This is a genomic window from Streptomyces sp. NPDC057963, assembly GCF_042887155.1.
Classification (GTDB): domain Bacteria; phylum Actinomycetota; class Actinomycetes; order Streptomycetales; family Streptomycetaceae; genus Streptomyces.
In genome coordinates this window covers 163,859-205,995 of the sequence record NZ_JBHVPX010000014.1, presented here as the reverse complement: position 1 = coordinate 205,995, position 42,137 = coordinate 163,859, and the positions used below count along the sequence as shown (strand labels likewise).

The window sequence follows — 42,137 nt, the reverse complement described above, 5'->3', positions numbered from 1 at the left end:
AACGCGATACGGATCTCACGAGCCGTGGCATCGATGTCCGCCTCGGACAAGCGGCCCTTGCCCCGAAGATTCTTGAAAGTCGCGGCAAGGCGGTCAGAGAGAGTATCGAACACGGCGCTCGTCGGTCCTCAGGGTCGGGGGCGGGGCAGGTCGGTCGTCCCCAAGGGTATCCGGCCCCCCGGAAACGCGAAGCCCTCGCCCGCTTCTCATGGGCGGGCGAGGGTCTGTGGACCCGGCGACGGTGCTCGGCGCCGAGGGCCGGTGGACCCGGCGGCGGTGCTCGGCGCGGGGGCCCGTGGACCCGGCGGCGGTGCTCAGCCCAGCGCCTTCTCGACCTCCCGGGCCACCTCCGCCGCCCTCGCCCCGGGCAGCGGCTCCCCGTCCGGACCTGTGACGTAGAAGGCATCCACCGCGTTCGCCCCCAGCGTCGACACATGGGCGCTGCGCACCCGTACCCCGCTCTGTTCCAGCGCCCGGCCGATCCGGTGCAGCAGCCCCGGGGCGTCCTGGGCCCGCACCTCGATGACCGTCGCCAGCCGTGAGCCGGCCGCCGCGACCGTCACCCTCGGCGGCGGAGCCTTCACCCCGCGCCGCCTCGGGTAGGCCGCCTCGCGTTCGGCGAGGCGGGCGCGGATGTCGAGGGAGCCGTCCATTGCGCGTACGAGGTCGGCGCGGAGGCGGGTGGCCTGCGGCAGGGAGCCGTACTCGGCCGCGACCCGCCAGCTGAGCAGCAGCAGGTCGGCGGATTCGGGCTCGCCGAGTTCGGCGGGGAGTTCCACGGCGCGCAGATCGGCTGCTCGCACGGTGAGGCGGTGCAGGGCGAGGACACCTGCAGCGGCGGGCAGCACGCCGGGGCGGTCGGGCAGGGCGATGAGGAGCTCGACTCCGACGGGCTCCGGTCCGCCGCTCTCGTTCGGAGTCTCGGCCCGGGTGTGCAGGGCGAGGACAGGGCCGCCGGTCCGCAGGGCCTCGATGGCGAGGCGTTCCTGTTCGGCGCTCAGCGCGACGGGTTCCGGTTCTCCCGGGACCTGCCCGTCGAGCACGGCTGTGACCCGTCCGACGAGGTCGGAGACGAGGGAGGCGCGCCAGGTGGACCACGCGGCGGGCCCGGTGGCGAGTGCGTCGGCCTCGGTGAGGGCGTGCAGCAGCTCCAGCGTGGCGGTGGTGGAGACGGCGGCGGCGACGGAGCGGACGGTCGCCGGGTCGTCGAGGTCGCGGCGGGTGGCGGTCTCGACGAGCAGCAGGTGGTGGCGTACGAGGGTGGCGATGACGCCCACGTCGTGCTGGTCGAAGCCGATCCGGGCGGCCGTGTCGCGGGCGATGACCTCACCGGCGACGGAGTGGTCGCCGGGCCAGCCCTTGCCGATGTCGTGCAGGAGCGCGGCGACGAGGAGGAGGTCGGGGCGGCCGACGCGACGGGTGAGGGAGGAGGCGTGCACGGCCGTTTCGACGAGGTGGCGGTCGACGGTCCAGGTGTGGACGGGGTTGCGCTGGGGGCGGCAGTGGACGCGTTCCCAGTCGGGGAGCAGCCGGGTGATCAGCCCTTCGGCTTCGAGGGCCTCCCAGACGGGGACGGTCGCCTCGCCCGCGCCGAGGAGGGTGACGAGTTCCTCACGGGCCTCGGCGGGCCAGGGCACCGGCAGCGGGCGGGCGGTCGCGGCGAGGTGGCGTACGACGTGGCGGGAGAGCGGGAGTTCGGACTGGGCGGCCGCGGCGGCGGCGCGCAGGACGAGGGCGGGGTCGCGTTCGGGGCGCGCGGTACGGGCGAGGACGGCTTCGCCCTCGGTCTCGACGACGCCGTCGGCGAGCGGGGTGCGTTCCGGGGCCGCTGCCCTGCCGCCGCCCAGCATGGCGCGGAGCCGGGGGCGCACGGACCGGGCGCGGAGCACACGGTTGACTTCGCGCCAGGTGACGTCGGTGGCGTACGAGACGGTGCGGGCGGCCTCGTACACCTGGCGGAGCAGGGCGTCCGCGTCGAGGAGGCCGAGGGCGGCGGCGACCTGGTCCTGGTCCTGGAGGCCGAGGCGGTCGGTGGCGCGGCCGGTGGTGAGGTGGAGGGCGTCGCGGGCGTCGAGGAGGGTGCGACGGGCGTCGGCGAGGCCCTCGCGGGGGGCGTCGGCGACCCAGGAGGCGGCGACCGCGCGCAGGGCGGTGGCGTCGCGCAGCCCGCCGCGGGCCTCCTTGAGGTCGGGTTCGAGGAGGAACTGGAGCTCGCCCTGCCGGTCGGCGCGTTCTCGGCAGAGTTCGTGGAGGGCGGGGAGGCGTTTGGGGGCCTGGTTGCGCCAGTCGGCGAGGACCGCGGTGCGCAGGGCGGCGACGAGGCCGAGGTCCCCGGCGACGGGACGGGCGTCGAGCAGCCCGAGGTGGACCTTGAGGTCCTCGACGGCCGTTCTGCGGGCTTCGGCGGCGGTGCGCACGGAGTGGTCGAGGGCGAGACCGAGGTCCCAGACGGGGTACCAGATGCGATCGGCGAGGGAGGCGACGGCACCGGCGTCGGTGCTGCCGTCGTGCAGGAGCAGGAGGTCGAGGTCGCTGCGCGGGGAGAGCTCGCCCCGTCCGTAACCGCCGACGGCGACGAGCGCGGCGCCGCGGACGCCGGTCTGTTCGGTGGCGGTGGTGAACAGTGCGGTGAGCCAGTCGTCGGTGAGCGCTGCGAGGGCCGCGCGGCGCGGCGGCCCGGACTGCGCCTTCTCCTGGAGGAGGCGCAGCCGGGCCGCCGCGTAGCCGTTGGGTTCCGAGTCGTCGGATTCGGTGGTCACTTCGGTGCTCGTCACCCGGCTGCCTTTCGTTTCGGGACCGTGGGGCCCTGCCCGGTGGTCCTCGCGGCCGTCGGTCTTCCGGCGGCGGTCTTCGGGACCGTCGGTCAGAGGGCGTCCGGGCCGCGTTCGCCCGTCCGCACGCGAACCGCGGTGTCGACCGGCACGCTCCAGACCTTGCCGTCACCGATCTTGCCGGTTCGGGCGGCCTTCACGAGTACGTCGATGAGCTGTTCGGAGTCCTCGTCCTCGACAAGGACCTCGATGCGGATCTTGGGGACGAGGTCGACGGTGTACTCGGCGCCCCGGTAGACCTCGGTGTGACCGTGCTGGCGCCCGTACCCGCTGGCTTCCGTGACCGTGAGGCCCTGGATGCCGAAGGCCTGGAGGGCTTCCTTGATCTCGTCGAGCCGGTGAGGCTTCACGACTGCGGTGATGAGCTTCATGCGTGCACCTTCTTCGTCTGCGATGCTGCCGTCGCGGAGGCCGTGGTGCGCGGGGCCGTGCCGCCGCCCGCTCCGCTGAAGTCGTAGGCGGTCTCCGCGTGTTCGACCTGGTCGATGCCGGAGATCTCGTCGTCCTCGGCGACCCGCATCCCGATCGTCCGGTCGAGGAGGAGGGCGAGGAGCGCGGAGACGACGAGAGAGTACGCGAGGACCGCGAAGACTCCGACGGCCTGCTTGCCGAGCTGGTCGAGGCCACCACCGTAGAAGAGGCCCTTGGCGTCGGACTGGACGCCGCCGGTGGCGAACAGGCCGACGAGGAGGGACCCGGCGACACCGCCGACGAGGTGGACGCCGACGACGTCCAGGGAGTCGTCGTAGCCGAACCTGTACTTCAGGCCGACGGCCAGGGCGCAGAGGACACCGGCGACGGCGCCGACCCCGATGGCGCCGAGCGGGCTGACCGCGCCGCCGGACGGTGTGATGGCGACGAGGCCCGCGACCGCGCCGGAGGCCGCGCCGAGGGTGGTGAAGGAGCCGTGCCGGAGCTTCTCGTAACCGAGCCAGGCGAGCATCGCGGCGGCGGTGGCGACCTGGGTGTTGACGAACATGACCGCGCCGACGCCGTCGTCGTTGCCGAGCCACGAGCCGGCGTTGAAGCCGAACCAGCCGAACCAGAGCAGTCCGGCGCCGAGCATCACGAGCGGCAGGCTGTGCGGTCGCATCGGGTCCTTCTTGAAGCCGACACGCTTGCCGATGACGAGGATCACGCCGAGCGCCGCGGCTCCCGCGTTGATGTGGACGGCCGTACCACCGGCGAAGTCGATCACGCCGAATTCGAAGAGCCAGCCGCCCGCGCCCCAGACCCAGTGGGCCACGGGGAAGTAGACGACGGTGACCCAGAGCGTGATGAACAGGGCCCAGGAGGTGAATTTCACCCGATCGGCGAGGGCACCGCTGATCAGAGCGGGGGTGATGACGGCGAACATCAGCTGGAAGACGGCGAAGACGTAGACGGGGATCGTGGAGCCGTCCCAGAGCTGGGTGATGCCGATTCCGCTGAGGCCGACGTAGTCCGGGCTCCAGCCGAGAACGGATCCGATGTCGGTGCCGAAGGCGAGGCTGAATCCGTAGAGCACCCACAGGATCGTGACGATCCCGAGGCTGATGAAACTCATCATCAGCATGTTGAGGGTGCTCTTGACGCGGACCATGCCTCCGTAGAAGAAGGCCAGGGCCGGGGTCATGAGCATCACCAGGGCGGAGCAGATGAGCATGAACCCGGTGTTGGCGGCAGACAGTGTCGGGGCGTCTGCGGCAAGCGTCGTGATGCCTGGGGGCATCGGCGTCTCCTCGTCGTCGGTGCGGCCGCGTGCGGGCGGGTGAGCGGCACCACGTGCGGGACCACTGGGAAAAGGTGCGGGCCGGTTGTACGCCACGAGATTCACCCAGCACGGTTTCCGCCGATGCCGCACGGTGTTTCGCGGCAGTGACGAAGGGGTCCGGTGTGTTACGGCGCCATGAACCGGCGGTGGCGCGCCCGGGGCCGGGTCTACTCTGCGGCCGCGGCCGCACACGGTGCGCTGACGACTCTCCCGTACGGAAGCGGCAACGCGAACCGGCCACGCCGACCACCCGCTGACCTGGCGATGGGGGAGCCGAAGTCGGTCTGTTCTGGGTGGTCGTCGTGGCCGGGGCCGGGGGTGCCGTTCAGACCGCTTCGGCGGTTTCGGGCAGCTGCTCGGTGAGGAGATCGGTGAGCCTGGCGACCTCGGGAATGTCCCCAAAATCGCGGGCGGCGATGTCGACGGTCTTGCGGAGCCGGGTGTTGACCCGCTCGGAACGGATCTTCTTGGCGACGCGCAGCGCCTTCTCGGCCAGCACCGTGGACTGTTCGGGCTCGCGCTGGAGGAGGTGGACGGTGGCGAGGCCGATCAGGTTGAGTGCGTAGGACCGCTGGTGCTCGTCGTCCTCGCCGAAGAGCTGGACGGCTTTCGTCATCAGGGGTTCGGCGAGCGTGGCGTAGGTGGGGCTGCGGCCTGCGACGTAGGCGAGGTCGCGGAACGAGTGGGAGTTCTCGCCGTTGAGCTCGGCCTCCGAGAAGAAACGGATCCAGTCGGGCTCGGGCTCGCCGTCGATCCCGATGTCGTCGAAGGTGTCCTCGGCCATCCGGACGGCTCGTTTGCACTTGCTGGGCTGGCCCATGTTGGCGTACGCGCGCGCCTCCATCGCGTACAGCATGGCCTGGGTGCGCGGGGTGGCGCAGTCCCGGCTGCCGTACTGCGCGAGATGGATCAGTTCGAGGGCGTCGTCGGGACGTCCGAGGTGGATCATCTGGCGGCTCATGCTGGAAAGAACATACGAACCGAGCGGTTTGTCGCCGGCCTCTTTCGACGCGTGGAGCGCCAGAACGAAGTACTTCTGGGCGGTGGGCTGGAGGCCGACGTCGTAGCTCATCCAGCCGGCCAGCTCCGCGAGTTCGGCCGCGCAGCGGAAGAGCCGCTTGGCGGTGGCCGCCGGCTGCGGCTCCTGGAGCAGGTCGGTGACCTCGTGGAGTTGTCCGACGACGGCCTTGCGGCGCAGTCCGCCGCCGCACTGCGCGTCCCACTGGCGGAACATCGCGGTGGTGGATTCCAGCAGGTCGAGCTCGGGGTCGGAGAGCCGCGAGGGACGACGGGCCGTGGCGACCGGTTCCGGTTCCGCGTCTCCGCCGGCGGCGACGGGCACCAGCCAGCGCTGCATGGGCTCGATGAGGGCGGGGCCCGCGGCCAGGGCGAGCGAGGAGCCGAGGAAGCCGCGGCGGGCGAGCATGAGGTCGCTGCGGGAGAACTCGCTCAGCAGGGCGACGGTCTGCGGCCCCGCCCAGGGCAGGTCGACGCCGGCCACGGACGGTGACTGGTGCGCGGAACGCAGTCCGAGGTCCTCGACGGCGACGACGGAGCCGAAGCGCTCCGAGAAGAGCTCGGAGAGGATGCGCGGGATCGGCTCGCGCGGCTGCTCGCCGTCGAGCCAGCGCCGCACCCGGGAGGTGTCGGTGCTGATGTGGTGGGCGCCCAACTGGCGCGCCCGGCGGTTCACCTGCCGCGCCAGCTCGCCCTTCGACCAGCCGCTGCGCACGAACCACGAGCTCAATTGCCCGTTGGGGCGCTTACCGGCATTCGAATCGCCTGCGCCGCTGCCACTCACTGGAAGGCCCCCATCCCGCTGAATACTGTCGCGCGAACCATTACCAGAATGCCCTGAACCGATGCTGCCCATACGGGGGTTGCGCACGATCGAACAGGAAATCGGGTTGCCTTGGGCATACCCACGGGCGCACATACTTCCATGGTTCGCGTACCGACGGTAATCCTACGATCACCAGCCCGGCGAGGGCGATGACAGAAACGCCACCATTCGCCACCCCTTCGGATGAACACCGTCACCGTCCGGCGCGATTCACTTGACACACGACGATCAACAGTTGGCGCAGTGATGTACGACGGGGCGCGTGGACCATCTTGCACAACCCCGAGTGCGCCGGGCGCACCACCGATCGACAACGGCGACGGGCGTCACGGCTCTGCTCCTTGTCGTAACCACCGGTGAGTCGGACCCGTTGGAGGGGGCATGGGCTTCACGATCGGCGGCATCCGCGAGATGCGCACCGGCTCACGGCGCCGCGGCCGCGCGGCCGAGTGCACCGCAGTGGCCGAGTACACGGGACTGTGGGGCTGGGCCGTCGCGCCGGGAGCACGAACAGCGGCCGGCCGCTGTTCGTGCGGGGAGGCGCTGTGCCCCTCCCCCGGCGCCCATCCGCTGGACTTCGCCGCCGAGGTCCCCGCGGGGGCGAAGCTCGACACGGCGGCGGACGCCTGGGCCCAGGTGCCGGGCGCCTCGATGCTGCTGCCGGTGGGCCGCACCTTCGACATCCTCGATGTCGCCGAGGCTGCCGGGCGCCGGGCCCTGGTGCGCCTGGAGCGGATGGGGCTGCCGCTCGGCCCGGTCGCGGTGACACCGGCCGGGCGGGCGCAGTTCTTCGTCGCTCCGGGGGCCGCCGCCGAGCTCCCGCAGCTGCTGTACCGGATGGGCTGGGACGACGCGGACCTGGATCTGCGGGCGCTGGGGCCCGGCTGCCACATCACCGCCCCGCCGTCCGACGAGGGTGGTCTCGGCCCGGTCCGGTGGCTGCGCCCACCGGTGCTGGACACCGCGGCCGCCCCTCCTCAGGCGCGTCTGCTGCTGGGCACACTGGCGTACAGCTGCCATCGCGCGCCCCTCTGCGGCTGAGGACCTGCGGCTGAGAAAGCCGGGAGAGCCGAGAGAGCCGGCAAAAGAGCCCGACCGCAGCGGCATCGTGCGGTCGGGCTCTCCTGCGTACGCGTGGGGTGGTTCAGTCTCCGATCAGGGCGTCCACGAACGCCTCGGGCTCGAACGGGGCCAGATCGTCGGGACCCTCTCCCAGGCCGATCAGCTTCACCGGTACGCCCAGTTCGCGCTGGACGGCGACGACGATGCCGCCCTTGGCGGTGCCGTCCAGCTTGGTGAGCACGATGCCGGTGATGTCGACGACCTCGGCGAACACCCGGGCCTGCACCAGGCCGTTCTGTCCGGTCGTGGCGTCGAGGACGAGCAGGATCTCGTCCAGCGGCCCGTGCTTCTCGACGACCCGCTTGACCTTGCCGAGCTCGTCCATGAGCCCGGTCTTGGTGTGCAGCCGTCCCGCGGTGTCGATGAGGACGACATCGGCGCCCTCGGCGATGCCCTCCTTCACCGCGTCGAAGGCGATCGACGCGGGGTCGCCGCCCTCGGGTCCGCGCACGGTCCGGGCGCCGACACGCTCGCCCCAGGTCTGGAGCTGGTCGGCGGCGGCGGCCCGGAAGGTGTCGGCCGCGCCGAGCACGACGCTGCGGCCGTCGGCGACGAGCACGCGGGCCAGCTTGCCGGTGGTGGTGGTCTTGCCGGTTCCGTTGACGCCGACGACCATCACGACGCCGGGGGTGTCGACACCGCTCTCCGTCTTGACCGCACGGTCGAAGTCGGTGCCGAGCAGGGTGAGGAGCTCCTCGCGCAGCAGCGTGCGAAGCCCTTCGGGGGTACGGGTGCCGAGGACGCGGACGCGTTCGCGCAGCCGCTCCACCAGTTCCTGGGTGGGCGCGACGCCGACATCGGCGGTGAGGAGGGTGTCCTCGATCTCCTCCCAGGTGTCCTCGTCGAGATTGTCGCGGGACAGGAGCGTGAGCAGCCCCTTGCCGAGGGAGTTCTGCGAGCGGGCGAGCCGGGCGCGCAGCCGCACCAGCCGGCCGGCGGTGGGCTCGGGCACTTCGACGGCGGGGGCGGCGGGCGCCTCCGGCTCGACGGCCTTGGGTGCTTCCCCGGCGGGAGCCTCGGCCGAAGGAGCGCCGACCTCCTCGATGGTGCGGCGCGGTTCCTCGCGCGGCGTTTCGGCTTCCTCGCCGACATGGGGCTCGGCGGGAGGAGTGATGGTCGGCGTGCTCGACGGTGCCGGGGGCAGCTGCTTCTTCTTGCGGCTGCTGACCACGAGCCCGCTGATCACGCCGACCGCGACCAGGGCGATGACTACAGCAAGGATGACGAATTCCATAACCCACCCAGTATCAGCCACGGCCGCCCGCGTGGGCCGCCCCGAAGGATCGCCCCCGCATCCCTCGGGTGTTATGCACCCTTTGGAGGTAAAGGTACGATTCTGCCCGTGGAGACCCGCGGTCTGGACCCCGTCCCCGACAACGAGCGCACCGGCCGGGTCCGGACCCTCTTCCCCACCTGGGTCGGCGCGAACCTGACCGTGCTGCTGCTCACCATGGGTGCGGGGCTGGCCGCCCTCGACGGACTGAACTTCTGGCAGGTACTGGCCGTCGCGATCGTCGGCCCCGTCGTCAGTTTCGGACTGGTCGGCGCGGTCTCGATCGCGGGCAGCCGGGGCGGGGCTCCCGGCATGGCGCTCTCCCGGGCCGTCTTCGGCCAGCGCGGCAACCTGCTGCCCGGCGCGCTGATCTGGGTCGCCCGCTGGGGCTGGGAGACGGTGAACGCGGTCACCGGCACCTACGCCGTGCTCGCCGTTCTGGATCTGCTCTTCGGTGTCGCGAGCAGCACCACCCTGATCGTGGCGACCCTGCTCGCCTTCGTGGGAAGCAGCTTCCTGGTGTCGGGGCTGGGCGTACGCGCACTGCGGGTGTGCTGCACCTGGTCGGCGTACCTCTTCGGGTGCTTCAGCGTCCTCGTACTGATCCAGCTGATCGGCGGGGCCCCCTGGCACGCCGTCCTGAGCAGGCCCGCCGGGCCGACGGCGCTGATGATCTCCGGGGTCGGCACCCTGGTGGGCGGCGGGATCAGCTGGGTTCCGGCCGGGCCCGACTTCGCCCGCTATCTGCCGCGCACCGCGTCCGGCCCGGCCGTGGTCGGGGCGACCGTGGGCGGCGCCGGGGTCGTCTGCGTCCCGTTGGTACTGATGGGCGCCGTGATGGCGGTCGCCACACCGGGACTGGCCGTCACGCGTGACCCCGTCTCGTTCATCGGCGCCCTGCTGCCGGGCTGGCTCTCGGTGCCGTATCTGCTGATGACCGTGGCCGGCATGGTGCTGATCAACGCGATGTCGTTGTATACGGGCGGATTCACCGCGCAGACGCTGGGATTCGCGATTCCCCGCACGTGGGCGGTCGGGGCGAATGCCGCCATCAGCCTGCTCCTGGGCTCGCTGCTGATAATGACGGCGGCGGGCTTCATGGATTCCTTCGTCTCCTTCCTGGCGCTGCTCGCGGTGACGTTCTCGGCCTGGGTCGGAGTCTTCTGCGTGGATCAATTGCGGGGGCGTACATACGATCCGGCGGCACTCCTGGACACCACGCCGTCCAGCGCCTACTGGTACACGGGGGGCTTCGCCGTGCCGGCCGTGGCCGCGTGGGCGACGGGCCTGGTGGTGGGGCTGCTCTTCACCCGCGTACAAGGGCTCTCCGGCCCGTTCGCGGCCACCTGGATCGGGCGCCACGGACTGGGCTGGGCGGCCACGGTCGCCGTCTCGGCCGCGCTGTACGCGTCCCTGCCGCGGCCCGCCGGACGGGGCGGCGGCGGGCCCGGGGGCGACGCCCCCCTACACTTCTGACGCCACGTCAGCTAATGTCCGGCCTCGCCGAGTCCGCCCGACGAAGGGGACAAGCGCCATGGCCTTCACAGTGGTCCGGTTCAATCTCGTCGATCCCGACGCCACCCCCGAGTCGCTCTCGGCCCGCTACCGCGCCGCGCTGGAGATGGCCGCCTACGCCGACGAGCACGGCGTCGACACCGTGCAGACCGAGGAGCACCACGGCGCCGCCGACTCCTGGCTGCCCTCCCCCTTCGTCTTCGCGGGCGCGGTCCTCGGCGCCACCCGCAGGATCGCGGTCACCGTCTCGGCGATCATCGGCCCGCTGCACGACCCGCTGCGGCTGGCCGAGGACATCGCGGTCCTGGACCTGCTGAGCGCGGGCCGGCTGGTCACGGTGGCGGGGATCGGCTACCGGCCCGAGGAGTACGAACGGGCGGGCGTCGAATGGGGCAGGCGCGGCAGGCTCCAGGACGAGCTCCTGGAGACGCTGCTCCGGGCGTGGACCGGGGAGCCGTTCTCGTACCGGGGCCGTACGGTCCGGGTCACGCCGCGCCCGTACACCCGGCCGCATCCGCCGCTGCTGGTGGGCGGCAGTTCGCGGGCGGCGGCGCGGCGCGCGGCCCGGTTCGGGCTGCCGTTCTTCCCGAGCGCGCATCTGCCGGGGCTGGAGGCGTACTACCACGAGCGGCGGGCGGAGTTCGGGACGGACGGCTTCTGCTTGATGCCGTCCGCCGCGACGCCCCTGCTGCATGTGTCCGAGGACCCCGACCGGACATGGGCGGAGTACGGCGAGCACTTCCTGCACGAGGCGCGCACGTACGCCTCCTGGCAGTCCAAGGACATCCGCTCGGCCGTGCGGTCGGCGGCGGCGACGGTGGCGGAGCTGCGGGCCGAAGGGGTCTACCGGGTCGTCACGCCGAAGGAGTGCACCCGGGCCGCCGGGGAACTGGACAGCCTGGTCCTGCATCCGCTGTGCGGCGGGCTGCCCGTCGAGGAGGGGTGGCGCAGCCTGCGGCTGTTCTGCGAGGCGGTCGCCCGCTGACCCCGGACACCGCAGCGCCCCGGCTCGCGGGCCGGGGCGCCGGGTGGCCGGGGCGCCGGGGCAGCGGGGCGGCGGGGATCAGCCCATCTCCTCCAACGCCTTGCCCTTGGTCTCCTTCACGAACGTGAGGACGAAGGGGATCGAGAGCGTGGCGAAGCACGCGTAGATGATGTACGTGCCCGACAGATTCCAGTCGGACAGGCTCGGGAAGCTCGCGGTGATCGCCCAGTTGGCGATCCACTGCGCCGAGGCGGCGACGCCGAGCGCGGCGGCGCGGATCCTGTTCGGGAACATCTCGCCGAGGAAGACCCAGACCACGACACCCCAGGACAGGGCGAAGAAGAGCACGAACACATGGGCCGCGACGAGCGCCACGGTGCCCTGGGTCTGGGGCAGTCTGCCGTCGATCAGAGGGGCCGAGAAGGCCCACGCCTCGACGGCCAGGGCGATGGCCATACCGGTGGAGCCGACCAGCGCGAGCGGCTTGCGGCCCACCCGGTCCACCAGCACCATCGCGATGACGGTACCGATGATGTTGATGATCGACGTGGTGAACGAGTACAGGAACGAGGCGGACGGGTCGATGCCGACGGACTGCCAGAGCGTCGCCGAGTAGTAGAACGCCACGTTGATGCCGACGAGTTGCTGGAAGACCGACAGGCCGATGCCGATCCAGACGATCGGCAGAAAACCGAAGCGGGCGCCGAGCAGGTCCTTGAACGTGGACTTGTGCTCACGGTGCATGGCCGTCTCGATCTCGGTCACCCGGGCGTCGAGGTCGATGTTCTTGCCCTCGACCTCCTCCAGGATCCGCCGGGCCCGGTCCTTCTTGCCGACCGAGATCAGGAACCGCGGCGACTCGGGGATCGCGAACGAGAGGAGCCCGTACAGAGCGGCGGGGACGACCATCACGCCGAGCATCCACTGCCATGCCTCGATGCCGCCGATCCTGCCGCGCTGGTCTCCGTCGGCGAGTTGCAGAATGCCGTAGTTGACGAGCTGGGAGATGGCGATGCCGATGACGATCGCGGCCTGCTGGAAGGAGCCGAGCCGGCCGCGGTAGGCGGGTGGCGAGACCTCGGCGATGTACGCCGGGCCGATCACGGAGGCCATGCCGATGGCGAACCCGCCGATGATGCGCCACATCGCGAGGTCCCAGAGCGCGAACGGGAGCGCGGAGCCGACGGCGCTGATGGTGAAGAGCACGGAGGCGATCTGCATGCAGCGGATGCGGCCGATGCGGTCGGCGATGCGCCCCGCCGTCGCCGCGCCGATCGCGCAGCCGATCAGCGCGATGGCGATGACCTGGGCGAGCGTTCCCGAGCCGATGTCGTACCGGCTGCGGATCGCCTCGACGGCGCCGTTGATGACGGAGCTGTCGTAGCCGAACAGGAAGCCGCCCATCGCCGCGGCCGCCGTGATGAAGATGACATGGCCGAGGTGATCCGGGTGGGCCCCTCGGGCTCCGGACGCCGGTCCCTGAGCTGTGCTGGTCAATTGAACTCCTGATGCCTGGCCGCGTCGTCAGGTGTGGGGTGAGCTCCTGTTGAGGGGGGGAGAGCTCCTCCAAGTGGCGCATAAGTTCACGCCTGCCACCACTTGAAGATAAAGACGACGCCGCAGAGACTATGCGTTCAACTCCCGAAGTCAATAATGCGCTATTCGTTCATTCCCACCAGAAGACGTCAAAGCGTGTATCGAAATATTGAAGATTGAGTAAAGCCTCAGCGCAGGCGTTGGCCGATGACCTTGGAGACCCCGTCGCCCTGCATCGATACGCCGTACAGCGCGTCCGCGACCTCCATCGTCCGCTTCTGGTGCGTGATCACGATCAGCTGCGAGCTCTCCTGGAGCTCCTCCATGATTCGGATCAGCCGCTGCAGATTGGTGTCGTCGAGCGCCGCCTCGACCTCGTCCATCACATAGAACGGGCTCGGCCGGGCCTTGAAGATCGATACCAGCAACGCCACCGCCGTGAGCGAGCGTTCCCCGCCGGACAGCAGGGAGAGCCGCTTGACCTTCTTGCCGGGCGGCCGGGCCTCGACGTCCACACCCGTGGCGAGCATATTGTCCGGGTCGGTCAGGACGAGCCGCCCCTCGCCACCCGGGAAGAGCCGCGAGAAGACGCCCTCGAACTCACGGGCGGTGTCCCGGTACGCGTCGGTGAACACCTGCTCGACCCGCTCGTCGACCTCCTTGACGACCTGCATCAGGTCGGCCCGGGTCTTCTTCAGGTCTTCGAGCTGCTCGGAGAGGAACTTGTGCCGCTCCTCCAGCGCCGAGAACTCCTCCAGCGCGAGCGGATTCACCTTTCCGAGTTGCTGATACGCCCGTTCGGCCGACTTCAGCCGCTTCTCCTGTTCGGCTCTGACGAACGGCTTCGGCTGGTTGCGCGGGTGCTCCGGATCCTCCGGCAGCTCCTCGCCCTCGGCGGCCGGTGACGGCGGTACGAGCTGGTCCGGGCCGTACTCTGCGGCCAGACCGGCCGGCTCGACGCCCAGCTCCTCCAGCGCCTTCGCCTCCAGCTGCTCTATCCGCAGCCGCTTCTCGGCGCCGAGGACCTCGCCCCGGTGGACGGAATCGGTGAGCTTGTCCAGCTCGCCCTTGAGCTCGCGGCCCTGGTTGCGCTCGGCCGCCAGCTCCCGCTCCCGCTCCGCCTTCGCCGCCTCGGCCGCGACCCGCTCCTGCCCGGCCCGTACGACGGACACCTCGACATGGGCCAGCAGCTGACGGGCGCCGGAGGCCACGGCCGAGGCCACCGCCACCTCGTGCCGCAGTCGGGCGCGGCGCCGCTCGGCGCGGGCGCGGGCCTCGCGTTCGGCACGGGCGCCCCGGTCGAGGGAGTCGGCCCGGCCCGCGAGTGCCTTGACCCGCTCCTCGTGGGTACGGACCTGGAGCCGGGCCTCCATCTCGGTCTGGCGGGCGTTGGCCCCGTCGGCGGCGAGCCGGTCCCGCACGGAGGTGTCCGGCTCCTCCTCGACGGGCATCTCCTCGGCGGCGAGCAGCCGCTCGGCCAGCTCCTCGGCCTCCTCCGTCGCGCGCTCCAGTGCCTCCTGGGCACGGGCGGCGGACGCGGTCGTCCGCTCGGCCTCGCCCGCCGCGCCGCGAGCCTGCCCGGCGAGCCGGCCCAATTGCTGGGCCACTGCGGACTTCTCCCGCTCGGCGGCCCGGCACCGCTCCCCCAGCTCCTCGACCAGTCCGGCACACACGCCGCGCCGCTCCCCGGCGAGGCGCTGGGCCTCGGTCAACTCCGTACACCGCACGCCCAGTTCCTCCAGCTGGACGGCGGCCTCGTCGACCGATGCCTGCACTTCGAGGAGGCTCGGCGCACCGGCGGAACCACCGTGCGCGAAGTGGGCCGAGAGGATGTCCCCCTCGGCGGTGACGGCGGTCAGCTCCGGGCTTACGGAGACGAGGTCCTCGGCGTCCTCCAGCGTGCCGACGACCACCATGTCCCGCACCAGCCTCCGTACGGCGCGCACCAGTTCGGCCGGCCCGTGGACGAGGCCGGCGACGGCGGGCAAACTTCCGGCGGGCACGGCGGCCACATCGCCCCCATCGACATCAGCGGCACCTGAGACACCTGAGACACCTGAGACATCAGAGACACCAAGGGCAGCTGTGGCACCCACAGCACCCACAGCACCATCGATCTCACCAGCCCCACCGGCATCGGGCACCCCGCCCAGCAGCAGCGCCGCCCGCCCCGCGTCCTGCTTGCGCAGCAGCCGGATCGCCTCTGCCGCCGTGGCCGGGTCCGCCACCGCGACCGCGTCCGCCGCCACGCCCAGGGCCGCCGCCACCGCCACCTCGTGGCCCGGCTCCACCGTCAGGAGTTCCGCGGCCGGACCGAGCAGGCCCGAAAGGCGGTCCCCCGCGCCGAGCAGGACGCCCGTGCCGTCCTTGCGACGCAGGCCGAGGGCCAGCGCCTCATGGCGGGCGGCGACCGCTGCCCGCTTCCGTTCGGCGCCGGTGGCGGCCTCCCGGGCCGCGGTGAGCGCCGCTTCCGCCTCCGCGAGTCCCCGCTTGGCGGCGTCGTGCCGCTCGCCCAGTTCTACGTCGCCCGCGTCCAGGCCCTCGACCTCCGCCTTGAGCTGCTCGTACTCCTCCTGGGCGGCGACCGCCCGTTCCTGCGCCTCGTCGCGGGAAGCGGCCAGCCGGTCGATCTCGGCCTGCGCCGAACCGGCCCGGCTGCGGGCCGCGTTGACCTGTCCGTTCAGCCGGGCGAGCCCTTCGCGACGGTCCGCGATGGCGCGGGCGGCGTCCTTGAGCCTGCGCTCCTCGGCCGCCAACTCCCGTTCCAGATCGGCACGATGGGCAGCGGTGTCCTCCAACGCGTGCTCCGCCGCCTCCAGCGCGGCCGCCAGCTCCGCCTCCTGCTCTCGGATGCGGGCGGCTTCCCGTTCCATGTCCTGCGGGTCACGACCGCGCCGCTCCTCGTCGGGGACGGCGGAAGCGCTCTTCACCCGGGCATCGGCCAGCGAGATCGTGCCACGCACCCGCTCGGCCAGCTGCGACAGCTCGTACCAGGTCTGCTGAGCCCGCTGGAGCCGGGGCGCCAGCCGCCGTACCTCGCCCTCCAGCTCTGCCTCGCGCGCCAGCGCCGCCTTGAGCTCCGCCTCCGCCGCCTCCCGGCGCTGCTTGAGCGCCGCTTCGTCCGCGATCTCGCTGCGCAGCGCGGTCCGCAGCCGCACCAGGTCGTCGGCGAGCAGCCGCAGCCTGGCATCGCGCAGATCGGCCTGGATGACGGCGGCCCGGCGCGCCACGGCCGCCTGCCGGCCCAGCGGTTTCAGCTGCCGCCGCAGCTCGTCGGTCAGGTCCTGGACGCGGGCCAGATTGGCGCCCATCGCGTCCAGTTTCCGCAGGGCCTTCTCTTTCCGCTTGCGATGTTTGAGCACGCCAGCGGCTTCCTCGATGAATGCGCGCCGCCCCGTCGGATCGGCGTGGAGTACCGAGTCCAGCTGGCCCTGGCCGACGATGACATGCATCTCCCGGCCGATACCGGAGTCCGAGAGCAGTTCCTGGATGTCCAGGAGCCGGCAGGTGTCGCCATTGATCTGGTATTCGCTGCCGCCGTTGCGGAACATGATCCGAGTGATCGTCACTTCGGCGTACTCGATCGGCAGTGCGCCGTCGGAATTGTCGATGGTCAGCGAAACCTCCGCCCGCCCGAGCGGCGGCCGCCCGGTGGTACCGGCGAAGATCACGTCTTCCATCTTGCCGCCGCGCAGGGATTTGGCACCCTGCTCCCCCATGACCCAGGAGAGCGCGTCCACCACATTGGACTTGCCGGACCCATTGGGACCGACGACGCACGTGATGCCGGGTTCGAACCGCAGTGTCGTGGCGGAGGCGAACGATTTGAAACCACGCAGGGTCAGGGCCTTGAGATGCACGCCGCCGGACTCTACCTTTCGCTCTCGGTTTCGCTGATGAAGGTGCAGGGCACATCAGACGGTAAGGGAAGGGGTGTACGTCCGGGGCGGGGCCCGCGCAGGTCCGAGCGGAGAAGTGCGACCGGAAAGAGTCCGGGCACGGAAGAGGGACGCAAAAGAAAGAAGGGACGCCGAAGCGCCCCTTGTAAATCTTGTGCGGTGTTACGTGCGGTGTTGCTGGTGCAGCTGTGCACGACGGATCAAGGACATGTCACAACGGTGACAGATCAAGAGCAGTGATCTTCAATGATCCGGCGACGATCCGGGTGATGATCTCGGACGGCTGACGCGTTCAGCCCGACCGGCCTCCAGGGCCATCGGTCAGGTCAGCGCCGGCTCCGCCTGAGGTACGTCGATGTCGATGCTGTCGAGCAGCGACTCTTGGTGCTGGGCGGCGGCGTTGAGCGCGTCGTTCTCGTCCTGAATCCGTACGAGCTCGGATTCGAGGTCCTGGACACGCTGCTGGAGCCGTCGCATCTCGGCGAGGAGTCGCGGGTCGGAACCGCCGACGTAACCGAGAAGCGCCTTTGCCATGATGGATGGTCCTCCACACTGAGTGACCGACCGATGCGGTGTGGGTCGTGAGGGAATCGCACCCGCGGTGCTCGGCAGTGCTCTGTACTCACTGCTGTTCTGCTGCCAAACAGCTCTGCCGAACAGCTGCGGTGCGCGGGGATTTCAGCGTCTCACCAAAAAGTTTGACGGTCAACACGATCACGCCCTGTAGAGGCGGGCGGCCCTGGGGCGCGCGGCCTGGCGATCACGCGGCGCGACTCTCCTGCGGGACCCTCGGGGGTGCGGAGATCATCCTTACTGCCGCAGCCTGGCACGCCAACCGAATCTTGGCAACCACCCGGCCATTCCGCAGGTCATTTCATGTGTACGCGGATGACCGCCCCGCCGCGTCACCCCGTGCCGCCCATCGAACACAGTCCGAACACAACCCCCGGGGCGGCCCGGGACCGGGCCCGGATCAGCGGATCCCGAAGCCGTCGTAGCCGCCGCGCGGGGTGTCCCAGATCTCAGTGACTCCGTCAACGCGCCCGGGTGTGTCGTCCGAGCGCAGCCACTCCAGCAGACGGTGGCAATTCTCACGCCGCCCCTCGGCGACGACCTGCACCCTGCCGTCGTCGAGATTGAGGGCGAAGCCGGTGAGGCCACCGATCTCCAGAGCGTTCGCCCTGGTGAACCAGCGGAAACCTACTTGCTGCACTCGGCCGCGCACCCAGGCGGTGAGCCGTACCTCTTCGTTCATGCCCGAACGCTAACCGGCCAATTGCCCTCGGAGCACTTTCTGTCCAGAGGCCATGGCGTACAGTCCCGTCGCAATAACCTCACCCCATCGGGTGAATCATGTCGACGCCGAGAGCGGCGTCCAGACCGTCAGAAGGGCTCAGCAGATGGGACGTCATGGACGCTCCGCCGCAGCTCCTGCCGTTCAGGACCGCGCGGTGGAGAACCCGGGCCGGCACCGGGGGGCGCGCCACGGGAAGCGGTCCGGGGCCCCGGTGCGTACCGGAATGATCGGCGTCTCCGCCGCCCTGGCCGTGGGGGCCGTCGCGGTCGCCTCGGGGCTGCTGCCCGGCGGCTCCACCCACACGGTCGGCGGTGGCGCGGCCGCCGACCAGGTGCGTACCGAGGGAGTCCCGGACCTGCTGAGCCGGGGCGGCTCGGCCACCGCGTCCGCCGACCGCGGCGCCGGGCGGGCTGACGGCCCGACGGGCTCGAAGGCCCCCGCCGGTTCCGCGTCCTCCGCCTCCCCGTCGAAGACGTCCGAGCCGGCCGGGCGGGCGGGGCCGTCCTCGTCGCCGGTGTCGTCGAAGGCCGCCGCGGCGGAAGCCGGGCAGAGCGCCGCCCCGGCCGCGGCCGGAAAGTCGCCGGCCGCGCCAACGGCCCCCGCCTCCTCCGCTCCGGCCGCCCGCAGGTCCGCGGCGTCGGCCCCGGCCGCCTCCGTCCAGGCCGCCGTGCTCGCCCTGGTCAACCAGGAGCGCGCGAAGGCCGGCTGCAGCCCGGTGACGGCCAGCGCCTCATTGGCCTCGCTCGCCCAGGGCTTCAGCGACGACATGGCCGCCCGGGGCTTCTTCGACCACACCGACCCCGATGGCCGAACCCCGTGGGACCGCGCCGCCAAGGCCGGTGTGCAGGGGCTCGGCGGCGAGAACATCGCCCGCGGCCAGGCCGACGCGCAGGCCGTGATGGATTCCTGGATGAACAGCGCGGGCCACCGGGCGAACATACTCAACTGCGACTACAAGACGCTCGGCGTCGGCGTGCACTTCGGCGCGGGCGGCCCCTGGTGGACCCAGGACTTCGGCTTCTGAGCGGTGGCCGGCCGACCGCTCACCCGGGGAAAGCGCACCCCAGCAGTGAGCGCTGTGCGGGCGTACGCTGTCGCCATGGACGAGAAGAACCGTCTGGACGCGCTCGCCTTCGACGTGTTCTCCAGGCAGTGCCCCTCACGCGGAACCCTGGAGCATGTCACGGGGCGCTGGGGCAGTCTGACGCTGGGAGCCCTGTACGACGGCAGCTTCCGCTTCAACGAGCTCCGTCGCCGGGTCGACGGGGTGAGCGAGAAGATGCTCTCGCAGACGCTCCACGCCCTGGAACGGGACGGCCTGGTCCACCGAGAGGCCCAGCCGACCAACCCGCCGCGCGTCGACTACGAACTGACGCCCCTGGGCCGGCAGGTCGCCGAGCGGCTGCTCGCGCTGATCGGGCTCGTCGAGGGCCGGATGCCGGAGGTGCTCCGGGCCCGTGACCGGTACGACGGAGCCCACCCGGGGCCGGAGGTCCGGGCCCAAGGACTGTGAAAGTCCCGCCTGTCCCGCGACGCCCGGCACGCACGCCGGTCCACCAGGGACTACGGGGCAGCCCTTAGGAAACCGTGCGCGGCGGCCGCTGGCAGCGCGGGCAGAAATAGCTGGACCGGTTCATCCACGGCCGGCGGCGCATCGGCGTACCGCAGCGGTGACAGGGCTCTCCCTCTCGCCCGTACGCGTCGAGGGAGCGGTCGAAGTAGCCGGACTCGCCGTTCACATTGACGTAGAGGCTGTCGAAGCTGGTGCCGCCCTGGTCGAGGGCCGCGCTCATCACGTCGCGGACGTGGCCCAGCAGCTCGGCCGACTTGGGGCGGGTCAGCGTCGCGGTCGGGCGGTCGTAGTGCAGCCTGGCGCGCCAGAGCGCCTCGTCCGCGTAGATGTTGCCGACCCCGCTGATCAGCGACTGGTCGAGCAGGGCGCGCTTGATCGTCGTACGGCGCAGTCGCAGGGCCGCGTGGAACGCCGCGTCGTCGAAGGCCGGGTCCAGGGGGTCGCGGGCGATGTGCGCGATGGTGTCGGGCAGCCCGTCCGTGCTGTCGGCGGCGCATTCATGGAGCGAGAGCCCGCCGAAGGTCCGCTGGTCGACGAAGCGCAGCTCGGTCCCGAGGGAGTCCTCGAAGCGGATCCGGATGCGCAGATGCTTCTCGTCGGGGACGTCCTGCGGCTGTACGAGCAGCTGGCCGCTCATGCCGAGATGGCCCAGCAGCGAACTGGACGCGTCGTTCAGCGGCACCCAGAGGTACTTGCCACGGCGCATGGCCGGGCCGAAACGGGCACCGCCGAGCCGGGCCGCGAAGTCCACGCCGCCCGCGAGATGGCGGCGGACCGCACGCGGGTGCAGCACCTCTACGTCCGCGACGGTCCGGCCGGTGACCCAGCGTTCGAGTCCCCGCCGTACGACTTCGACCTCGGGCAGCTCGGGCACGGTGTGGCTCCTCAGGGACTTCCAGGGTATCCGGGCAGAGAAATCCCCCCGGTGCGCAGGGCACCGAGGGGATTCCGGGTCAGGCCGGAGCGACGTCCGTGGACGACGGCGGGTCGGCAGGGGTGTCGGCGGCCCCTCCGTCGGCAGCGGCCTTCGCCGCAGCCACCCGCGCCTCCGCGGCGGCGCTGATCTCGCGCCAGGCGGACTCCGCCGCCTGCTGCTCCGCTTCCTTCTTGCTACGGCCGGTGCCGGTGCCGTACGAGACACCACCGACGCGAGCAGCAGCAGTAAAGGTCTTCTCGTGGTCCGGGCCGGTCTCCGTGACGAGGTACTCGGGGACTCCGAGGCTCTCGCTCGCGGTGAGTTCCTGGAGGCTGGTCTTCCAGTCCAGGCCGGCACCGAGGTTGGAGGACCTGTCGATCAGCGGGTCGAAGAGCCGGTGGATCAGCTCCGAGGCCGCGCCGAGGCCCTGGTCGAGATAGACCGCGCCGATCACCGCTTCAAGGGTGTCGGCGAGGATGGATGCCTTGTCCCTGCCACCCGTGCCCTCTTCACCGCGGCCGAGCCGGATGAAGGAGCCGAGTTCGAGGCCGCGGCCCACTTCCGCAAGTGCACGCGAGTTGACCACCGCGGCCCGCAACTTGGCCAGATGGCCTTCGGGCAGGTCGGGGTGGGTGCGGTACAGCGTGTCCGTGACCACCAGGCCGAGCACCGAATCCCCGAGGAATTCGAGCCGCTCGTTGGTCGGCAGACCGCCGTTCTCGTACGCGTACGAGCGATGGGTCAGCGCACGCACCAGAAGGGCGGACTCGAGGTGATACCCGAGCCGCCCTTCCAGAAGCGTGTGGGACGAGGCTGTGTTGACGTTGTCTGCCTGCTTCTTGGCGCTGGACAACTCAGACATCGGGCCTCTCACCAGCCGCTCAGACCTCGAGGACCTGGCGCTTGTTGTACGTGCCGCAGCTGGGGCACGCGATGTGCTGCAGCTTCGGCTCCTGGCAACGCTCGCACGAAACCAGGGTGGGGACCGCAGCCTTCCACTGCGACCGGCGGTGGCGCGTGTTGCTGCGCGACATCTTCCGCTTCGGAACAGCCACGGCTACTTCTCCTGCTTCTCGTCGACGCCCGCTTCGGCGCCGCCCATGTTGTCCTTCTCGCCGTCCTGAACGGTGTCGGCGAGTCCCTGCAATGCCGCCCAACGGATGTCGACGGCATCGTGGTGATGACCGGGATTCTCGTCCAGCCTGATTCCGCATTCGGAACACAGACCGGCGCAGGACTCCCGGCACACCGGCTGCATCGGCAGTGCGAGCACCACCGCATCGCGCAGCACTGGTTCGAGGTCGAACAAGCCGTCCTCGATGAAGAGCCTGTCCTCGTCGTCCTCGGCGTCGTCGGCCGGCTCCGCCTTGTGGCTGCGGCCCCGGTCATCGGCGTCAGGGTACGAGAACATCTCCTGGAAGTCCGCCACGACCTCTTGGCGCAGCGGCTCCAGACACCTTACGCACTCCCCCTCGGCCGACGCACGGGCGGTGCCTGTGACAAGCACCCCTTCCATGACCGATTCGAGACGGAGGTCCAGCTCCACGGGTGCGCCCTCCGGCACACCGATCACCCCGTCGATGCCGAGGACGGACGGCGCACCAGGTGCGTCCACCGAGCGGGTCAGCCGCTGGAGGGCACCGGGACGCCGACCCAGCTCGTGCGTGTCGAACACGAGGGGGTTTCGGTGGTCGAGGTGGCCGTTCAGGGCTTTTCCTGCTTTCGAAATCATGTGCATCACACATCGTGGGGAGGGTTGCCCTGATTCGGATTCGAAACGGGCAGCCGGGATCGCGGACCTACGCGCGACCGAAGAGCCAGGATACTGGACGCGCCGCCCAGCTCCCAATCCGGTCCGCCGCACCCCGGCGCGACTCCGCTCGGGCGCAGGGGCCGGGCCGCCGCCCCGGCCGGTCAGCGCTCCTGCTCGTACCGGCGGAGCTGGTCCAGGTCGATCATGCTGGTGTCGAACAGGCTGGTCTCGTCGAGGGCGCTCTCACCCTGCGGCTGGTGCGCCTGCTGGGGCTGCTGCACGGGCTGCTGCTGCCAGCCGTCGTACCCCTGGACCGGGATCTGGCCCTGGGCCTGGGCCTGGGCCTGGTCGTATCCCTGCTGCTGATAGGCGGCGTAGGGGTCGGGCTGCTGCTGGTACCCGTAGACGTCCTGCTGCGGCTGCTCCTGGTACGCGTACGTCTCCGCGTAGCTCGGCTGGGCCTGTGCGGGGAAGTGCGGCTGAGCCTGCTGGTGCACCGGCTGCGGCTCCGGGGTGGCGAGCTCGGCGAGGCCGGCCCAGTGGTCCTCGTCGCTCATGCGCCCCTGATTGCCCGCCGCGTCCTGGGCGGCCATGTGCGCACCGAGTTCGTCGGTGGCGACCCGGCCGTGCAGCTTCTGCCGGCCGCGGCCGACCGCCTCCAGGGTCTTGGCGAGCACGGCCTCGAAGGCGCCGAGCTTGGTGTCCACGTACTCGTCGGCCCGGCGCTGGAGCGTGGCCGGGTCGGTGCTGCGCTCGGGGGCCTCGGCGAAGTCCGGGTCCTCGTATCCCTGCTCGTCGAAGGCCTGGCCGCGGCCGAGGAGCTTCTCGCGGCCCCGGTCGACGGAGCCGATGGTCTTGGTGAGGACGACCTCGAAGTTGGCGAGCTTGCTGTCGACGTACTCGTCGGCATCGGCGCGGACCTCATCGGCCTCCCGGCGGGCCTCGGAGAGGATGCGGTCGGCCTCGCTGCGGGACTGCATGGCGACCTCGGTTCCGGCGATCAGCGAGGTGCGTTCGGCGTGCGCGGACCCGATGATCCGCTCGGCCTCCTGACGGGCCTGCTCGGCCAGCTGCTCGTGCCCGCCGATGAGCTCCTGGGCGTGGGCGAGCGAGCCGGGCAGGGCCTCGCGCACCTCTTCGAGCATCGCGAGCAGCTCGGCGCGGTTGACCACGCACGAAGCCGACATGGGCATGGACCGGGCGCTCCCGACCGCCTCGACGATCTCGTCGAGCTTCTTCTGCACGTCCACCGTGTGCTCGCCACTCTCTACAGCCGATTGGAGACGGACGGGACGACTGTACGGCCAGTCGGCGCCCGCCCGACACCTGGTGACGGTCCGTCAGGAATTCAGCGCTCGGCGAGACGCTCGGCGAGGGCTCGGTGGACCACCGGGGGCAGCAGGTGGGAGACGTCGCCGCCCCAGGTGGCGACCTCCTTGACCAGGGAGGACGACAGGAAGCTGTAGGTGGGATTGGTCGGCACGAAGAGCGTTTCGACGCCGGAGAGGCCGTTGTTCATCTGGGCCATCTGGAGCTCGTAGTCGAAGTCGCTGACGGCCCGCAGGCCCTTGACGATCGCCGGGATGTCGCGCTGCTTGCAGAAGTCGACCAGAAGGCCGTGGAAGGACTCGACCTGGACGTTGCCGAAGTCCGCGGTGACCTGACGGATCAGGTCGATGCGCTCGTCGACCGTGAAGAGGCCCTTCTTGGACTGGTTGATCATCACCGCGACATGTACGACGTCGTACAGCTTCGAGGCGCGGCCAATGATGTCGAGGTGTCCATTGGTGATGGGGTCGAATGACCCCGGACAGACGGCGCGGCGCAACTTCATTCCCTCGCTCTCCAGTCCGGTCATCGTGCGTCTTCGCACGTAGAGGCGGCGCGACCGTACCAAAGCGTTCCCTCGCCGTAGCGACGGGCCCGCAGTGGCTCGAATCCCTCCGGCCAGCTGAATTCTCCGCCTCTGGTGCTGCGTTCCACGGTGACGAGTGCATCGGCTGTGAGCCACCCCTGGGTACGGAGTGTGAGCAGCATCTCGCCAAGATCGCCGTCGGTCACGGCGTACGGCGGGTCCAGGAACACCACGTCGTACGGCTCCGCGGGCGCCGGTCCTGTCACGATCTGTTCGGCTTTGCCGGTACGGACCTCGGCCCCGGGCAGGCCGAGCGTGCGGACGTTGTCCCGGACGGTGCGGACGGCCCCGGGGTCGGTCTCGACGAGCAGGGCGTGGGCGGCGCCGCGCGAGAGCGCCTCCAGGCCGACGGCCCCGGAACCCGCGTACAGGTCCGCGACACGGGTGCCGTGGAGGCTGCCCAGGAGGGCTTCCCAGGTGGAGAAGAGGCCCTCGCGCGCACGGTCGGAGGTGGGGCGGGTGCCGGTGCCGGGCGGGACTGCCAGGCGGCGTCCGCCGGCCGAGCCGGCGATCACGCGGGTCATGGGTGTCTGGTCCTCGGTTCGTGGGTGGCCCGCAGGGTGCTGCGGCGCCGTGGCATCCACGATATGGGGTCGCGGCGGATCGGGCCCGTGCACCCGTCCACCCTCGTCATCCCTTGTCCAGATACTGTTCGCGCTCCTTGTCGAGCAACGCGTCCAGGGCGATCCGCAGCTCGGGCAGGTGCTCCAGCTCCGGGTCGGCGGCGACGACCGTCACGGCCTCCTCGCGGGCGGCGGCGATGACCTCCTCGTCGTCGATGACGGTGAGCATCCGCAGCGAGGAGCGGACCCCGGACTGGGCCTGGCCGAGGACATCGCCCTCGCGGCGCTGTTCGAGGTCGATCCGGGACAGCTCGAAGCCGTCGAGGGTGGCGGCGACCGCGGACAGGCGGGCACGGGCCGGACTCGCCTCGTGGGCCTCGCTGACCAGCAGGCACAGTCCGGGGGCGGAGCCGCGCCCGACCCGGCCGCGCAGCTGGTGCAGCTGGGAGACGCCGAACCGGTCGGCGTCCATGATCACCACGGCGGTGGCGTTGGGGACGTTGACCCCGACCTCGATGACGGTGGTGGCGACGAGGACGTCGACACCGCCCGCGGCGAAGCGGCGCATCACGTCGTCCTTGTCGTCGGGATTCATCCTGCCGTGCAGCATCTCGATGCGCAGGCCGGAGAGCGGGCCCTTGGCGAGCTGTTCGGCGATCTCCAGGACGGCGAGCGGCGGGCGCTTCTCGCCGTCCTCCTCGGGCGCCTTCTTCCCCTTCCGGCCCGCCGCCTCGTCCTCGGCATCGTCGCCGATGCGGGGGCAGACCACATACGCCTGGTGCCCGCTCTCCACTTCTTCCCGGACCCGTTCCCAGGCACGGGCGAGGAAGTGCGGTTTGTCCTTGGCGGGTACGACATGGCTGGCGATCGGCGAGCGGCCGGCCGGGAGCTGGTCCAGTACGGAGGTCTCCAGGTCGCCGAAGACGGTCATGGCGACCGTACGGGGAATGGGCGTCGCGGTCATGACCAGCAGGTGCGGCGGCTGCTTCCCCTTGGAGCGCAGGGCGTCGCGCTGCTCCACACCGAAGCGGTGCTGCTCGTCGACGACGACCAGGCCCAGGTCGTGGAACTGCACCTTGTCCTCGATCAGCGCGTGTGTGCCGATCACGATTCCGGCCTCACCGGTGACGAGGTCGAGCAGCGCCTGCCGGCGGGCCGCGACGCCCATGGAGCCGGTGAGCAGCACCACCTTCGTGCCCTGCCCAGAACCGCCGGGCGTCCGCCCGTCGCCCGAGTGCTGTCCCTCCTGAGGGGGCGCTTCGCGCCACAGTCCCCACTGGTCGGCCAGCTCGCCCATCATCTCGGTGATGGAGCGGTGGTGCTGCTGGGCGAGCACTTCGGTGGGCGCGAGCATGGCGGCCTGCCCGCCCGCGTCGACGACGCCGAGCATCGCGCGCAGCGCGACCATCGTCTTGCCGGAACCGACCTCGCCCTGGAGGAGCCGGTGCATGGGGTGCTCGGTCGCCAGGTCGTCGAAGATCTCCTTGGAGACCTTCCGCTGCCCTTCGGTGAGGGTGAACGGCAGCTTGGCGTCGAAGGCGTCGAGCAGTCCGCCGGGCCGGGGGCGGCGGGCCACCGCCGGGAGCTGGGTGTCCGCGTACCTGCGGCGGGCCAGGGCGACCTGGAGGACGAAGGCCTCGTCCCATTTCAGCCGGTCCCTGGCCTGGGCGATGTCCGCCTTGGTCTGCGGGCGGTGGACCTTCAGCAGCGCTTCCGGGAGCGGGGTGAACCCGCGCCCCTCGCGCAGACTCGGCGGCAATGGGTCGACGGCCTCCTGCGCGCTGGGCAGCACGGTGTCGACGGCCTTGGCGATCCGCCACGAGTCCAGCTGCTTGCAGGCCGGATAGATCGGCAGCAGCCGCCCGGCGAAGGCGTCCACCGCTTCCGTGGCCTCGGCCCCGTCGATGGACTCGGCATCCAGCAGCTGGTAGGTGGGGTGGGCCAGCTGCATCTTCCGGTTGAAGACGGAGACCTTGCCCGCGAACATCGCCCGCCGGCCCGGCAGCAGCTCCTTGTGCGGCTTGTGGACGCCATGGCCGAAGAAGACGAGCTGGAGCCGGCCGCTGCCGTCGGTGAGGGCCACTTCGAGGCGCTTGCCGCGGCCGTTGTTGAACATCACGATGCGGGCGTCGGCGACCTGGGCGACCACCGTCACGTGCTCGTCCAGCGGGAGGTCGGTCAACGCCGTCAGCCGGCCGCGCTCCTCGTACCGCCGCGGGTAGTGGTGGAGCAGATCACCGACCGTGTGCAGGTCGAGGTGGTCGGCCATCACCTTCGCGGTGGCTCCGCCGAGCAGCTTCTTGAGTGGTTCGTCGAACGCAGACACGCGATCCATTGCACACCACACCACTGACAGATGTCCGGCGGGCACCACCCGGAACACCGGAATCCCCCGGTCGGAACCGTCGCCACGCACGCGTACCGAGTTCCTCGGCCGGTGCGGTATCGGGCGGCCGGCGTGCTTCGCCGTCGCGGCCGGGATCCGGGGGCGGCCGGTCGGCGCGTACGCCCGGTGCGCCGCCCGTGGAGTGGTGCGCCCGTGACTTCGGCCCGCTCCTGCCGTACGACGTGCGGGCGGGCGAGGCGGCCGAGGACCGTCCGGCGGGTGCGGCCGTGCCGCCCTACTCCACCCCGATCAGCAGCGGAGCACGCTGGTGGCCGCCCCGGTACACCACTGTGTCGACCGCCAGATAGCCCTCGCGTACGTGCTCCTCCAGCGCGTCCGCGAGGCTGTCGGGGACGTCCTCGCCGAGGACCAGGGTGACCAGCTCGCCGCCCGCCGCGAGCATGCGGTCCAGCACGTTGCGGGCCGTTCCCGGCACGTCCTCGCCGATGACCGCGACGTCGCCGTCGATCAGGCCGAGGACGTCGCCGGCCTGGCAGATGCCCGCCATGGTCCAGGACTGCCGCTCGGCGACAGCCAGTTCGGCGTAGCGGGTGGCGCCGGCCGCGGCGGTCATCGCCACCACGTCCTCGTCGAAGCTGCGGTCGGGTTCGTGGACGGCGAGGGCCGCAATGCCCTGGACCGCGGCCCGGGTCGGGACCAGCGCGACCCTGACCCCCTCCGCGCGGGCCTGTTCGGCGGCGGCGGCCGCGGTGTGCCGCAACTCGGCGTCGTTGGGCAGCAGTACCACCTCGCGGGCGTGTGCCCGGCGGATCGCGTCGACGAGTTCGCCGCTGGCGGGCGGCTCCCCGGGACGTGCCAGCACCGTTGTCGCCCCGGCCTCCTTGCACAGGCCGCGGAGCCCGTCGCCGGGAACCACCACGACGACCGCACGCTGCACGGGCTCGGTGGGGGGGTGCACCCGGTCGGCGCCGAAGTGGGTGATCCGGATGCGGTACGGCCGCCCCGCCTCGACGCCGGCCTCCACCGCCGCACCCGCGTCGTCGACATGCACGTGGATGTTCCACAGCCCGTCGCCGCCCACCACCACCAGGGAGTCGCCGAGTCCGTCGAGCCTGGTCCGCAGCCGGTCCACGGCGTCGTCCGCGGCCTCCAGCAGGTAGATGACCTCGAAGGCCGGTCCGCCCGCCCCGCAGTCCTCCGGCACAGGGACCAGAAACGCGGGCGCGGGCCCGCCCGCGTACACGTGCTCGGGGGCCCGCCCGGAGACCGCTTCGACGAGCGCCCCGAGCACCGTGACCAGGCCCCGCCCCCCGGCGTCCACGACGCCCGCCCGCCCGAGGACGGCGAGTTGTCCGGGGGTCGCTTCCAGGGCCGTCCGCGCCCCCTCGTACGCCGCCTGTGCGACCGCCGCGGTTCCGGCCTCGTCCGCCGTGCGCCCGGCAGCCTCGGCGGCTGCGGCGGCCACCGTGAGGACGGTGCCCTCGACGGGGTGGGCCACGGCCTGCCGGGCGGCCGCGGCGGCTCCGGTGAGTGCCCGGCGCAGGTGGTCCGCGTCGTGCCCGTCGGCCAGTACCCCGGCCATTCCGCGCAGCAACTGGGCCAGGATCGTGCCGGAGTTCCCGCGGGCACCGATCAGCGCTCCGTGCGCCATGGCCCGCACCGCGTCGGCGGCGACGGGCACGGTGGTGCCGGTCTCGTGGGCGGCGAAGACGGCTTCGACGGCCTGGGTCGCGGACTCGACAGTCAGGTAGAGGTTCGTACCGGTGTCCCCGTCGGCGACGGGGTACACGTTGATCGCGTCGATCGCCTCGCGCTCCCGGCCCAGTGCCTCCAGGGCCAGTGAGCACCAGGTACGCACCGCGACGGCGTCCATCTCGTCGGCGGTCTGCGGCACCTGTCGGTCCTCCTCGAAATCGGCCGTGGCCGGCCGGCTGCACCGCAGAGTAGTCCCCGCGCGCCGGGTCCGGCGGGGACAGGGGCGGGACGGGGGGCGGCGGAACCCATGGTAGTTTCGTTCCACCGACGCGGTCGTTGTATGCTGCTTCGGTTGCCCGATGAAAATCGGGCCATTCCTCCGGTGCCGCCACTTCAGTCACATGATTCCGGCGCGCCGGAATTCACTGTAAGTGCACCTGAAGTCTTTGGAGTGACCCGTGGCTGCCAACTGCGACGTCTGCGGCAAGGGGCCGGGCTTCGGCAACAACATTTCGCACTCGCACCGCCGTACGTCCCGTCGCTGGAATCCCAACATCCAGCGCGTGCGTGCCGTGGTCGGTCGGACGCCGAAGCGGCTCAACGTCTGCACCTCGTGCATCAAGGCCGGCAAGGTCGCGCGCTGACGTTCCCGTCGTAGCGCAGCCTTCCGGTTGCCCAAAAAGCCGGTCCATCTCGGTGGACCGGCTTTTTGCTGCGCTCCGGGGCCCTCAGCCGGTGCGCGTCCGCCAGCCGTGGTCGACGGGGCCGATCCCGGCGCCCAGCGGGAATCCCGCCGTGATCGCCCCGGTGACGTACGCCTTCGCACCCCGTACCGCCGTTGGTACGTCCTGGCCCAGGGCCAGTCCGCAGGCGATCGCCGAGGCGAGCGTGCACCCGGTGCCGTGGGTGTGCCGGTTGCCGTGCCTCGGGGCTCGCAGCCAGTGCTCCTCGGTGCCGTCCGTCAGCAGATCGACGGGCTCGCCCGGCAGGTGCCCGCCCTTGACGACGACCCAACGCGGTCCGAAGGCCAGTACCCCGGTGGCGGCGTGCCGCATTCCGGTCTCGTCCGTGACGCTCACGCCGGTGAGCTGCGTCACCTCGTCCAGGTTCGGGGTGGCGACCGTGGCGACCGGAAGGAGTTTCGTCCGTACGGAATCGAGCGCCTCGGCGGCCAGCAGCGGATCGCCGTGCTTGGAGATCCCGACCGGGTCCACGACGACCGGGGCCGCGGTGCCCGCGAGGAGTTCGGCCACGGTCTCCACGAGGGCGGCCGAGGCCAGCATGCCGGTCTTGACCGCCTGCACACCGATGTCGTCCACCACGCTGCGGTACTGGGCGCGTACGGCCTCGACGGGCAGTTCCCAGGCGCCCTGCACACCCAGCGAGTTCTGGGCGGTGACGGCGGTCAGCACGCTCATTCCGTGCACGCCGAGCGCCAGCATCGTCTTCAGATCGGCCTGGATGCCCGCACCGCCGCCGGAGTCGGATCCGGCGACGGTGAGCACACGGGCGGGTACAGCAGCAGACAGAGGCATACCCGAAATCTACTGGGCGTCCTCGATGTCCCCGAAGTGGTCCCACCCGCTCTTCCTGGTCCAGGGCGCCCCGTCGACCGTCACCTGCGGCAGCGCCGAGGCATTGAGGACTTCGCCGATCACCCTCCAGCGGGCGGGCAGTTTCACGTCCGGCGGGAAGGTGGCGACGATCGCGTGGTCCTCTCCGCCGGTCAGCACCCACTGCAGCGGGTCGACGCCCACGGCCTGACCGATGTCGGACATCTGCGAGGGGATGTCGATCAGTCCGGAGCGGAGATCGATCCGTACCTTGCTGGCCTCGGCGATGTGACCGAGATCGGCGACGAGTCCGTCGCTCACGTCCGTCATCGCGGTGGCGCCGAGTCCGGCGGCGGCGGGGCCCGCGTGGTAGGGCGGTTCGGGGCGCCGGTGGGCCTCGACGAAGGCGCGGGGCGAACGGAATCCGCGGGAGAGCACGGCGTAACCGGCGGCGGACCAGCCGAGCCAGCCGGTGACGGCGACGACGTCGCCGGGCTGGGCGCCGGACCGGGTGACCGGTTCGTGGTTGCGCAGATCCCCGAGCGCGGTGATCGCGACGGTGATCGTCTCACCGCCCACGACATCGCCGCCGACCACGGCCGCTCCGGCGACCTGGCACTCGTCACGGATGCCGTCCATCAGCTCGCCGGCCCAGGTGACCGGGAGTTCGGCGGGGACGACCAGGCCGAGCAGCAGCGCGGTGGGCACGGCGCCCATGGCGGCGATGTCGGCGAGGTTCTGGGCGGCGGCCTTGCGGCCGACGTCGTACGCGGTCGACCAGTCGCGGCGGAAGTGCCGTCCCTCCAGCAGGATGTCCGTACTGGCCACGACCCTGCGGTCGGGAGCGGACACGACCGCGGCGTCGTCGCCGGGGCCGAGCCGTACCGCCGGAGTGGTGGTGAGCCGGGAAGTCAGCTCCTTGATGAGCCCGAACTCCCCCAACTCGCCCACGGTTCCCTTCACCGAGTCTCACCTCTCATCTATCGCGCCGGACATGCGTCCGGGCTGCCTCAGCGGCCGCGGGTCCGGATCACGGACCGGCCGCCGCCGCAGGGAGCAGTCTGCACCGGTTCCCCTCGCCATGGGCGTCCCCCTTTCGCTCCGCTGCGCTCGCGGTCGCGGGCCTTCTCTGCTGTCGGTACTGTCAAGAGATACGTCAACCTGTGCTGTACGCGCGCCACGCTGTGGACGGCAACCACCCCGTAGGTCTCCCCGCGGCTCGCGGCAACGCGATAACGTGGCGTCCCTTTCCCATCCCCCACATGATCCTCGTGGCCGCCCTGGAGGTTCCGTGGTACAGGCGTACATCCTTATTCAGACCGAGGTGGGCAAGGCGTCGACCGTCGCCGAGACCATCGCCAGAGTTGCGGGAGTGATCCAGGCAGAGGACGTCACAGGCCCCTACGACGTGATCGTGCGCGCCCAGGCCGACACGGTCGACGAACTCGGCCGCATGGTGGTCGCCAAGGTCCAGCAAGTGGAAGGCATCACCCGAACCCTGACCTGCCCGGTCGTTCATCTGTAGTCCCCGTCTACGCTGGGCCGGTGACATCATCGCGCCGCCGGTTCGGCCATCCCCTGCTTCTCGGTACGTCTGCCGCCGCGCTGCTGCTGGCCGCGACGGGCTGCTCCTCGACGGACGCCGCGGTGTCGGTCACGGTTCCCGCGCCGTCCGGAGAAGCCGCAGCCTACTGCCGCGCGCTGCACAAGGAGCTGCCGAAGACCGTTGCCGGACTCGACCGCGGTGACACCGGGCCGAAGTCCGAGCTGACCGCCCAGTGGGGGGACGGAGCGATCGTACTGCGCTGCGGTGTCCCCCGGCCCGCCAAGATGGACGACCCCATGGCGAAGGGGACCGAGGCGGACGGCGTCGACTGGATGCTGGAGCAGCCGGAAGACGCCGGTCCGCGCTTCACGACGACCTACCGCAAGGCGTACGTCGAGGTGAGTCTCTCCACGGCGTACGCGCACGACGCCAGCCCGTTGGCGGCGTTCGGTCCGGTGATCGCGAAGACGGTGCCCAGCAGCCTGTAGGGCGTGCACTCCGGTAGCGGAGTGCACGCCCTACGGCGCGGGGCTCGGCTCAGCGCAGGCCGGTCGGCCGGTTCAGCGCGGCCTGGATCAGCCGGTCCACCAGCTCCTGGTAGCTGACGCCGCTCTCCTGCCACATCCGCGGGTACATGGAGATCGGGGTGAAGCCCGGCAGGGTGTTGATCTCGTTGATCACGAAGCCGCCGTCCTCGGTGAGGAAGAAGTCGGCCCGCACCAGGCCCTCGCAGGACACGGCCTCGAAGGCGTCGACCGCCAGCCGCTGGACCTCGGCCGTCTGCTCGCCGGTGAGCGGGGCGGGCACGATCCCGGAGGCCGAATCGATGTACTTGGCCTCGAAGTCGTAGAAGTCGTGCGAGGTCACCGGCGGGATCTCGGCCGGCACGCTGGCGCGCGGACCGTCCTCGAACTCCAGCACCCCGCACTCGATCTCGCGGCCCCGCAGCAGCGACTCCACCAGGAACTTGGGGTCGTGGCGGCGGGCCTCCTCGATCGCCTCGTCGAGACCGGAGAGGTCGTCGACCTTGGTGATGCCGATGGACGAGCCGGCCCGGGCGGGCTTGACGAAGAGCGGCCAGCCGTGGTCGCCGGCGAAGTCCACGATGCGCTTGCGGACGGCGGAGGGGTCCGCCTCCCACTCGCGGGGGCGGACCACGGCGTACGGGCCGACCGGCAGCCCGAACGAGGTGAAGACCCGCTTCATGTACTCCTTGTCCTGGCCGACCGCCGAGGCGAGCACCCCCGCGCCGACGTACGGCACACCGGAGAGCTCCAGGAGCCCCTGCAGGGTGCCGTCCTCGCCGTACGGGCCGTGCAGCACCGGGAAGACGACGTCGACGTCGCCGAGCGCCTTGGGTACGGAGCCGGGCTCGCTGTACACCACTTCACGGCTGCCGGGGTCGACGGAGAGCACCACGCCGCCCTCGGTGGACTCGGCCAGCTGGGCCACGTCCGGCATCTTCCGGTCCGTGATGCCCATGCGTTCGGGCTCGTCGGCGGTGAGCGCCCAGCGGCCGTCCTTCGTGATGCCGATCGGCAGGACGTCGTACTTCGTCCGGTCGATGGCGTTCAGGACGGCGCCCGCCGTGACGACCGAGATGCCGTGTTCGGAGCTGCGGCCGCCGAACACGACGGCCACACGCGGCTTGCGGAGCTGCTGCTCCGGGCTCTGGGGGAGGTTCTCGCTGCTCATATCGCGTTGAGCGTACCTGCTGGTACCCCGCGCGTCAGCGCGGCCGGGGCCGGTGGAGCGGCGACCGTGAACGATCACCGCCCCGCGCGCTCCCCGGGCCTGTCGTCAGCGCCGCTCGGGCTTCGCGCTGCGCGACATCAGCTCACCCAGCGCGACCATCGGCGGCTTGCCCTCGTGCACGATGCCGACGACCGTCTCGGTGATCGGCATGTCGACGCCGTGCCTGCGTGCCAGATCGAGCACCGATTCACAGGACTTGACGCCCTCGGCGGTCTGCTTGGTGACCGCGATCGTCTCCTGGAGCGTCATTCCGCGGCCGAGGTTGGTGCCGAAGGTGTGGTTGCGCGAGAGCGGCGAGGAGCAGGTCGCCACCAGGTCGCCGAGGCCCGCGAGTCCGGAGAAGGTCAGCGGGTCGGCGCCCATGGCGAGGCCGAGCCGGGTCGTCTCGGCGAGGCCCCGGGTGATGAGCGAGCCCTTCGCGTTGTCGCCGAGACCCATGCCGTCGGCGATGCCGACGGCGAGACCGATGACGTTCTTGACCGCGCCGCCCAGTTCGCAGCCGACGACGTCGGTGTTGGTGTACGGGCGGAAGTACGAGGTGTGGCAGGCGGTCTGGAGGCGCCGGGCCACGGACTCGTCCTGGCAGGCGACCACGGCCGCGGCGGGGCGGCGTTCGGCGATCTCCTTGGCCAGGTTGGGGCCGGTGATGACGGCGACGCGGTCCGGGGAGACCTTGGTCACGTCCTCGATGACCTCGCTCATCCGCTTCGCGGTGCCGAGTTCGACCCCCTTCATCAGCGAGACGAGGACGGTGTCGGAGCCGAGGTGCGGGGCCCAGTCGGCGAGATTGGCGCGCAGCGTCTGCGAGGGCACCACGAATACGGCGTAGTCGGCGCCGTGCAGCGCCTCGGCGGCGTCGGTGGTGGCCCGGATCGACGCGGGGAGTTCAATTCCCGGCAGATAGTCCGGGTTGGTACGGGTCGTGTTGACGGCCTCGGCGACCTCGGCGCGGCGGCCCCAGAGGGTGACCTCGCAGCCGGCGTCGGCGAGTACCACGCCGAAGGCCGTACCCCATGAGCCGGTTCCGAAGACCGCTGCCTTCGCGGGGTGCGTCACTTGGGTCCCTTTCCTTCGGCCTTGCGCCGCTGTTCTGCACGGGCCTTGCGGTGGTCGTACGGCTCCGCTGGGGCCTTCTCGCCCCGTACGATCTCCAGCTGCGCGGTCACCGCGGCCATAATGACCTCGGTCGCCTCGCGCAGGACGTCGGGCGTCGGCTCCCTGTCGTAGAAGCCGGAGAGGTCGACGGGCGGTCCGGCCTGCACCTGGAGGGTCTTGCGGGGGAAGAGCCGGAACTTGTTCTCCTTGGCGTACGGCGGCATCGCGAGGTTGGCGCCCCACTGGGCGACCGGGATGACCGGGGCCTTCGTCATCAACGCGACGCGGGCGGCACCGGTCTTGCCGGCCATCGGCCACATGTCGGGATCGCGGGTGAGAGTGCCCTCCGGGTAGAAGGCGACGCATTCACCGCGCCCGATGGCGTCGACGGCGGCCCGGAAGGCGTCCAGCGCGTTGGTCGTCTCGCGGTACACGGGGATCTGCCCGGTGCCGCGCAGCATCATTCCGACAAAGGGGGTCTTGAAGAGGCCGGCTTTCGCGAGGAGCCGCGGCACGCGTCCGGTGTTGTACTGGAAGTGTCCGTAGGAAAGCGGGTCCAGATACGAGTTGTGATTGACCGCAGTGATGAATCCGCCGTCGTCCGGGATGTTTTCCATTCCCCGCCAGTCACGCTTGAACAGAACCACCAGCGGCGGTTTTGCGATCACCGCCGCCAGGCGGTACCAGAAGCCGATTCTGCGGCGGGACACTCGGACACCTTCCTCTAAGGACCTGACTGCTGCCTGGCTACCGACGGTCAAGTCTCGCCCCAGGCCCCTGCTCTGTCGAGAACACCGTACGCCCCGCTTTCGGGACCGTACCTCCGGGTTCTCGCACCGGCAGGCGAGAATAAGCGGCGACGCGCATCGAGGGGGAGATCGCCACGAACACCGACCCGACCGGTCCTTGGACCCTGGTCGTCCCGTTGAAGCCCTTGGCGCGGGCCAAGAGCAGGCTCACGCCCACGACGGGCGCCGAGCTGCGCCCGCGGCTCGCCCTCGCGTTCGCCCGGGACACCGTGGCCGCCGCCCTGTCCTGCCGGGCGGTCCGGGATGTGGTGGTCGTCACGGACGACACGGAGGCCGGGGCGGTTCTCGCCGCCCTCGGGGCGCGCATCGTGCCCGACGAACCGGATCGCGGACTCAACGCCGCCCTGGCACACGGCGAGCGGACCGTAAGGACCGGGCGGCCCGGGGCGGCCCTCGCCGCGCTCAACGCGGATCTGCCCGCGCTGCGCCCCGCGGAATTGGCCCGGGTACTCGATTTTTCCGCCGAATTTCCCCGGGCATTTGTCACCGATGCGGCAGGAATCGGAACAACATTTCTGTCGGCCGCACCGGGAGTGGAATTGCGCCCGGCTTTCGGCGGCCCTTCCCGGGCCCGGCATCTGGACTCCGGCGCCGTGGAAATCACGCTGACCGGCATCGATTCGGTCCGCCAGGACGTGGACACCGGCGACGACCTGCGAGCGGCGCTGGTCCTGGGTACCGGCCCGCACACGTCGGGGCGCTGGGCGGCGGACGCCCCGGCGCGCCCCGGGACGGACCGATAGGCTGCCGCACATGCAGGCGACCTCGTACACGTACGACCCCGAGACCCGCACCGGCAGTGTGCTGCTCGACGACGGGACCCCGGTGGAATTCGACGCCCGGGCCTTCGACGCGGGCGGGCTGCGGCTGCTGCGCCCGGGGCAGCGGGTGCGGATCGAGGGCGTCGGCGAGGGTGCGGATCTGCGGATCACCCTGGTGACCCTGCAGACGTTCTGAACGGCCGCGCGTCCCCGGCCCACAACAGCCCGCGGGCCGGGCTCCCCGAGGGGAGCCCGGCCCGGCGCGTGTGAGTAGCCCTGCGCTGCTCGGCCTCACTTCTTCCGTGCAGTGGCCTTCTTCGCCGTGGTCTTGCGCGCCGTGGTCTTCTTCGCGGGCGCCTTCTTCGCCGTGGCCTTCTTGGCGGGCGCGGTCTTCTTGGCGGCCGTCGTCTTCTTCGCCGCCGCCGCGGTGGCCTTCTTCGCCGCCGTCGTGGTCTTCTTCGCCGCCGGAGCGGCCTTCTTGGCGGTGGTCTTCTTGGCCGCGGTGGTCTTCGCCGCGGTCGTGGCCTTCCTGGCGGTGGCCTTCTTCGCCACGGCCTTCTTCGCGGTGGCCTTCTTGGCGGCCGCCTTGGTCGTCGTACGGGTGGAAGCACCGCCCGAGAGGCTGCCCTTGGGCGCCTTCTTCACGGCCACCTCGCCCTTGGGGAGCTTCTTCGAGCCGCTCACCAGGTCCTTGAAGCCCTGGCCCGCACGGAAACGGGGAACCGAGGTCTTCTTGACCCGCACCCGCTCGCCCGTCTGCGGGTTGCGGGCGTAGCGGGCGGGGCGGTCGACCTTCTCGAACGAGCCGAAGCCGGTGACCGAGACACGGTCTCCCGCGACAACCGCACGGACGATCGCGTCGAGCACCGCGTCAACGGCGTCCGCGGCCTGCTGACGGCCGCCGACCTTGTCGGCAATCGCTTCTACGAGCTGCGCCTTGTTCACGTCTTCCCCTTCGGAGACATTGCCAGAACGAAAGTGTTCAAGCGTTTTCGCACGTTAGGCAGATATATACCGCAAATCAAACACGAAACGGGCTAATCACCCTAGTGCCGCAACGAAGTCGACCGCTGCGCAGTTCCGCAGAGTCAGTCACCTTCGGGGAATCGGCCCTCATCGAGGTCCTTCATCAACCGGTCCAGACGCCTTGCCGCATCCGGAAGATCGTGCTTAGCCGCGGCCGTGATGACCAACAGCTTCCGGGACAGCGCCATCCTTACGCCCTCCGGGACTTGCAGTGCGCGCACTCTTGTGTGCGCTTCCTTCAAACGGTCGGCGACTTGGCCGTAAAGCTTGAGTTGGCTGTCGCGTTCCATGCACCGATTGTGCCATCTGGGGCGAGTTGTCGCCCGACGGGGTCTCAACAAGCGACTGCGCCCCCTACCAGAAGGTAGGGGGCGCAGTCCTGGAAACGCGCTGCTCAGGCGTTAATTGTACGTGGCTTGAAGCTCGGCCTCGCGGCCTCGTAAGTCGCGATGTCCGCTTCGTTCTGAAGGGTGAGGCTGATGTCGTCCAGCCCGTTCAGCAGCCGCCAGCGGGCGTTCTCGTCGAGCTCGAAGTCGGCCGTGATGCCCTCGGCGCGGACCTGGCGGGTCTCCAGGTCGACGGTGATCTCGGCCGTCGGGTCGGCCTCGGTCAGCTCCCAGAGCGCGTCGACGACCTTCTGGTCGAGCACGACGGTCAACAGCCCGTTCTTCAGCGAGTTGCCGCGGAAGATGTCGGCGAACCGGGAGGAGACGACGGCCTTGAAGCCGTAGTTCTGCAGCGCCCACACGGCGTGTTCGCGGGACGATCCGGTGCCGAAGTCGGGACCGGCGACCAGCACCGTGGCGCCGCTGCGCTCGGGGCGGTTGAGGACGAAGTTCTCGTCCTTGCGCCAGGCCTCGAAGAGGCCGTCCTCGAAGCCGTCGCGGGTGACCTTCTTCAGCCAGTGGGCGGGGATGATCTGGTCGGTGTCGACGTTGCTGCGGCGCAGCGGGACGGCCCGGCCGGTGTGTGTGGTGAAAGCTTCCATGGTTCTCAGACTCCGGCGGGCGTACGGGCGTCGGACAGGTCGGCCGGCGAGGCCAGGTGGCCCAGCACGGCGGTGGCGGCGGCGACCTGCGGGGAGACCAGGTGCGTGCGGCCGCCCTTGCCCTGCCGGCCCTCGAAGTTGCGGTTCGAGGTGGAGGCGGAGCGCTCACCGGGGGCCAGCTGGTCGGGGTTCATGCCGAGGCACATCGAGCAGCCCGCGTGCCGCCATTCGGCGCCCGCGGCGGTGAAGACCTTGTCCAGGCCCTCCTCCACCGCCTGCAGAGCGACCCGGACCGAGCCAGGGACGACCAGCATCCGTACGCCGTCGGCGACTTTGCGGCCGTCCAGGATCGCGGCCGCGTTCCGCAGGTCCTCGATCCGGCCGTTGGTGCAGGAGCCTACGAAGACGGTGTCCACGTCGATGTCGCGCAGCGGCTGGCCGGCGGTCAACCCCATGTATTCCAGCGCCTTTTCGGCGGCGTTCCGCTCCGAGGCGTCCTCGTACGAAGCCGGGTCGGGGACGCTGGCCGACAGGGGAGCGCCCTGGCCGGGATTGGTGCCCCAGGTGACGAACGGCGCCAGCTCGGCGGCTTCGATGACGACCTCGGCGTCGAAGACCGCGTCGTCGTCGGTGCGCAGCGTCTTCCAGTACGCGACGGCCGCGTCCCAGTCCTCGCCCTGCGGCGCGTGGTCGCGGCCCCTCAGGTAGTCGAAGGTGGTCTCGTCCGGAGCGATCATGCCCGCTCGGGCGCCGGCCTCGATCGACATGTTGCAGATGGTCATCCGGGCTTCCATCGAGAGCTTCTCGACGGCCGGGCCGCGGTATTCGAGGATGTAGCCCTGGCCGCCACCGGTGCCGATCCGGGCGATGATCGCGAGGATCAGGTCCTTGGCCGTGACACCGTCGGGCAGTTCGCCGTCGATGGTGATCGCCATGGTCTTCGGGCGGGCCAGCGGCAGCGTCTGGGTGGCCAGGACGTGCTCGACCTGGCTGGTGCCGATGCCGAACGCCAGCGCGCCGAAGGCGCCGTGCGTGGACGTGTGGGAGTCGCCGCAGACGACCGTGGTGCCGGGCTGGGTCAGCCCCAGCTGCGGGCCGACCACATGCACGACGCCCTGCTCGACGTCGCCCAGCGGGTGCAGCCGTACGCCGAACTCCGCGCAGTTCTTGCGCAGGGTCTCCAACTGGGCGCGGGAGACCGGGTCGGCGATCGGCTTGTCGATGTCGATGGTCGGGGTGTTGTGATCCTCGGTGGCGATGGTGAGGTCGAGGCGCCGCACCCGGCGTCCGGCCTGCCGGAGGCCGTCGAATGCCTGGGGGCTGGTCACCTCGTGCAGCAGGTGCAGATCGATGAAGAGGAGGTCGGGCTCACCTTCGGCGCGCCGGACGACATGGTCGTCCCAGACCTTCTCCGCGAGTGTCCTACCCATCGCTTTCCCTCCGGCCGGCGTCTTCGCCGGCCCAACTAGAGATTGGTGCGCCGCCGTCCGGACCCCCGTGCGGGGCGGTGGCTACGGGCCGTTGTGTGGCCGCCCGTACAGGTTCGCAACTTCCGCCGAAAATTGAACTTGCGTTTCACAGAGTGAGACGGGAGTATCGTCGTATGGACAACTCTAGCGGCGTCGGCGTTCTCGACAAGGCGGCTCTGGTATTGAGCGCCCTGGAGTCCGGTCCGGCCACCCTCGCCGGGCTGGTCGCGGCGACCGGGCTCGCACGACCCACGGCCCATCGGCTGGCCGTGGCACTGGAACACCACCGCATGGTGGCGAGGGACATGCAGGGCCGTTTCATCCTCGGCCCCCGGCTCGCCGAACTCGCGGCGGCGGCCGGCGAGGACCGCCTGCTGGCCACGGCGGGACCGGTGCTCACGCACCTTCGCGACATCACCGGCGAGAGCGCGCAGCTCTACCGGCGCCAGGGCGACATGCGGATCTGCGTGGCGGCGGCGGAGCGGCTGTCCGGCCTGCGGGACACCGTGCCGGTCGGTTCCACGCTCACCATGAAGGCCGGCTCGTCGGCGCAGATCCTGATGGCCTGGGAGGAGCCGGAGCGCCTGCACCGCGGCCTCCAGGGCGCCCGTTTCACGGCGACGGCGCTCTCGGGCGTACGGCGCAGGGGCTGGGCCCAGTCGATCGGCGAGCGCGAGCCGGGCGTGGCCTCTGTCTCGGCCCCGGTGCGCGGCCCCTCGAACCGGGTGGTCGCCGCCGTCTCGGTCTCCGGACCGATCGAGCGGCTGACCCGGCACCCGGGCCGGATGCACGCCCAGGCGGTCATCGACTCGGCGGCGCGGCTGAGCGAGGCCCTGCGGCGCAACGGCTGACCAGTCCCGGCCCCTTCCCGGCCGCCCCAGCGTCGTGGCGGCCCCCTCTCAGAACCGCACCCCGCGCAGCGTCACCCCTCGGAACCCCGCCCTGCGGACGAGCGGTGCGCCAGACGGTCCGCGGCCCGGCGGCCCCGCCCGTCGATCGGCAGTACGCCGGTCACCGCGGCCAGCCCGTAGGGCGGCATGTCGGCGTAGATCGATTCGTAACCGCCCTCGGGCACTATGTACGTCTCGTGCCACAGCCCCACGTGCTGCCGGGACTTCTTCTCCTTGCGGTTGATCGACGCCCACGCCTTGCGGTGGAACATGTCGGGAGCGCTCGCGTACGCGTACAGCTTCTCCCTCGACTCCCAGTACTGGACGACGTAGTACGTCCGCGGCGAGCCGGACAGCAGGGTGTAGCCGAGCAGCCCGCGGCTCCTGTCCCTGCTCAACTCCCGCAGCATGCGCGGCATCGCGGCGAGCACGGGCAGCCAGTGGTGCACGCCCCGGAAGTGGTTGATGCGCATCCCGATCAGGAGAACGACCACCTCCCCCTCGGCCCCGGCGGTTGTCCGCCCCGGAATCGGCTTCGCGAACATGCCCATAGCCCGTTCCCTTCTTGGAGAGTGCCGCTATCCAATGATGGGATAGTGGCACTGCCCAAGGGGTGGCGCAAGGGAAGGCACGGAACATGCGACTCTCGGAACTGAGCGAGAAGAGCGGCGTCAAGACCGCGACGATCAAGTACTACCTGCGCGAAGGGCTGCTGCGGCCGGGCCACCGGGTCAGCGCGACGCAGGCCGAGTACGACGAGGGCCATCTGCGCCGGCTGCGCCTGGTGCGGGCGCTGATCCAGGTCGGCCGCCTCCCCGTGGCCACGGCCCGCGAGGTCCTCTCCCAGGTCGACGACGAGTCCCTGGGACGGACGATCCGTCTGGGCGCCGCGCTGTGGTCGCTCCCGCACGGCCCGGATCCGGACGAGGAGGCACCGGAGACGGCGGCCGCCCGCGAGGAGGTCGAGCGGCTCCTGGACCGGCTCGGCTGGGCGACCTCGCAGGAACTCGGTTCCCTGTCCCCCGCCCATCGCGCACTGGTGTCGTCGGTGGCGGCCCTCATCCGCCTCGGCTATCCCTGCGACGCCGAGTACCTGACCGAACAGGCCCGCCTCATGCGTCAAGTCGCCGTCCAGGACCTGGACATGATGGAGACGTACCCCACGGAGGCGGAGCAGGTGGAGGTGGCGGTCGCGTCGGCCGTGCTCTACGAGCCGCTGCTGATGTCGCTGCGCAGGATGGCCCAGGAGGAGGAGTCGGCCCGGCGGTACGGACTCTGACGGACACACAGAAAGGCCCTTCACCGAGGTGAAGGGCCTTTGTCTGCCGTGCTGTTGTACCCCCGACCGGATTCGAACCGGCGCTACTGCCGTGAGAGGGCAGCGTGCTAGGCCGCTACACAACGGGGGCTTGTTACTACAGTGCATCTC

41 protein-coding genes and 1 tRNA gene are annotated in these 42,137 nt (G+C 70.8%); 12 read left to right on the top strand and 30 right to left on the bottom strand.

All coding sequences use genetic code 11. The annotated features are described in order from the left end of the window. The 5 genes from ACFVT1_RS29870 to ACFVT1_RS29850 all read right to left on the bottom strand — a co-directional run. Positions 1–113 (bottom strand): signal recognition particle receptor subunit alpha (locus ACFVT1_RS29870; protein WP_389800886.1); only part of this gene is annotated, 113 nt, incomplete at its 3' end. 201 nt (positions 114–314) lie between these two features. Next, a complete protein-coding gene (locus ACFVT1_RS29865; protein WP_389800868.1) occupies positions 315–2,774 on the bottom strand; it encodes a [protein-PII] uridylyltransferase in 2,460 nt (819 codons plus the stop codon). An 89-nt stretch (positions 2,775–2,863) separates the two neighbouring features. Next, on the bottom strand, positions 2,864–3,202 hold the full coding sequence (locus ACFVT1_RS29860) for a P-II family nitrogen regulator (RefSeq protein WP_389800866.1): 339 nt from the start codon (positions 3,200–3,202) through the stop codon (positions 2,864–2,866). Then, positions 3,199–4,542, bottom strand: a complete 1,344-nt coding sequence (locus tag ACFVT1_RS29855) for an ammonium transporter (protein WP_389800864.1) — start codon at positions 4,540–4,542, stop codon at positions 3,199–3,201. The genes ACFVT1_RS29860 and ACFVT1_RS29855 overlap by 4 nt, the downstream gene beginning before the upstream one ends. Before the next feature lie 367 nt (positions 4,543–4,909). Further along, complete coding sequence (locus tag ACFVT1_RS29850; RefSeq protein WP_389800862.1) at positions 4,910–6,385, bottom strand: hypothetical protein; 1,476 nt, start codon at positions 6,383–6,385, stop codon at positions 4,910–4,912. Positions 6,386–6,808: 423 nt separating this feature from the next. Here ACFVT1_RS29850 and ACFVT1_RS29845 point away from each other — a divergent pair, with 423 nt between their 5' ends. After that, a complete protein-coding gene (locus ACFVT1_RS29845; RefSeq protein ID WP_389800860.1) occupies positions 6,809–7,468 on the top strand; it encodes a bifunctional DNA primase/polymerase in 660 nt (219 codons plus the stop codon). A 103-nt stretch (positions 7,469–7,571) separates the two neighbouring features. Here ACFVT1_RS29845 and ftsY read toward each other — a convergent pair whose 3' ends face one another. Next, positions 7,572–8,783 (bottom strand): signal recognition particle-docking protein FtsY, encoded by a 1,212-nt coding sequence (ftsY, locus tag ACFVT1_RS29840; protein WP_389800858.1) that lies wholly within the window; start codon positions 8,781–8,783, stop codon positions 7,572–7,574. Between the two features lie 108 nt (positions 8,784–8,891). Between ftsY and ACFVT1_RS29835 the strand changes: the two genes are divergently transcribed. Next, positions 8,892–10,298 (top strand): purine-cytosine permease family protein, encoded by a 1,407-nt coding sequence (locus ACFVT1_RS29835; protein WP_389800856.1) that lies wholly within the window; start codon positions 8,892–8,894, stop codon positions 10,296–10,298. 58 nt (positions 10,299–10,356) lie between these two features. Beyond that, a complete protein-coding gene (locus ACFVT1_RS29830) occupies positions 10,357–11,322 on the top strand; it encodes an LLM class flavin-dependent oxidoreductase (protein WP_389800854.1) in 966 nt (321 codons plus the stop codon). Between the two features lie 78 nt (positions 11,323–11,400). Here ACFVT1_RS29830 and ACFVT1_RS29825 read toward each other — a convergent pair whose 3' ends face one another. The 4 genes from ACFVT1_RS29825 to ACFVT1_RS29810 all read right to left on the bottom strand — a co-directional run bounded on the left by ACFVT1_RS29825 (position 11,401) and on the right by ACFVT1_RS29810 (position 18,012). Next, positions 11,401–12,819 (bottom strand): sugar porter family MFS transporter, encoded by a 1,419-nt coding sequence (locus tag ACFVT1_RS29825; RefSeq protein WP_389800852.1) that lies wholly within the window; start codon positions 12,817–12,819, stop codon positions 11,401–11,403. A gap of 227 nt (positions 12,820–13,046) precedes the next feature. Next, the gene (locus ACFVT1_RS29820; protein WP_389800850.1) at positions 13,047–16,718 is read right to left on the bottom strand and encodes an AAA family ATPase; all 3,672 of its coding nucleotides are present in this window, start codon (positions 16,716–16,718) and stop codon (positions 13,047–13,049) included. A gap of 360 nt (positions 16,719–17,078) precedes the next feature. Next, entirely contained in the window at positions 17,079–17,291 is a 213-nt protein-coding gene (locus ACFVT1_RS29815; RefSeq protein WP_018551753.1) for a hypothetical protein, read from the bottom strand. Positions 17,292–17,730: 439 nt separating this feature from the next. Further along, positions 17,731–18,012, bottom strand: coding sequence for an acylphosphatase (locus ACFVT1_RS29810; RefSeq protein WP_389800848.1), 282 nt, complete (start codon positions 18,010–18,012; stop codon positions 17,731–17,733). 145 nt (positions 18,013–18,157) lie between these two features. Here ACFVT1_RS29810 and ACFVT1_RS29805 point away from each other — a divergent pair, with 145 nt between their 5' ends. Together ACFVT1_RS29805 and ACFVT1_RS29800 are read left to right on the top strand one after the other, a co-directional pair. Further along, positions 18,158–19,078, top strand: coding sequence for a CAP domain-containing protein (locus ACFVT1_RS29805; RefSeq protein WP_389800846.1), 921 nt, complete (start codon positions 18,158–18,160; stop codon positions 19,076–19,078). A gap of 75 nt (positions 19,079–19,153) precedes the next feature. Then, complete coding sequence (locus ACFVT1_RS29800) at positions 19,154–19,567, top strand: winged helix-turn-helix transcriptional regulator (protein WP_389800844.1); 414 nt, start codon at positions 19,154–19,156, stop codon at positions 19,565–19,567. A gap of 64 nt (positions 19,568–19,631) precedes the next feature. Here ACFVT1_RS29800 and mutM read toward each other — a convergent pair whose 3' ends face one another. The 9 genes from mutM to ACFVT1_RS29755 form a co-directional block, all read right to left on the bottom strand. After that, the gene (gene mutM, locus ACFVT1_RS29795; protein ID WP_389800842.1) at positions 19,632–20,501 is read right to left on the bottom strand and encodes a bifunctional DNA-formamidopyrimidine glycosylase/DNA-(apurinic or apyrimidinic site) lyase; all 870 of its coding nucleotides are present in this window, start codon (positions 20,499–20,501) and stop codon (positions 19,632–19,634) included. A gap of 79 nt (positions 20,502–20,580) precedes the next feature. Then, positions 20,581–21,405 (bottom strand): ribonuclease III, encoded by an 825-nt coding sequence (gene rnc / locus ACFVT1_RS29790; protein WP_362204060.1) that lies wholly within the window; start codon positions 21,403–21,405, stop codon positions 20,581–20,583. A gap of 19 nt (positions 21,406–21,424) precedes the next feature. Then, on the bottom strand, positions 21,425–21,598 hold the full coding sequence (gene rpmF / locus ACFVT1_RS29785) for a 50S ribosomal protein L32 (protein WP_003965982.1): 174 nt from the start codon (positions 21,596–21,598) through the stop codon (positions 21,425–21,427). Between the two features lie 2 nt (positions 21,599–21,600). Beyond that, on the bottom strand, positions 21,601–22,275 hold the full coding sequence (locus tag ACFVT1_RS29780) for a DUF177 domain-containing protein (protein ID WP_362204057.1): 675 nt from the start codon (positions 22,273–22,275) through the stop codon (positions 21,601–21,603). A 182-nt stretch (positions 22,276–22,457) separates the two neighbouring features. Then, positions 22,458–23,546 carry a cell division initiation protein gene (locus ACFVT1_RS29775; protein ID WP_389800840.1) on the bottom strand — a complete coding sequence of 363 codons (1,089 nt, stop codon included), beginning with the start codon at positions 23,544–23,546 and terminating at the stop codon, positions 22,458–22,460. 98 nt (positions 23,547–23,644) lie between these two features. After that, positions 23,645–24,124: a pantetheine-phosphate adenylyltransferase gene (gene coaD / locus ACFVT1_RS29770; protein ID WP_362204129.1), complete on the bottom strand. Its 480-nt coding sequence runs from the start codon at positions 24,122–24,124 to the stop codon at positions 23,645–23,647. A 26-nt stretch (positions 24,125–24,150) separates the two neighbouring features. After that, a complete protein-coding gene (gene rsmD, locus ACFVT1_RS29765) occupies positions 24,151–24,735 on the bottom strand; it encodes a 16S rRNA (guanine(966)-N(2))-methyltransferase RsmD (protein WP_362204051.1) in 585 nt (194 codons plus the stop codon). Positions 24,736–24,841: 106 nt separating this feature from the next. Then, complete coding sequence (recG, locus tag ACFVT1_RS29760; RefSeq protein ID WP_389800838.1) at positions 24,842–27,109, bottom strand: ATP-dependent DNA helicase RecG; 2,268 nt, start codon at positions 27,107–27,109, stop codon at positions 24,842–24,844. Positions 27,110–27,395: 286 nt separating this feature from the next. Continuing rightward, positions 27,396–29,015 (bottom strand): DAK2 domain-containing protein, encoded by a 1,620-nt coding sequence (locus tag ACFVT1_RS29755; RefSeq protein ID WP_389800836.1) that lies wholly within the window; start codon positions 29,013–29,015, stop codon positions 27,396–27,398. A 259-nt stretch (positions 29,016–29,274) separates the two neighbouring features. On the opposite strand from ACFVT1_RS29755, the gene rpmB reads away from it, so the two are divergent. Then, positions 29,275–29,460, top strand: a complete 186-nt coding sequence (gene rpmB / locus ACFVT1_RS29750; protein WP_030928661.1) for a 50S ribosomal protein L28 — start codon at positions 29,275–29,277, stop codon at positions 29,458–29,460. Positions 29,461–29,544: 84 nt separating this feature from the next. Here the strand turns inward: rpmB and thiD are convergent, their stop codons facing one another. Both thiD and ACFVT1_RS29740 read right to left on the bottom strand, forming a co-directional pair. Next, entirely contained in the window at positions 29,545–30,351 is an 807-nt protein-coding gene (thiD, locus tag ACFVT1_RS29745; RefSeq protein ID WP_389800834.1) for a bifunctional hydroxymethylpyrimidine kinase/phosphomethylpyrimidine kinase, read from the bottom strand. 9 nt (positions 30,352–30,360) lie between these two features. Then, positions 30,361–31,332 carry a thiamine-phosphate kinase gene (locus tag ACFVT1_RS29740; RefSeq protein WP_389800832.1) on the bottom strand — a complete coding sequence of 324 codons (972 nt, stop codon included), beginning with the start codon at positions 31,330–31,332 and terminating at the stop codon, positions 30,361–30,363. A 328-nt stretch (positions 31,333–31,660) separates the two neighbouring features. On the opposite strand from ACFVT1_RS29740, the gene ACFVT1_RS29735 reads away from it, so the two are divergent. Together ACFVT1_RS29735 and ACFVT1_RS29730 are read left to right on the top strand one after the other, a co-directional pair. After that, positions 31,661–31,894: an Lrp/AsnC ligand binding domain-containing protein gene (locus tag ACFVT1_RS29735; protein ID WP_362204036.1), complete on the top strand. Its 234-nt coding sequence runs from the start codon at positions 31,661–31,663 to the stop codon at positions 31,892–31,894. Between the two features lie 20 nt (positions 31,895–31,914). Continuing rightward, positions 31,915–32,403, top strand: a complete 489-nt coding sequence (locus ACFVT1_RS29730) for a DUF3515 domain-containing protein (protein ID WP_389800829.1) — start codon at positions 31,915–31,917, stop codon at positions 32,401–32,403. A gap of 49 nt (positions 32,404–32,452) precedes the next feature. Here ACFVT1_RS29730 and ACFVT1_RS29725 read toward each other — a convergent pair whose 3' ends face one another. The 3 genes from ACFVT1_RS29725 to ACFVT1_RS29715 all read right to left on the bottom strand — a co-directional run bounded on the left by ACFVT1_RS29725 (position 32,453) and on the right by ACFVT1_RS29715 (position 35,475). Beyond that, positions 32,453–33,610, bottom strand: a complete 1,158-nt coding sequence (locus ACFVT1_RS29725) for a D-alanine--D-alanine ligase family protein (RefSeq protein WP_389800827.1) — start codon at positions 33,608–33,610, stop codon at positions 32,453–32,455. Positions 33,611–33,715: 105 nt separating this feature from the next. Next, complete coding sequence (locus tag ACFVT1_RS29720; protein ID WP_362204027.1) at positions 33,716–34,726, bottom strand: NAD(P)H-dependent glycerol-3-phosphate dehydrogenase; 1,011 nt, start codon at positions 34,724–34,726, stop codon at positions 33,716–33,718. Further along, positions 34,723–35,475 (bottom strand): lysophospholipid acyltransferase family protein, encoded by a 753-nt coding sequence (locus ACFVT1_RS29715; RefSeq protein WP_389800825.1) that lies wholly within the window; start codon positions 35,473–35,475, stop codon positions 34,723–34,725. Before ACFVT1_RS29715 ends, ACFVT1_RS29720 begins: the two co-directional genes overlap by 4 nt. A 155-nt stretch (positions 35,476–35,630) precedes the next feature. On the opposite strand from ACFVT1_RS29715, the gene cofC reads away from it, so the two are divergent. Further along, positions 35,631–36,317: a 2-phospho-L-lactate guanylyltransferase gene (gene cofC / locus ACFVT1_RS29710; protein ID WP_389800884.1), complete on the top strand. Its 687-nt coding sequence runs from the start codon at positions 35,631–35,633 to the stop codon at positions 36,315–36,317. A 10-nt stretch (positions 36,318–36,327) separates the two neighbouring features. Beyond that, positions 36,328–36,531: a hypothetical protein gene (locus tag ACFVT1_RS29705; protein WP_351074089.1), complete on the top strand. Its 204-nt coding sequence runs from the start codon at positions 36,328–36,330 to the stop codon at positions 36,529–36,531. A gap of 95 nt (positions 36,532–36,626) precedes the next feature. Here the strand turns inward: ACFVT1_RS29705 and ACFVT1_RS29700 are convergent, their stop codons facing one another. The 4 genes from ACFVT1_RS29700 to leuC form a co-directional block, all read right to left on the bottom strand. Next, on the bottom strand, positions 36,627–37,280 hold the full coding sequence (locus ACFVT1_RS29700) for an HU family DNA-binding protein (protein WP_389800823.1): 654 nt from the start codon (positions 37,278–37,280) through the stop codon (positions 36,627–36,629). Between the two features lie 143 nt (positions 37,281–37,423). Further along, positions 37,424–37,651 carry a hypothetical protein gene (locus ACFVT1_RS29695; protein WP_072487271.1) on the bottom strand — a complete coding sequence of 76 codons (228 nt, stop codon included), beginning with the start codon at positions 37,649–37,651 and terminating at the stop codon, positions 37,424–37,426. Positions 37,652–37,755: 104 nt separating this feature from the next. After that, positions 37,756–38,349 (bottom strand): 3-isopropylmalate dehydratase small subunit, encoded by a 594-nt coding sequence (leuD, locus tag ACFVT1_RS29690; RefSeq protein ID WP_362204014.1) that lies wholly within the window; start codon positions 38,347–38,349, stop codon positions 37,756–37,758. A gap of 5 nt (positions 38,350–38,354) precedes the next feature. After that, positions 38,355–39,779, bottom strand: coding sequence for a 3-isopropylmalate dehydratase large subunit (leuC, locus tag ACFVT1_RS29685; RefSeq protein ID WP_389800821.1), 1,425 nt, complete (start codon positions 39,777–39,779; stop codon positions 38,355–38,357). A 173-nt stretch (positions 39,780–39,952) separates the two neighbouring features. Here leuC and ndgR point away from each other — a divergent pair, with 173 nt between their 5' ends. Then, positions 39,953–40,669, top strand: coding sequence for an IclR family transcriptional regulator NdgR (gene ndgR, locus ACFVT1_RS29680; RefSeq protein WP_030928691.1), 717 nt, complete (start codon positions 39,953–39,955; stop codon positions 40,667–40,669). Positions 40,670–40,740: 71 nt separating this feature from the next. Here the strand turns inward: ndgR and ACFVT1_RS29675 are convergent, their stop codons facing one another. Beyond that, complete coding sequence (locus ACFVT1_RS29675) at positions 40,741–41,253, bottom strand: DUF4188 domain-containing protein (protein ID WP_389800882.1); 513 nt, start codon at positions 41,251–41,253, stop codon at positions 40,741–40,743. A gap of 92 nt (positions 41,254–41,345) precedes the next feature. Here ACFVT1_RS29675 and ACFVT1_RS29670 point away from each other — a divergent pair, with 92 nt between their 5' ends. Next, positions 41,346–41,987, top strand: a complete 642-nt coding sequence (locus ACFVT1_RS29670; protein WP_389800819.1) for a MerR family transcriptional regulator — start codon at positions 41,346–41,348, stop codon at positions 41,985–41,987. A 57-nt stretch (positions 41,988–42,044) separates the two neighbouring features. On the opposite strand, the gene ACFVT1_RS29665 is transcribed toward ACFVT1_RS29670, so the two are convergent. Then, a tRNA-Glu gene (locus ACFVT1_RS29665) sits at positions 42,045–42,117 on the bottom strand. Positions 42,118–42,137: the final 20 nt, after the last annotated feature.

Bases quoted from the DNA above. Each gene is read 5' to 3' on its own strand.
- ACFVT1_RS29860 (WP_389800866.1), bottom strand. From the start codon at position 3,202: ATGAAGCTCATCACCGCAGTCGTGAAGCCTCACCGGCTCGACGAGATC.
- ACFVT1_RS29855 (WP_389800864.1), bottom strand. From the start codon at position 4,542: ATGCCCCCAGGCATCACGACGCTTGCCGCAGACGCCCCGACACTGTCT.
- ACFVT1_RS29845 (WP_389800860.1), top strand. From the start codon at position 6,809: ATGGGCTTCACGATCGGCGGCATCCGCGAGATGCGCACCGGCTCACGG.
- ftsY (WP_389800858.1), bottom strand. From the start codon at position 8,783: ATGGAATTCGTCATCCTTGCTGTAGTCATCGCCCTGGTCGCGGTCGGC.
- ACFVT1_RS29830 (WP_389800854.1), top strand. From the start codon at position 10,357: ATGGCCTTCACAGTGGTCCGGTTCAATCTCGTCGATCCCGACGCCACC.
- ACFVT1_RS29815 (WP_018551753.1), bottom strand. From the start codon at position 17,291: ATGGCAAAGGCGCTTCTCGGTTACGTCGGCGGTTCCGACCCGCGACTC.
- ACFVT1_RS29810 (WP_389800848.1), bottom strand. From the start codon at position 18,012: ATGAACGAAGAGGTACGGCTCACCGCCTGGGTGCGCGGCCGAGTGCAG.
- ACFVT1_RS29805 (WP_389800846.1), top strand. From the start codon at position 18,158: ATGGGACGTCATGGACGCTCCGCCGCAGCTCCTGCCGTTCAGGACCGC.
- ACFVT1_RS29800 (WP_389800844.1), top strand. From the start codon at position 19,154: ATGGACGAGAAGAACCGTCTGGACGCGCTCGCCTTCGACGTGTTCTCC.
- rnc (WP_362204060.1), bottom strand. From the start codon at position 21,405: ATGTCTGAGTTGTCCAGCGCCAAGAAGCAGGCAGACAACGTCAACACA.
- ACFVT1_RS29780 (WP_362204057.1), bottom strand. From the start codon at position 22,275: ATGATTTCGAAAGCAGGAAAAGCCCTGAACGGCCACCTCGACCACCGA.
- rsmD (WP_362204051.1), bottom strand. From the start codon at position 24,735: ATGACCCGCGTGATCGCCGGCTCGGCCGGCGGACGCCGCCTGGCAGTC.
- recG (WP_389800838.1), bottom strand. From the start codon at position 27,109: ATGGATCGCGTGTCTGCGTTCGACGAACCACTCAAGAAGCTGCTCGGC.
- thiD (WP_389800834.1), bottom strand. From the start codon at position 30,351: ATGCCTCTGTCTGCTGCTGTACCCGCCCGTGTGCTCACCGTCGCCGGA.
- ACFVT1_RS29725 (WP_389800827.1), bottom strand. From the start codon at position 33,610: ATGAGCAGCGAGAACCTCCCCCAGAGCCCGGAGCAGCAGCTCCGCAAG.
- ACFVT1_RS29705 (WP_351074089.1), top strand. From the start codon at position 36,328: ATGCAGGCGACCTCGTACACGTACGACCCCGAGACCCGCACCGGCAGT.
- ACFVT1_RS29695 (WP_072487271.1), bottom strand. From the start codon at position 37,651: ATGGAACGCGACAGCCAACTCAAGCTTTACGGCCAAGTCGCCGACCGT.
- leuD (WP_362204014.1), bottom strand. From the start codon at position 38,349: ATGGAAGCTTTCACCACACACACCGGCCGGGCCGTCCCGCTGCGCCGC.
- leuC (WP_389800821.1), bottom strand. From the start codon at position 39,779: ATGGGTAGGACACTCGCGGAGAAGGTCTGGGACGACCATGTCGTCCGG.
- ndgR (WP_030928691.1), top strand. From the start codon at position 39,953: ATGGACAACTCTAGCGGCGTCGGCGTTCTCGACAAGGCGGCTCTGGTA.
- ACFVT1_RS29675 (WP_389800882.1), bottom strand. From the start codon at position 41,253: ATGTTCGCGAAGCCGATTCCGGGGCGGACAACCGCCGGGGCCGAGGGG.
- ACFVT1_RS29670 (WP_389800819.1), top strand. From the start codon at position 41,346: ATGCGACTCTCGGAACTGAGCGAGAAGAGCGGCGTCAAGACCGCGACG.